Source organism: Pseudomonas sp. PI1, assembly GCF_000812405.1.
In the GTDB taxonomy this organism is placed as follows: Bacteria; Pseudomonadota; Gammaproteobacteria; order Pseudomonadales; family Pseudomonadaceae; genus Pseudomonas; species Pseudomonas citronellolis.
On the sequence record NZ_JWMC01000101.1, the window covers coordinates 57,209 to 103,788 of the forward strand.

The window sequence follows — 46,580 nt, forward strand, 5'->3', positions numbered from 1 at the left end:
AGACGGCCAGTCTGCCGATTGGCTCCTCAAGGCGATAGAGCGTAGTTCCGCCAAGCAGCGGTTCACAGTCGACAATCTCATGCGAAACTTGTTACGGCTGGTCACAGACTGGCCATTGTCACAGTTATCTGGACTAGTCGCCGGGTTCAGTACTCTACTGAAGACGCCGCCGGTCATCGAGCGACGCTATTGCGAGATTTCAACGCGATACGGTTGGCTAACTCAGGCGGCAGCCCAGTCTGTCCTGCGACTAATAGAGGCACGTGATCAGAGTGTGCTGGAATATTCCGCCCTATCGATCCTACGAACGTTATCGCTAGCCCAGGAGAATGGTGATAGCGAGTTTCTCGATATAAGCGAGGAACTGACAAAGAAAGTCGCGGAATGGCCCGAGCTCAACCATGCGCTCTTCTGGCACGATGTTGCAGAAATCCGCGCTGTCAGAACAGGTGAACGAATCACCGACTATTGGCACGTCAGTATTTTTGAGCACTTCTGGACATTAGACCATTACTGCTTCGACACATGCTGCAATGACATAGCTACTAGACCACATCTCGACGATAAGCTTGTCGCGCTCACTTTAGCGTTTTCCATCTACAGGAATAACAGCCGCCCCGCTGCGTGGCGCCATCGGTTGAAGCAGCTTGCTAAGGGGGAGGTAGAACTTGAGTCAACCCTTCACTCCTTACTTCATCCGCCGGCTACGGACAGACAAAAATGGCGTCGGCAGGAAGCGAGCTGGAAAAGGCGCGCGGCACAGCAAAAGAAGGCCCGAGAAGAGAACGAGCGAAAATGGAAGGAGTATCTCGATGCGAATGTCGAGGCTCTTTATGATTCGACCAAGCAGTGCGTCATCACTGACGCGCATTACTATCTGTACCAACGAATGTTTCGATCCAGTTCAAGCCAATGGAGTGAAGCAGACTGGCACGCGCTCATCCCTGAGTTCGGCGAAACAATTGCGCGGGCGTTCCGCGACGGCGCCACTAATTTTTGGCGCAACCACCGGCCGCGCTTACGTTCAGAAGGTGCCGAGGCAAACTCCACTCCGTTTAGTGTCATCTTCGGTTTAATGGGGCTTTCGATTGAGTCTCTAGATGAGCCTGACTGGATCAAGAGGCTCTCACCATCTGAAGCCGAGGTGGCAACCCGCTTCGCCCTGCTTGAGCTCAACGGCTTTCCAAATTGGCTGCAGACTCTCTACATCAGCCAACCGGGAGTCGTCCTCGATGTCGTTATTACCGAAATTGATTTTGAGCTGGCGGCGGAGAATCCGGAAATCCCGAGCCACTATCTGCTCTCAAAAATTTCCTGGAACGGTGATTGGATGTGGGATCGACTCGCCCCATTGATCCTTTCACGGTTACGCAAGCCGCCAAAGAATATCGACAATTTGCGTTATATGCTCAGCATCGTCCAAGGATCGTCGCTCGATGGGACGGCTATTGCGAAACTCGCTATGCAAAAGACGAAGGCGACGAGGAATCTTACAACCGCGCCACGGTGGTTCGCGATGTGGGTGGGCGTCAACCCAGCAGTTGCCATTCCGGCGCTAGCGGCGCGTCTTGCCGAGCTAAAAGATGACCAACAGAAAGTCCATTTCGCGATGAGTTTCATTACAGCGCTTATTGGTGGTCGCCGAGAAAGCCGTAGCTCGCGCCAAGCCTACCGAACAGTTGAACACATGAAATCGCTATACCTGCTTATGCATGAGTATGTGCGAGAAGCTGAAGACATTAACCGCGCTGGCACGGGGGTCTATTCACCAGAGTTACGAGATGATGCGCAAGACGCCCGTAATGCGCTGTTTTCCTTCATTAGTGAGACTCCAGGGAAGGAAGCCTACCTTGCATTGATGGACATTTCGCATATTCATCCCGCAGAAAAGTCACGGCCCTGGATGGCGTTTCATGCCAAGAGAAAAGCGACACTCGATGCTGATGGTCCGGCGTGGGCGCCGCTTCAAGTACGCGACTTCCACGACCAACTAGAACGCACGCCAAGTAATCATCGCGACCTCTGGTACCTCGCAATCGACCGGTTACTCGACCTAAAGAACGATCTTGAGGAAGGGGATTCGAGTATTGCTTCCATTCTGCAGGCAGTAGATCGAGAAACTGAAATACGCAAATTCATCGGTAATTGGTGCCGCGAGCGCTCTGCCGGACGATACGTGATCCCGCAAGAAGAGGAGCTTGCCGACGCCAAACGGCCTGACCTGCGCTTTCATGGTGTTGGGTTCGACAGGCCGGTGCCAGCAGAGCTCAAGCTTGGTGACAAATGGACCGGACCACATCTCTTTGAGCGACTCGAGATACAGCTCTGCGGCGACTATCTTCGAGATCGGCGGTCGAATCGCGGAATCTTTGTGCTCGTCTATCATGGGACCAAAAGCAGTTGGGACCTACCAAACGGAAGACGCGCTGAGTCCTTCGACGCCCTACTCGAAGCACTTCAAAATCATTGGACAGTCCTTGCTCCGCAGTACCCCCAAGTTGAGGAAATCAAGGTAATAGGGATTGATCTCACGAAGCGTAGCGTGGACACCAAAACTCAGTCCAAGACCAAAAAGTCTAAAAAATAGAAGACGGTATCAAAGACAAGGAGCTGCTCGGGCGTCAGCACTAATTGAGCGAAAATAGGGACGCATACCCTTATCGAAAATGATCGCAAGCAACTTCTTAGCGAAGCCCGCAATGGACAAGATTTTTTGTCAAAAAAAGCCAGACCGAAAAATGAGGCTAATGGACTATGCCAAAACAAACCTGTTACATGTGCGAAAAAGACTCGACAACTGTCGAGCACGTTCCGCCCAAGTGTTTATTCCCTGAACTTAAGGACTCAGGGAGGCAGCTTAGATCAAATCTGATCACAGTCCCATCTTGCGACGAGCATAACGGCCAGAAATCGAAAGAAGATGAATTCCTTATGGTTAGTCTTGCCGGAATAATAGGCAACAACTCCATAGGCTATGAACATTACCACGGAAAGATCCAACGAGCACTGAAGCGCACCGCATTTAAGCTCTTGGAGGAAGTCTTCCTAAAAAAGAAACTGGTTAAACTTGGAGACGAAAATAGTTATTTGGAAATCCTATGGGGAACACCAGATCATAACAGGCTAATCAACTGCTTCAGGCATATTGCTTATGGAATCCACTTCCACCATTATGGACATAAATTTGTAGGCGAGGTGAAACCATACCTTGCATTTGTTTACCCAAATGAAAAAAACCCAAAGACCTTCAAAAGCTTCCTCAAAGAAAAGGTAAGACTAGAACTAGACGGGAAACCTACGCACGGTGAAAACCAAGAGGTTTTTTATTATCAGTTTACAGATACAGATCAATTCGGCCTATTCCTATGCAGACTCAAGTTCTACCAAAACATTGATGTATACATATCATTCCTACCATCTGGCTATAGTAAACCCTATGACATCGGCATGGAGCTCATGAATAGTGGAATTAAGACCATCTTCACGCTAGGCGAAAAGAAGTTCGAATTCAACTGACTACCCAGGACGATCTGATGAGCAATTACGCCTTAGACCTACTAATTGAATGCGAACTATTGAAGTCAAATGGAAAGCCTGTTGATCTTAAAAGACTTTCCGACTCCGAGCTCTCTAGAAGATATTCCGCGTACGTAAAATCCAGGAGATCCACTCTTCCCGGCGAGATCAACTCCTATGATAGAAACCAAAGCCTAAGCGCTCAATTTAGCACTTGGTCTGCGAAACCAACGCGCGAAAAAATTCTCTCCTCACTTCTGGTTTACAACAAACTAACTCTAGATGACCCTCTTATCTCTAGCGGTGATCAAATATCCATGAGTACCCTCGAAGAGGGGATTACTTTTTTTAGCTGGCTACACCCTCTGATCAGAGCTGGGTTTGTTTCTATATTCCCAATAAACTTCTACAATACCCCAAGCAACCTTATACCTATCTGGCATTCCGAGGACGCTTTTAAATCTGCAATACCGGAAGATCTACACGACTTCGCTCATAGGAACGCGGTTCTTAAATCAGTCGTTCAAGGCGAAGACGGCGCCATGCTAGTCTTACGCGAGGATGCATCCGTCAAGCGCAGAACTGCTCTTCATGTGGGTTTTCAAGATGACAGTCTATATTCTGGGGTAAGCCTCTATCTTTTCCAGACAATTGAGAAAGCAAGAGAAAATCCGGACGGCACTCTTTCCATTCAACAAAACTGGGAAAAAGAAGGAACCCTATCTGAGGAGAAGTTCAAACACTGGTCATACCAAACAGTCAACCAAGCCATGCTAGCCAGACTTAAAGCTATCTATGACCAGTCCCACCTAGCCCAACTACTAGGAAATACCTACATTACAGAGTCTGCATTTGAATCAAAAATTCTTTCATTCTCTAAAACAGAGAATGCCGAACAGATCTCTTGCGCGATAAATTTCCTGTCACTCAAAAACTCCTTATTTAAAATTGAATCTCCCAAGACAATAATCAACCTTCGAGAAAAGTACCCCGCAGCATTTGAAAGATTCAACACTTCAATCTTGAGCGTAGCAGATGAACTGCGAGGCATTGAACCCGCCGAGTTCCAAAAAAAGTCTCAGAAACTGCTAGACACAGAAATATTTCCACAAATCGACGAGTGTCGATCAACAATAAATCAATTACAACTTGGGCTTACCGGGGGCGCATTAACTTCGCTTGGCGGTATCGCCCTTGCAATAAACACCGAATCTATGCTCCCATTTATACCGGCACTTCTTACCACCACAGCATCCGCACTAACCGCAGCACTTCCCGCACTTGGAAACTACCAATCACAAAAATCAAAACCTTCTTATATTTGGCATAAATTATCGAAATAAATCTCAACAGCCGAAATCCGACTGCAAACATAGAAAGGCTATTAATATCATCTCAATACTGAAGGACGCGCTTAACCAACCATTCTCATTCGTAGTTTCTGAGCGACCATCGAAACCTGTCGGCGACCAATTCCGCCCACACAAAAATCCACTAAGAGTCTAAACTCCATTTATAAATTTTCGCCATGCAATATAGATCGAATTTACGAATCGATAACATTCGATTTTTGGAGAAAGTGCGTCGGGTGTCGTCCCACTTGAAGCTTATACAACTGAAATAGCCCCTCCGGCATCGGCAGGCCGTCCTCATAGTCTTGCCAGCGCTCTTCGGAAACGAATACAAGCGCTGCTGCTTGAGCCTTTGTTTGCCTCACGCCCTCGCGCAGCGCGATGATCTCCTCAACTGTCGGCTCAAGATTTTTTCGGCGCGGCCAGAGCCTAGGAAGACTGCAGTTTTTATCTACCAGCTTAATTCGAACATCATCCCAGTCCAACAGTAAGGGTATATCAGTGCTAGTACAGCCAACACGTCGCGCCCCTAGACCGATGACTGACTCCGCACCAGCCTCCTTGTACTCACAGATAGCAAGCTCAATTGCCGACCTAGCTCGCTCTACCTGGTGCTTTGTCAGGCTGCGCAGGGCCAGATGCACTTCGCCTATCGTTTGAACGCCTCGTCTTGCACACCGACGGACATCAATTTTCTCAGGCTGCTCATCCAAGACTCGAGACTTGAAGCTTTTATCTGACCTAAGATCCGCTTGAAGCGCAAAAAACTTAACTGTCTCGACCCAACCATTCGCGTCTCTCACCCCATCATCACTTGATACAAAGCCGTGAATAGCAGTCGCTTTATGTTGAACGTGATTCCTCAAGCTGCACAAAAATCGATAGTCCGAACTCCGACTAAACGCCTCACTAAGCTCCAACTTAGCAACCACGCTAAAGCTGGGCTCTAGCTCCAAGCACTTGAAGTCCTGCACTACCTGATCGGCATAGGCTCGCATAGCCGTAAGGGTGTTTACTACGTGGCGATTTGCTTCCTCAAGGATTTCCGCAGAATTGTCATACCGATGTTGAGGCTCCACCTTAGCGCGTAGGCAAATTTCAGTGAAAGCCAACTCCATGGCTAGGAAATTCCCAAGCAGTAATTCGTAGCGTTGCTCGAAAGCCAGTGCCTCGGACAATACGTTTCGTGCATGTGCAAGCTCCTCGTATCGCATCTCCGAGATGCTCAATTGCAGGCGCGGCCCAATGATAAATTGTTCAAGAATGTACGGATCAGACATTTTCTAACGCCTTATATGCGAGTTTCGGGAAGCATAGCTCCACCAGTAAACCGGTGACCAGAATCCACTCGCAGCAGCCTCCCTCTTCACTGTCCACTTATCGCTGCTCTTTGCCGATTCTCAGTAACCACTTCGGATCGCTTTCTCCGGTAGACGCCGAACGAAGCGGTGCATCAACTCCAATACAAAAGAGCTCCAGCCGGATTCCATTCGCTGCTAACGAGTTAACCCGCCTGTTAACTAAATGAAAAAGTAAAGCGAAGATCGGCGGCCATCGAGCCATGCCATAGCGTTAGCGCCGTGTCCATCCAAGACCACGGGTAACGCTATATGACTACGCAAGCACAACACTCCGCAGGGGAGCTTCCACTCAGCCCCACAGACCTGCTCACTCCCGACCAGGTGGCGTCGGCACTCGGCCTCTCCCACCGCACGCTCGCTGCTTGGCGCAGCTCCCGCCGCAACCCCCTGCCCTACGTGAAGGTCGGTACCCGGGTGCGCTACCGCAGACAAGACGTCGCGGCCTGGCTCGAAAGCCGCCGCATCTTGGCCAGCGGTCAGTGAGGGGGTGCCAATGAGCCAGAAGAAACAGCAATCCCCTACCCCCGGCCAGTTGCCGACCGATCCTACGGCGACGCTCATTCGTATCGCCCAGGTGGTCGCCATCGTCGGCTTGGCGCGGCCGACCATCTACAAGCTGATGCAGCAGAAGGAAAGCGGTTTCCCGCTGCCAGTGAAACTCAGCGACAGCAACGCCCGAGGCGCCCCTGTGGCCTGGGTATTGAGCGAAGTTCAAGACTGGGTGCGCGCGCGAATCGCAGCTCGCGGGAGGGATGCCGCATGACGCCGATATTCCTGCCGCACAACGCCCTCGATGCGATGGACGACGATGCCGCCGCACTCCTGCCGCCCCCTGCGGTGCAAGGACGCAAGCAGCTCCGGGCGCTCCGTGATCGTGCTATCGCCGAAGGGGCCCACGTTCTGCTTCTGCTCTGGCCCACCTTGGAGTGGGTGCTGCTCGCGGTTGAGCCGCCAGCGGACGTAGTTGTCCGAGACGCGGTGCAACTGGTCCCCAACCTGCTGGCCAATCCGGCCGCCCTACAGCAGATGCACGACAACTCCAGGCGTGGCCAGCACCTCGCCTGGTTGCAACTCCATCGCCCCGACACCTTGCACTGAAACGAAAACGCCCCCGGCTGCAACCGGAGGCGTTCGAACTCGTTCAGCCCGCGACCAACGAACTGAGAGGCCAGTCTATGCCCCACTCCAATTACCCGCAAGCCGGACTGCTTGCACCGCGCCGGCCGGCGCGCTACGCTGCGGCCGTCACGGTAAATCCCGTGGCCGGGCGTCGCGGCCCGAATTTGAAAATGGCGCACAAGCGCCCCAAAGACCATTGCCGGCGCTTTTTTTGTGCCTGCAATGCCGCTCTATGGTGGTGGCCGTGCGTGGGACACCTTCGGGTGTGCCGGGTTCTCCATTTTCCCCGGTCCGCGAACCTGCGCACGGCTGCCACCTCCCATCGCGTCGCGGCGATTCGTGGCAGCTCCATCGTTGAAAAATGGAGTTCCACCCATGAAGCACTCGCACGCCCTCAATCCGTCCGCACGCGCCGCCGCACACAAGGCAATGGCCTTGGCTGCCCTCCGTGCAAACTCCAGCCTGACCACCCGCCTCGCTCGGTACAACCACCACATGGCCCAGGCCCGCAGCCTGGAGCTGGTCGGGGGTGCGCAATGAGCATCACCCTCCAAGATATGCGCGATGCGACCGATCAGCTCTGCGCCGCGCGGTGTGTCATGGGTCGGCTCCGTGACCTGTTCGCAGCCATCAGTAAGCTGGGCAGCGATGATGCCGCCGCCCTGGCGCTGATCGGTAAGGGCATGGCAGATGAGTGGGACAACGTTCTGGATGTAGCCGTTGAGGACTTCGGATCGCGGCTGAAATCCCCAACCGTTTCGGCAGTTGGTGGCCGCTCGAGGGGTGACGCTTACGACGACGCCACCCTGGCCCTGGAGCGGGCACAGGTGCTGGTGTGTCTCTTGATGAGCGCACCCGTGAACGGTGTGGCGCCGGGCGTGCAGCAAAGGTCCATCGCTCATATCCACGAAGCACTGTGTGATGCAAAGGACGCCGTGTCGCTCGCCCACTACCAAGGGGGTGCGCAATGAGCCTCCGCAATCGCGCCATCACCAAGCGAGTTGGCTGCTTCTCCACCGACGGGGCGCCGATGTTCTCGGTCAATCCAGGGCTCTCGGCCGTCGCCGCCCTGGAGCTGGCCTCCTGCTTCCTGGCCACAATCAGCGGCCTGAGCGGAACTATCGGCGAGGAAGGTGGTGATACGTCGGAGGCGTATGCGGCCCACTACCTGGCGGATATGGCCAAGGCCCTGGTTGACTCCGCTACCGAAGGGTTGCTCAAAGCGGGGCAAAGCCAATGACGAAGCCTCGCAACGACAAGCCCAGGCACCCGACCTTCGCCGAGGTTAAGCGCGCTGCCCTGCAGGCAATCGAGCGAGTTCTCGCTCGCTGGCTTCCGGGTGGCAAGCGCGTCGACGGCAACAAGGAGTACACCGCCCCCAACCCGACCCGCGCGGACAAACATGCCGGATCGCTCAAGGTGAATATGGCAAAAGGCACCTGGGCCGATTTCGCCACGGGCGACAAGGGCGGCGACCTGATTGACTTGGTGCAGTACGTGGAAGGCTGCAGCCAGGTAGATGCGTGCAACAAGCTGGCTGATTTTCTGAGCATCACTGCCAGCAGTGGGGCGGCGCCGGCCGAGCCCGCCAGAGCCAAGCCACCGGAGTGGACTCCTGTCCAGCCGGTGCCCGCTGACGCAATGCAGAAGGTGCCCACCAAGCACAGGCAGCACGGTACGCCATCCGCAGTGTGGGTATACAAAGACCAGCAGGGTCAGCCCTTGATGGTGCTCTACCGCTTCGACCTGGCGCCGGACGAAGGCGGGGCGCGCCGCAAGGTCTTCGCTCCGTTGACCTGGTGTGCAGACCAAGGTGGCGCCCACCAATGGCGCTGGCAAGGCCTGGGCGAACCACGCCCGCTGCTGCACCTGGAGCAGTTGGCCGGTCGCGCAGATGCCCCGGTTGTGCTCTGCGAGGGCGAGAAGGCGGCGGACGCCGCCGCTGTGCTGTTGCCCGGCTACGTCTCCACCTGCTGGCCGAACGGGACAAACTCGTGGAAGAAGGCAGACTTCTCGCCGCTGGCTGGGCGCCATGTGCTGTGCTGGCCCGACAACGACACTCCGGGCCTCAGCTGCATGAAGGCCCTGGCCGAGCACCTGCGGCAGCTCGGCGCCGCCTCCGTGCGGACTGTTGCGATGGCGGTGCTCAGCCAGCGCCCCCACCTCGATGCCGGGGTGGCGACCTTCACCCAGGGCGGTGAGTGGGCGGAAGGTGACGACGCTGCGGACGCCATTGCCAAGGGCTGGACAGCCGCGCACCTGGCCGTCCTGGAGAGCACGGGCGAACTCTTCACGCCCGCTACGGCAGCACCCGCCGCAGCTACTCAAGCGAAGGTGAGCAAGCCCAAGAGCCCGCCAGCAGAAAAGTCGGCCCCGGCTCCGGCCGGATTCCGAGTGGCTGCGGACGGAGTGTTCTACATGGGCGAGGATGGGGAGGCGCGGCCCGTGTGCTCCCGCCTGGAAATCATGGCCAGAACGCGGGACGACAAGGGCCAGAGCTGGGGTCTACTGGTTGAGTTCGATGACCCGGACGGCGACCGCAAGCGGCTGAATATCCCTGCTCGGGCGATGGCAGGCGACTTCGGAAAGGAGGTGCTCGGACCACTGGTTGATATGGGTCTACGGCTCGCTCCGGTCCGCACGGCACGTAAAGCTCGCAACGACCTGCAAGGCTACCTGCAAGGGTATGAGAGTCAGGAGCGGGCGCGCCTAGTGACGCGCCTGGGCTGGCATGGCGATGCCTACCTGTTGCCGGATCGGCAGATCGGCCAGAGCGGTGAGCACCTGCACTTCTACGAAGCAGGGGCACAGCTACCACCCATTGGCCAAGCCGGTAACTTGGAGCAATGGCAGCGCCAGATAGGCGCTCTGTGCGTGGACAACAACCGACTGGCGTTTGTCGTGTCCGTAGCTTTCGCGGGGCCGCTGCTCCAGTTGTTGGGCGCGGAGTCGGGCGGGTTCCACCTCTACGGCGATAGCTCCGGGGGCAAAACCACGCACCTGCAAGTGGCCGCCTCAGTGTACGGGGGGCCGCGCTTGGTCCGGTCCTGGCGATCCACGGACAACGCGCTGGAGTCCATCGCAGCTGCTCACTCGGACGGGCTGCTGGTGCTTGATGAAATCGGCATGTGCGATGGGCGAATCATTGGCGAAACGGTGTACATGCTCGGCAATGGCACTGGCAAGGCGCGGGCCAATGATCGCGGCCAAGCGGGAAAGCAGGTGCAGGAATGGCGCCTGCTCTTTCTCTCCATGGGTGAGAAGACGCTCGCGCAGCACATGGCGGAGGCACACAAGGAACTCAAGGCAGGAATGGAAGTGCGGATGCTCGCCATCCCTGCGGATGCAGGCAAGGGCCTGGGCTTGTTCGAGGCTCTCCACGGTTTCGAGGATGCGGCCGCGCTGTCCGATGCCCTCAAGGCAAGGGTGGGGAAGTACTACGGAACCCCTGCCCTGGCCTTCCTGCAGGCCCTGTGTGAGCCAGGGAAACTCCGTGGCTATGTCGCGGTAGTGCGCAGCACGGTGGATAGGTTCGTAAGCGATGCCCTCCCCAGCGAGGCCAGCGGTCAGGCACAACGCGCTGCTGCGCGCTTCGCCCTGGCCGCCGCAGCCGGCGAATTGGCCACTGCGATGGACGTAACGGGCTGGCCCCCAGGAACCGCCACCGCAGCGGCCAGAGCCTGCCTATCCGCCTGGATGGATGAACGTGGTGGCGCTGGAAACCTAGAGGGTGCGGCAATCGTTGAGCGCCTCCGGCTGATGGTGGAGCGCTTCGGTGAAAGCCGGTTCACACGCTGGGAGGGTTTCGCGGCCAAAGTAGATGACCACGCGCCTCGCACGGCTGACCGGCTCGGGTTTAGACGGACCGTTACACACGGCGAAGCGGGCGGTGAGTACACCCGGGTTACTTACTACTTCCTGGCAATGGCGTGGAAGGACGAAGTGTTCAAGGGGATGAACCTCCGCACCGTCAATCGGGTGCTCCAGGCTAAGGGGATCCTTCTGCAGGGAATGGATTCGCGCGCCGCGCAGGTCGTAACGCTCCCTGGGATGGGTAGCACTCGGGCCTATGTGGTGGACAACGCCGCGCTCTTCACCGCTGCGGCCTAAGGAGAGCCACATAGCGGCTGGGGGTGCCGGCGCCTATCGGGCCTGGCCAGCCCGCAAACCGTTCGAATCCATACATTTAGGAGTACACCACATGAAACAACAGATGAAAGATCGTCAGGCAGAAAGAGCTAGCGTAGTAACCCGAATGGAGGAACTGCGCGAGCAACTGCCTGGGCTGGAACAGGCCGAAAAAGATGCACCAATCACACACAACCATCTCGGTAATGTTGTCTCCACTGTCGAGAAGCGAGTGGCAGAGGCCGCTCGCATGGAGGCCGCATCCGAGCTTGCGATGCTTGAGCGGCGACTCGATTGGCTGGACCAATGGCTCGCTCACGCGGGCCGGGTTGTCAACGCTGATGCAGAGATTGCCGCCGCGCAGAAGCTGGTTGTGGAATGTGAACAGAAGTGCAGCCGACTGAGCGGCAGCAGCCATCGTGTGCGGAAGCACGTAGAGCAAATCGAGCAGGAGCAACAGACCGCCGAGGATGCGGCAAGTCAAGGGCTGCAAAACGCCGTGCAAGCTCTCGCCAGGGCCACTGCCGATGGAGACACCCAGGCTGCGGCGGCAGCGCAATCGGCAATGCAAGGCGCCCGGGAAGCCGGCCAACATGCCAGCCAAGCCGCCGCAAACAATGCCAGCCTACTGGCAGCCCTGGTGGCAGAGGGTGAGGCGCTCCGTCAGGAATCTGAGCAGGCAGAGCAAGACCTCGCAGGGGCGCGAGCGAGGGTCAAGGCGGGGCAGCGAGCAAAGCATGGGGCTGAGTGGGATAGGCTTGCGGACGAACTCGCCAGAGTCGGCGTCAAGCTCGCAGAGCTGGATACTCGCCATCCCCTGACCCAAGTAAAAATCCCTCGCTTCGCGCCTGGCGCCGGACAGGTTGACTTCGAGAGTCTGCTGCGGACTGCTAGGGGCGCCGCGTAGTGTCCGGTGATTACCGGGCCGGAATAGCGAAGCGCCTACGCAATGGATTCGCCATGCAGAACGGCCATGCGGTTGTATGGACTGCAGTGTGTATGGCGGCCCTGAGTGAAGACCATGGGGCAGTTCGCCCCTTCTCCACCAAGGAGCACGCAGAGTGGGCCTGTCGAGTGCTGGCGGTCCACTACGCCGGCCGGGTGTATCAGGTGGTTAATCAGTTAACCGACCGACCAGTAGACTCCCAGCAGATGGAAATCTTTGAGGGGTGGGCGATGGAGGAAGTGGGCAAGTTGGAGCTTGCGGACAAATACAAAGCCTGGTCGGAGTAACTCGTTTGCTTTGCCGCTGGCGTAACCCGCCAGCGGCATTCTTATTTCAGTTGGCTACACATTCGGACCTAATTACCGTTTGTGTAAGCGAGCTGTATCTATTGTGTAGTCACGCGAAACCCTTGCGGCACTAAGCGCGCAGAGGGTCGATTACACAAACTACACAAATTACACCGAGAAAAACGAAGAACCCAACTTCACCCCCGCCCCCTGGTGCGTGTGTGCCATCAGCGAGAAGGTGCACCCCCCATGGCCTTGGCGATGGTAGCCGGGGGCCCCTGACATGACGGAGGCCATAAGGGTGATTCGAACCCTGTTCTCGCGCTAGTGCCACTCCCCCAGAGTTAGTTAACAGGTTGACAGGGTTAACTGGTTGACGGACGGCTTAGTCGTCCATCTGAGAGCATGAGAAGAATTCACCTTCACCACTCATCGGGCTAGCTCGATGGCCCCACGAATGGCCGCCAGGAAAGGGCAGCAGCCGGCACCGTGTATACCAGCATGTACACCTGCAAAATTAACAAACATACAATCATTTATGTATCAGTAACTTACAAAACAGGTTAGAACGTAGTCGCTCCCGAAAAACCCGCCTTAACCGGCGGGTTTTTTATTGCCTGCGATTTTTCCCGGCAGGCATCCCGTCGTCTGTAGCGGGCCCTGCCCGCGAATCGCGCGCAAGGCGCGCGCCTACATGCTGTCCGGGAGAGCGTAGGAGCGGATTTATCCGCGATTCCGCCGGCAAGGCCGGCGTTCATGCCATCGCGGAGGGACTCCGCTCCTACAAGTGCCTGGCTTCAGGCCTGCCCCGAACGGCGCATCGCCACCTGCGCCAGCGCCGCCCAGTCCCGTTCGCCGTCGCCCTGGGCCACCGCCTCCAGCAGGTTGTCGCGCAGCACGCTGGCGAACGGCAGCGGCACGTGGCAGCTCTGCCCCGCCGCCAGGGCCAGGCCCACGTCCTTCAGGCCGAGCACCAGGCGGAACGCCGCCGGCTCGTAGCGCTGCTCGGCGATCAACGCGCCATAGTTGCGGTACACCGGCGCGTTGAACAGGGTGCTGCCCATGATGTCCAGCAACTGCGCCGGCTCCACGCCGAAGCCCTTGGCCAGGGCCGAGGCCTCGCCCATGGCCTCGATGGCGCTGGCGATCATGAAGTTGCCGGCGATCTTCACCGCCGCCGCACTCAGGGGATCGTCGCCCAGCGGCCAGGTCTTCTGCCCCATCAGGTCCAGCAGCGGCTGCACTTCGGCGATGGCCTCGGCGGGCCCGGCGGCGAGGATGTTGAGCTTGCCGGCCGCGGCCACGTCGGTGCGGCCGAACACCGGCGCGGCGATGAAGGCGAGGTCGCGCTGGCGATGGCGCTCGGCCAGCTCGCCCACCAGGGCCACCGACAGCGTGGCCATGCTCAGGTGGATCAGCCCCGGCCGCGCCGAGTCCAGGGCACCGCTGTCGAGAAGCACCGCGCGGGTCGCGGTGTCGTCGGCGAGCATGGAAATCACCACGTCGACATCGAAGGCCGCGAGCGGATCGGCCGCTGCCAGGCCACCCAGGGCCAGCAATGGCTCCAGCGCCGCCGGCGAACGGTTCCACAGGTGCACCTGGTGGCCGCCGCGGATGAGGTTCGCGGCCATGCCGGCGCCCATGCCGCCAAGGCCGAGGAATCCGATTTTCATAGTGCTGTCTCCTACGAAAGGGTACGACAGCGCAAGACTGACACAGAGCAGCGCCAGGAGCAGAAACGTCGGAGGAAAAATCAGCAGCGCAAGAAAGCAGCTACCTGTTCGGCGTCGAACGGCCAGTTCAGCTCCGCCCCCGTGTCGCAACGACGCAGCACCGGGATGCTGAGGCCGTAGCGCTCGACCCAGTCCTCGCGGTCGGCGATGTCGACCAGTTCCACCAGCAGGCCGTGCTCGACGAAAGGCATCAGCACCGCCTCCGCCACCTCGCACAGGTGGCAGCCCAGGGTTCCGAACAGTTGGCATTCAGGGCCCATCGTCTCCTCCCCCGTCAATGGCCGGCCTGGCGCAGCAAGGTTTCCGCCACCTCGCGCGCTTCCAGGGCCTGGTCGGCCGGACCGTGCATGTGCGCCATGACCAGCACCCCTTCCAGCAAATATTGCAGCTGCCGCGCCAGCTTGCCCGGTTCGTGCACACCGAGGTCCTCCAGTTGGCGACGGAAGAACGCTTCGACGAAGCCCTTGTGCTCGGCGGCCTGGCAGTGGATCGGGTGGCCGCGGTCATGGAACTCGGCGGCCGCGTGGATGAAGGCGCAACCGCTGAAGCCATCCTCGTGCAGGTAGCCGTGCAGGTTGTCGAAGACCGCCAGGATAGCCTCGCGCGGCGCCCGCCGCGGCGCATCGCCGAAACGCCGCAAGGTGCGCGCATGGCGTTCCTCCAGGGCGGCCATGATCAGCTCGTCCTTGGACTTGAAGTGCTTGTACAGGGTCATCTTGGCCACCCCGGACTCGGCCAGGATGCGGTCGATGCCCGTGGCGTGGTAGCCCTCGCGGTAGAACAGCTCGAGGGCGGTATTGAGCAACTGCTCGCGCTTGCTGGAAGCCTTGCTGGACGTCATGGGCACCTCCTGGGCGGTCATTATGCGCGAGGCGTCGGCGCTCTTGAACCGGCGGGCACGGGATGGCCGTATTTCGAGCTTGAACTATACAGACTTGTCTGTCTAATATTTGCCGAAGCCGTTCCCGACAACGACACCCAGCAGGAACACCGCCATGAAACTGCACGACATCCCGCTCTCCGGAAATGCCTACAAGGTCCGCCTGTTCCTCAGCCTGATCGGCCAGAGCGCCGAACTGGTCAACGTCGACCTGCGCAGCGGCGTGCACAAGCGCCCCGCCTTCCTCGCCATCAACCCGCGCGGCCAGGTGCCGGCCCTGGAGGACGGCGATTTCGGCCTGGGCGACTCCCAGGCCATCCTGGTCTACCTGGCGCGCCGCTATGCCGAGCCGTCCTGGTACCCGCTGGACGCCGAGCCCCAGGGGCGCATCGCCCACTGGCTGAGCTTCGCCGCCAACGAGATCCAGCACGGGCCGGCGCAGGCGAGGGTCATCCAGTTGTTCAAGCGCCCCGGCGACCTCGGCGCAGCACAGGCCAAGGCGCGCCAGGCCCTGGAACTGCTCGACGGAGAACTATCGCGGCAACCCTGGCTGGCCCGTACGGCCGGGCCGAGCATCGCCGACATCGCGGTCTACCCCTACGTCGCCCTGGCCCCCGAAGGCGGCCTGGACACCACTGCCTACCCCCACGTGCAGGCCTGGCAGGAACGCATCCGCGCCCTCCCCGGCTACCTCCCCCTGCCCACGCTCTGAGCCGTCGAAAAGGATGCCGAACATGCGCCTCGCCAGATGCTTCCTCGCCCTGCTGCTGGGGTTGGCCAGCCTGCCCGGCCACGCCGACGGGCTACGCTTCGCCCTGGTGCGTACCTCCGGGCTCACCACCCTCGACGCCCTGACCCTGGCCGACGGCAACTGGACGCGAAAGGTGCGCGTCAACCACACAGCGCTGCTCATCCAGCACCATGCGGCCACGCTGCTGTTCGACACCGGCCTGGGCAGCCAGGCGCAGGCGCAGTTCGCCCAGGACATGCCCTGGTGGGACAAGCCGCTGTTCCGTTTCGGCGAGGTGCATCCGGTGCGCAAGCAACTGGCCGGCAGCGGCATCCGCATCGACCGCATCTACCTGTCCCATGCCCACTGGGACCATGCCTCGGCGCTGGTGGACTTCCCCGAGGTGCCGGTATGGGCGCCCTATGCGGAGATCGACTATGCCCACATCGCCACGCCGCCGGCGGTGTTCCCCAGCCAGTTCAGCGCGGCGACGCCCTGGCGGCCCTACGCGTTCTCGCCCACGCCCTTCCTGGCCTTCGACGAGAGCCTGGACCTGTTCGGCGACGGCAGCCTGGTGCTGGTGCCCATGCCCGGCCACACGCCCGGCTCGGTCGGCCTGTTCCTCACGCTGGAGGACGGCCGCCGCTTCTTCTTCAGCGGCGACACCAGTTGGCGCCTGGAAGGCTTCAGCGGCCCGCGGCAGAAATTCTGGGCCAGCAGCCGCCTGGTGGACCGCGACCGCGGGCAGACCCTGGCGCAACTGGCGAAGGTCCACGAAATGCTCCTGGCGCACCCGGAAATCACCGTGGTCCCGGCCCACGACGCGCAGGTACAGGACCGCCTCGGCTACTACCCGCACTGGGTGCAATGAAAGGCCCTCCTTTGGTGCAGGGCACAGGGGGTAGGCCAATTCCAGGCAAATCAGCGGGATAACTCGGAGAACAGCGACTAAGGTCTAAGAGTCGGAAAAAGCCTGTAATGATTTAGTAGGCAGGCTGTAACAGATCGACATGCCGGCGTAGTCCAGGCATCACCGAACTGCTCAAAGCGCTCGAGGAGACAATAACAATGAGCAAGACTCCGATCGCCCGCGCCGTGGCCATGGCCACGCTGGGTTCCACCTGCATCATCCCCGCCCTGGCTCACGCCGACTTCATCTCGGACAGCAAGGCCAGCGTCGAACTGCGCAACTTCTACTTCAACCGCGATTTCCGCACCTCCACCCCGGCCCAGCAGAGCAAGGCCGAAGAGTGGGCGCAGGGCTTCATCCTGCGCTACGAGTCCGGCTATACCGAGGGCACCATTGGCGTGGGGGTAGACGCCATCGGCATGCTCGGCCTGAAGCTGGATTCCAGCGCGGACCGCACCGGCACCGGCCTGCTGCCCAAGACCGCCAGCGGCGACGCCGCCGACGACTACAGCAAGCTGGGCATGACCGCCAAGCTGCGCTACGAGAAGAACACCCTGAAGGTCGGCACCCTGATCCCGAAACTGCCGGTCATCATGCCCAACGACAGCCGCCTGCTGCCGCAGGTGTTCCTGGGTGGCGCCTTCAACTCCACCCAGCTCGACGGCCTGACCTTCGACGCCGGCCGCCTGAACCAGACCAACCTGCGTGACTCCTCCGACTACCAGGAGATGACCATCACCGGCGGCGGCAAGAAGAACATCAGCTTCCGCACCGGCACCACCACCAACGAATTCGACTTCGCCGGCGGCACCTACGCCTGGACCAAGAACTTCAGCACCGGTTACCACTACGGCCAGCTGGAGGACTTCTACAAGCAGCACTTCCTGACCGCGACCTACGTCCTGCCGATCACCGAGGGCCAGTCGCTGAAGACCGACCTGCGCTGGGCCAAGTCCAACGACGACGGCACCAGCAACGTCGACAACAAGGCGCTCAACGCCATGTTCACCTACAGCCTGGGCTACCACGCCTTCGGCCTCGGCTACCAGAAGATGAGCGGCGACACCGGCTTCGCCTACATCAACGGCACCGATCCCTACCTGGTGAACTTCGTACAGATCAACGACTTCGCCAACAAGGACGAGAAGTCCTGGCAGGCCCGCTACGACTACAACTTCGCCGGCATCGGCATCCCCGGCCTGACCTTCATGACCCGCTACGTCAAGGGCGACAACATCGACCTGATGACCACCAGCGGTGAAGGCAAGGAATGGGAACGCGATACCGATATCGCCTACGTGTTCCAGGACGGTGCGCTGAAGGGCTTCGGCGTGAAATGGCGTAACGCGACCACTCGCAGCAACTTCAGCCGGAACTCTGCTGCCGGCAATGCCGCGGACGAGAACCGTCTGATCCTCAGCTACACCATGCCGCTCTGGTAGCGGACAGCCGCTGGGGGGCCATGCGTAGTGGCCTTCCGGCCTGGTGCCAGTGGCCTTGGTGGTAATCTTGGCCACTCATGAAAATGCCGTTTCTCTCCCTGGGAGGAACGGCATTTTTCATATGGAATGGGCCGCGCAGCCGAGAGTTGGGGAGAGGGCGCTCTTGAACCCCAACACCTGCACCAAGGCGCGCCTCAACGGATGGGTTGAGCTTGCGATACCCATGCGGTCGTGGTGATGGGTATCGCTTCGCTCAACGCCATCCTACGGGTCTTGTGCTTGCCGGAGGGCGTAGGAGCGGACCTTGTCCGCGATAGCCGGACGTATCGGCGCGTTTCGCGGATGAGATCCGCTCCTGCGCTGCCCCAGCCGCGCCGCTCCCCTGTAGGAGCGGACTCCGTCCGCGATCGGATTCACCGGCCACGCCAGATACCGCGGTGGCACGGACAGCATTCAATCGTGACTGATCGCCCCGATCTTGTGGATCGACAGGTCCGCGCCGTAGTACTCCTCCTCCTGACTCAGACGAATACCCACCACCGCCTTGATCCCGCCGTAGACCAGCAGCCCACCGACGAAAGCGATGACCACACCCAGCAAGGTACCCAGCACCTGGCTGACCAGGCTCACCCCGCCCAAACCGCCCAGCGCCTGCTGACCGAAGATGCCACAGGCAATACCGCCCCAGGCGCCGCACAGGCCGTGCAGCGGCCACACGCCGAGCACGTCGTCGAGCCTCCAGCGCGTCTGTGCCGCGGTGAACACCCAGACGAACAGCGCGCCGGCTACAAGGCCGGTAGCCAGGGCGCCCACCGGGTGCATCAGGTCGGAACCGGCGCATACCGCCACCAGCCCGGCCAGCGGGCCGTTGTGCAGGAAGCCGGGGTCGTTGCGCCCCACCAGCAACGAGGCGATGGTGCCGCCGACCATGGCCAGCAACGAGTTCACCGCCACCAGGCCGCTGGCGTGGTCCAGGGTCTGCGCGCTCATCACGTTGAAGCCGAACCAGCCGACCACCAGGATCCAGGCGCCCAGGGCCAGGAACGGGATGTTCGACGGCGCGAAGGCCACCAGCCGGCCCTCGCGGTAGCGGCCGTTGCGCGGGCCCAGCAGCAGCACCGCGACCAGCGCCAGCCAGCCGCCGAAGGCGTGCACCACGACGGAGCCGGCGAAGTCATGGAAAGGCGCGCCGAACTTCAGCGCCAGCCAGGCCTGCAGGCCATGGTTGCCGTTCCACGCCATGCCCTCGAAGAAGGGGTAGACGAAGGCCACGATCAGCGCCGTGGCGCACAGCTGCGGGGCGAATCTGGCGCGCTCGGCGATGCCCCCGGAAATGATCGCGGGGATGGCGGCGGCGAAGGTCAGCAGGAAGAAGAACTTGACCAGCGCGTAGCCGTTCTCCGCGCTCAGCTCGCTGGCCGGCTTGAGGAAATCCACGCCGTAGGCGATCCAGTAGCCGATGAAGAAATACGCCAGGCTGGACACGGCGAAGTCCGAAAGAATCTTCGACAGCGCGTTGACCTGGTTCTTCAGGCGCACCGTGCCGACCTCGAGGAAGGCGAAGCCGGCGTGCATGGCCAGCACCATCACGGCGCCCAGCAGGATGAACAGGGTGTTGGAACCGTGGATCAGGGTTTCCACGGCACTGTTGAGGTTTTCCATGAATCAGGCAGCCCCGGCTCAGACCGAAAAAGCACCAAAACAGCTCATCGCCCCGGCGTGCCGCACCAGCATGAAGCGCAGGCGCACCGATAAGGTCCACCCCACTGCTCCACACAGCACACGAGGATGCGCAGGGGCACCTCTGTTTTTTTGATTTTTCTGTTGTCTTTCATATGGTTAATGGATTTTCCGGCGGTCTTCGGACGTCCCTGAACGCCCCTCTCTGGGGCACTCGCACCGGATGACGCACCATGGCGTTGCAAGCGGCATACCATGCGTGAAACGGGCGAAGCGGCGCGGACTGGTCTTCAATGAACGGGCCTGGGCCCTGCTCTGCATCGCCGCTTCACCGGCGATTTATGGGAAACTTCCCAACGCCACGGGGCTCAGAAACCAGTGAACCCCTCGCAAACACAAGGAGCCTCACAATGCCCCGCAAGAGCACCGCGAATACCACCAAGGACGAACTGCTGGCCGAGTTCCAGGCCCTGGTGGCCGATACCGAGAAACTCCTGCAGACCTCCGCGGAACTGGCCGGCGAGGAAGCCGACGCCCTGCGCGAGCAGCTGCGCTCCGGCCTTGGCCGGGCCCGCGAACGCATCGATGCGGCGCAGAGCGCCGTGCGCGACCAGGGCCGCGCCGCGGTGGACGCCACCGAGGACTACGTCGGCGAACACCCCTGGCAGGCCGTGGGCGTGGCTGCCGGCGTCGGCTTCCTGCTCGGCCTGCTGGTCGGACGGCGCTGACCGATGAGCGACGCCACGGACGCCCCGCAACACCATGGCCCTTCCGTGCGGCGCTTCGGCGCCGCACTGCTGGGCCTGCTGCATGGCCATGTCGAACTCTTCGGCCTGGAACTGCAGGAACAGAAGAGCCGTACCCTGGCGCTGCTGCTGTTCGCCGGGCTGGCGTTGCTGTTCGCCCTGCTGCTGATACTGGGCCTGTCGCTGCTGGTGCTGGTGCTGTTCTGGGACAGCGACCGGCTGGCCGCGGTGCTCGGCCTGTGCGCCTTCTATGCGCTGGGCGGCGGGCTGTGCGCCTGGCGCCTGTACCAGTTGGTGGATGACGACAGCTCGCCGTTCAGCGCCACCCTGGAAGAACTGGCCCGCGACCGGGAGCAACTGCTGCCATGAGTGAACTGCCGCAACTCTCCCCCCGCCCCTCGCGGCGGGAACTGCGCAAGGCGGTGCTGCGCCTGCGCCTGGAAGTCCAGCGCCAGCAACTGCGCCAGGAAAGCGAGAAGCTCCTGCAGCCGCTGCGCCAGGCCCGCGACCTGGGCCAGGGCGTGCGCCAGCAGTTTAGCGGCGGCGCCTCCCTGTGGGCTGCCGGCGGCGCAGCAGCCGCGGCCGCCCTGATGCTGCGTCGCAAACGCGGCCTGGTGCGTCTGCTGCGCCTGGCCGTGGTGCTGGCGCCCCTGCTGCTCAAGCTGCGGCAGACGGCGGGCAAACCGGCGAAACCGACTGCGGACCAGGGCGGCTGAGCGCCCTGGCTGCATTCTTGCTAGGAGGCAATCCCGGGCCGGCGGCAACGCCTTCCTTTTCCTCCCACTAAGGATGTGTCCCTTGATCGACGGGCAACCGATCGCCTGCTTCCAGCCCTTCATCGATACCGCCACCGGCCTCATCGCCGGGGTCGAAGCCCTCGGCCGCATGCGCCAGGCCGACGGCCAGTTGCTCTCGGTGGGCCCGCTGTTCGTCGATCCGAAGATTCCCCCGGCCACCTTGCGCCGCCTCGACCGGCAGATCCGCGACGACGCCCTGGCGCGCCTGCCGGAAGCGCCGGCGGACTGGTTCCTCAGCCTGAACATCTCGCCACGCTGGATCAGCCGGCTGCGCCCCAACCAGCCGCTGCCCAGCCTCAAGCAACTGCAACAGCACGGCGTCGACCCGCACCGGGTGGTCTTCGAGATCACCGAGCTGGGCGGCGGCAACCAGCGCCTGCCCGAGGTGGTGGCGCGCTACCGCGACGCCGGCGCGCGCATCGCCATCGACGATTTCGGCGCCGGCTACTCCCAGCTCGACCGCGTGCTGGCGCTGCAACCGGACATCCTCAAGCTGGACATGCGCCTGTTCCAGCAGGCCGCCCGCGGCGGCCCCAGCGGCGAGGTGGTCAAGGCCCTGGCGCAGATGGCCGAGAAGACCGGCTGCTGGATCATCGCCGAAGGCGTGGAGACCGAGGCGGAACTGGACTTCGCCCTGGAATGCGGCGCGCGCTTCGTCCAGGGCTACCTGTTCGCCCGCCCGGCCCTGGACTTCCCCGCCAGCGACGCCTATCTCGACGCCTTCGGCCAGTGGCGCGACCGCTACGTGCAGCGCAAGCTGAGCGAACGCGCCCGGCTGGTGCAACTGCGCCAGCAACTGGCCGAGCTGGTCGCCAACCTGCGCCCCTGGGCCGAGGGCGGCGCGCGCCTGGCCAGCCTGCCCACGCCCGACGGCTTCCCGCGCCTGCTGCGCGTCTACCAGTGCGACCGCCACGGCACGCAGATCTCGCCCAACCTGGAATGGAACGGCCTGTTCTGGAAGGAGGACCGGCGCTACGTCGGCCACAACTGGTCTTGGCGCCCCTACTTCTACCAACTGCTCGCCGAGGGCTGGGAAGAGCGCCGGCTGACGCTGTCCAACACCTACCGCGACGCCACCTCCAACCAGTACTGCATGACCGCCGGACAGTTCATCGACCAGGGCCGCCGCCTGCTGCTGATCGACATCGACGCCGAAGGCCTGTGACAGGCCGCGATTGAGATTGCCGCGGGCAAGGGGTAGCGTTGGCGGCACCACGAGCAATCGGACGAGCGAATGGACTGGCATACCCTGCTCCCCCGCGAGCGCCTCGGCAAACCCGTGCACAGCAGCGCGGAGCTGGGCCGCAGCGCCTTCCACAAGGACCACGACCGCATCATCTTCTCCGGCGCCTTCCGCCGCCTGGGGCGCAAGACCCAGGTCCACCCGGTGTCGAGCAACGACCACATCCACACGCGCCTGACGCATTCCCTGGAGGTCGGCTGCGTCGGCCGTTCGCTGGGCATGCGCGTCGGCGAGATGCTCCGCGGCGAGCTACCGGAATGGTGCGACCCCAGCGACCTCGGGGTGATCGTGCAGTCGGCCTGCCTGGCCCACGACATCGGCAACCCGCCCTTCGGCCACTCCGGCGAGGACGCCATCCGCCACTGGTTCCAGCAGGCCGCCGCGCGCGGCTGGCTCGATGCCATGGACGCCGACGAGCGCGCCGACTTCCTCAATTTCGAGGGCAACGCCCAGGGCTTCCGGGTGCTCACCCAGCTGGAGTACCACCAGTTCGACGGCGGCATGCGCCTGACCTACGCCACCCTGGGCGGCTACCTGAAGTACCCCTGGACCGCGCGCCACGCCGATTCCCTCGGCTACAAGAAGCACAAGTTCGGCTGCTACCAGAGCGAGCTGCCGCTGCTGGAGCAGATCACCGAGAAGCTGGGCATGCCCAAGCTCGACGACGAGCGCTGGGCGCGCCACCCGCTGGTCTACCTGATGGAGGCGGCGGACGATATCTGCTACGGCCTGATCGACCTGGAAGACGGCCTGGAGATGGAACTGCTCGACTACCCCGAGGTGGAGGCCCTGCTGCTCGACCTGGTCGGCGACGACATCCCCGAGACCTACCGCCAGCTCGGCCCCAGCGATTCCCGCCGGCGGCGCCTGGCGATCCTCCGCGGCAAGGCCATCGAGCACCTGAGCAACGCCGCCGCACGAGCCTTCGTCGAGCAGAAGCAGGCCCTGCTGGACGGGCGCCTGGGCGGCGACCTGGTCGAGCACATGAGCGGCCCGGCCAAGCGCTGCGTGCAGCAGGCCAAGGCGCTGGCGCGGCAGAAAATCTTCCAGGACAAGCGCAAGACGCTGCACGAGATCGGCGCCTACACCACCCTGGAAATCCTCCTCAATTCCTTCTGCGGCGCAGCCCTGGAACAGCATGGCGGGCGCAGCCCGTCGTTCAAGAACCAGCGCATCCTCGACCTGCTCGGGCACAACGCACCGGATCCCGACTGGCCGCTACACAAGGCCTTCCTGCGCGTCATCGACTTCATCGCCGGGATGACCGACAGCTACGCCACCGAAATGGCGCGGGAGATGACCGGGCGCTCCAGCCCGGTGTGAGGCCCGGTTTCGTCGCGGCCGCGACGAAACCCCGGCGCTAGGCCCAATGCCGTTCATTTAAGCGATGCTTTGAGTTGGCGAAGGCAGGAGCGTAGGGCGCACGACCTTTCCGGCGTGGCCGGTGAGCCCAATCGCGGACGGAGTCCTACGTCCGTGCCTTCCTGGAACTGTAGGAGCGGGCCCTGCCCGCGATTTCGCGCGCAGGGCGCGCTCCTACATGGGAATGGTGCGGGTGGGCAGCGTAGCGGCTCTCATCCGCGAATCGCGCCGATATGTCCGGCTATCGCGGACAGGGTCCGCTCCTACGAAGAGCCCCACCGCGTGGCCGGCAAGGCAGCCCCGTAGGATGGGTTGAGCCTGCGAAACCCATGCGGCGGTGGCACGGGGTGTGGTGTTTACCAGGGGTAGGAGCGGACTCCGTCCGCGATTCGGCTGGGCTCCCGAACCACACCATGAGCCCAAATGAAAAATGCCGTTTCTCCCAGACGGAGAAACGGCATCCTTACGGCGCTAGGCCGGATCGTCCTCGGTGGCCGACTGCGCCGGGCGGATCTGGCCTTCCTCGTCCAGTCGCTTCAGGTGGCCATGCAGGCTGGCCTGCAGCGCATCCAGCGCCCTGCGCAGTTGCTCCACGGCACTGCGCAAGGTCGAGAACTCGGCGCGCTCGGTGCAGACCTTCTCCAGCTCCGCGCAACGATCATGCAGGGCCATGGCGCCCACCAGCCGCGCCGCGCCCTTGATGCGGTGGGCCAGCTCGGCCAGGCGCCGCCTGTCCTGGGCGTGCAACAAGGGTTCGAGCTGTTCGGCGTCCGCCTCGTTGCTCGACACCAGCTCGGCCATCAGGTTGCGCGTCAACTGGGCGTTGCCGCCGGTCATCTCCAGCAGGGCGCCGATGTCCAGGCCGCTCTCCTCCTGCGGGTGTTTTTCAGGAACCGGCTCCGGCGGCATGATCTCGCCGCGCTGAAGTTGCTCCAGCTGCTCACGCAGTTGCTCGATGCTGATTGGCTTGAACAGGCAGTCGTCCATGCCGGCCTCCTTGCAACGAACGATTTCGTCGGGCTGGGCATTGGCCGTGAAACCGAGGATGGGGGAACGCGCCGCGCCGCTCTCCCGCTCGATCTCGCGGATTCGCCGGGCCAGGCTGTAGCCGCTGAGCACCGGCATGTTGCAGTCGGTGATGACCAGGTCGAATTCACCGGGCCGCCACATCTGCAGCGCCTCGCCGCCGTCCGTGGCCATGGCCACGGTGTGCCCGAGGTGCTCCAGCTGCTGCGCCAGCAGCAGGCGGTTGACCGGGTGATCGTCCACCACCAGTACGCGCAGCGTCCTCTGCACCACCGCACTGCGCAGGATGATCGAATCGTCTTCCGGCGCCAGGGGCTCCAGCACCTGCAGCACCAACCTGACGTGCACCTTGGTGCCCATGCCGGCCACGCTCTCCAGGCGCACCGAGCCGCCCATCATTTCCGCCAGCTTGCGGCAGATGGTCAGCCCCAGCCCCGTGCCGCCATGGTTGGTGCGCCCCTCGCGCTGCACCTGGCTGAAGGGTTCGAAGAGCTGCTTCTGGTCTTCCTCGGCGATGCCGATGCCGCTGTCCTCGACACACACCTCCAGCGCCAGCCGCTCGTTCGGCAGCGGCTCGCCCGACACCCGCACCCAGACGCTGCCCGCGTCGGTGAACTTGATGGCGTTGCTCACCAGGTTGGAGAGAATCTGCTTGAAGCGCAGCGGGTCGATGAGTACGTCGCAGGCGGCCTCGGTTTCGATCTCCAGTTTCAGCAGCAGGCCCTTCTGCCGGGCCAGGCCGTCGAAGACGCGGGCCACCGATTCGATCAGTTCGCGCAGGCGCGCCCGTTCGGGCAGCAGCGTCAGGCGGCCGGACTCGATCTTGGCGACGTCGAGGATGTCGCCGATCAACAGCAGCAGCGACTTGGCCGACTCGTAGGCCACCTCGATCGGCCCCTGTTCGCCGCAACCGCCGCAGCGATTGCGCGTCAACGCCAGTTCGAGCATGCCGATCACCGCATTCATCGGCGTGCGGATCTCGTGGCTCATGGTCGCCAGGAAGGTGCTCTTCGCCCGGCTGGCTTCCTCGGCCTGCTCCTTGGCGATCTCCAGTTGCTGGAGCAGGCGCTCGCGCTCGGTGACGTCGACCCAGCCGGAAACCACGCCGCGGAGCTTGCCGGACGCGCTGTGGTAGGGCGTGAGCCAATGGTGCACCTGGCGCGTCTCGCCGTTGATCTCCAGCATGCGGTCGACGGCGACCGGCTCCCCGCTGGCCATCACCTGGAGGTATTCCCGGTGCAGGCCCTCGGCCTGTTCCGCCGAGAGCCAGGTGCAGTCCGTCAGCTGCGAGCCCACCGCCAGGTCCTCCGGCAGCCCGGTGGCCTCGCGGAACGCCCTGTTGCAGGTGATCAGGCGCCCATCGGCGTCGCGCACCGAGACCGGCTGGGGAATGCCGTCGATCAGTGCGCGCTTGAACGCCAGGCGGTCCTGCAGCTCCAGCTCGGCGCGGCGGCGCGCGCGCATCCGCAGCAGCAGGTACCAGTTCCACAGCAGGATCAGCCCGAGCAGCGCCAGCCCGCCCCACAGCAGCCAGAAGAACTGCGAGCGGTAGCCTTCCCAGACGCTGTCCGGCGACGCGCCGCTGGTGGACCAGCGGCTGATGATACTGGCCATGTCTTCCGGCGAGATCGCCAGCAGGGCCTTGTTGAGGATGCTCAGCAGCTCCGGGTCGGCCCGCGAGACGCCCAGGGATATCTGCGCCGGCTCCAGGTCCAGGGTCGCGGCGATGCGCAGGTCGCGGTAGTAGCGGTTGACCAGGAAGGTGGCGGTGAGCATCGGCTGCAGCGCGGCGTCCGCCTTCCCCTCCTGCAGCAACGGCAGGGCATCGCTGTAGTTGTCCACCTCGACCAGCTTCACCCGCGGGAACTGCTCGCGCACGTAGGACACCAGCGAGCTGCCATGGGCCACCGCCACACGCTTGCCGTTGAGGTCCGCGAGGTTGTTCAGCCGGGTGTTGTCCTTGTGCGTGAGCAGCACGAAGGAGGTACTCAGGTAAGGCCGGGTGAAGTCTACGTGCGCCTCGCGCTCGACGGTGGGCGACATGGTGGCCAGGGCATCGACCTGGCCCCGGCGAACCTGGGTGAACATGCCGGAGATCGACGAGGTCGGCACCACCTCGAACTGCAGGCCGGTACGGGTGCGGATCAGGTCCAGCAGGTCCGCGACTATGCCGCGGAAATTGCCCTGGGAGTCGAAGAAGGTCAGCGGGGCCAGCGACTGGTCGATGCCCAGGCGCGGCCGCCGGTTGTGCTCCAGCCAGCGAAGCTCCTGGGGCGTGAGGTTCAGCCGGTGGTTGGAGATGGAGAACACGCCGCCCACGCTCCAGCGCCGCTGGATGGACAGGTGTTGCTGGGCGCTGATGTTCTGCAGCACTTCGTTGACGCTGTAGAGCAGCGGGCTGCCGTCCTTGCGCGCGGCGAAGGAAAAGCCGACGCCGTTGAAGTTGGCGAAGTTCAGCAGCTTGAGGTTGACCAGGTAGCCCTGGCTGATCAGGTACTGCGCGCTCAGGGCGTCGCCGACGTAGGCGTCCACCTGCCCGAGGGCGACGGATTCCAGGGCGCGGCGCAGCGAGTCGAAATGCACCACCTCGGCATCGGGGAAATGGTCGGCCAGCTCCTTCGGCGAGAAGTAGTCGCCCACCACGGCGAGCCGCCGGCCGGCCAGTTGCAGGTCGCCTTCCAGGCGCATGTCCTGCTGCCCGACGATCACCGGCTGGTTCAGGGAATACGGGCGCGACAGCAGCAGGTCCGGGATCTCGGCCTCGAAGCCGGTGGCGCGGCCGATCAGGTCGATCTCGCCATCCTGCAGCGCCTGGATGGTCTGGCGCCGGGAGGGGTAGCGGCGCATCTCGATGCGGACGTTGAGCGCTTCGCTGACCAGCCCGAGGTAGTCGGCGGTGACTCCCTCCAGCTCGCTGCCGCTGACGGTGACGATCAGTGGCGCATAGTCCGGCGCGGCCACCCCCACCACCAACGTGCGCTTCTCGCGCAGCCACTGCCAGTCCGACTCAGGCAGCTCGACCCGCGGCCTCTCGGGAAGCGCCGCGGTACGGGCCAGCAAGGCGAGTTGCGTCCAGGGCGCGGGGGCCTGGACCTCTGCGGCCCAGGCCCCCATCGCCAGCATCGCACCGAGAACGGCACCCAGCAGCGCCCTGCACTTCGAGCCCATGGCGACTGTCTCAGACCAGTGCGTTGCGCTTGGCGAACTCGATCAGGTCGACCAGCGAATGGGCGTTGAGCTTCAGCAGCAGGCGCGTCTTGTAGGTACTGACGGTCTTGTTGCTGATGAACATCTGCTCGGAGATGTCCTTGTTCGAATAACCATTGGCCAGGTATTGCAATACCGACATTTCCCGGTCGGAGAGGCGCTGGATGAGTTCATGGTCATCCATGCTGCCGTTGTTCTTGCGCGCCGGGCGCACGGCCGTGCTGGGGAAATAGTTGTACCCGGCGATCACCGCATTGACCGCGCTGATCAACTCGGCCAGCCCGCCCTGCTTGCAGACGAACCCGGAGGCCCCGGCCTGCATGCAGCGCATGGCGTAGAGCGAGGCGCTCTGGCCGGTCAGCACGAGAATCTTCAGGGGCAGGTTGAACGCGGTCAGACGGCTGATGACTTCTAGCCCGTCCAGCTTGGGGATGCCGATGTCCAGCACCACCAGCTCCGGCAGCAGATCCTTCACCAGGGACAGGGCGTCCACGCCGTTGTCGGTTTCCCCGATGATGGTATGACCTTCCTTTTCCAGCAGAACGCGCATTGCCATCCGTATCACCGGATGATCATCGACGATAAGAACCTTGCTCAATTTTCAATCTCCGACAGACTTCCCAAGAGTGCGCCGTAAGATATCGTCTAGGAAATCAGTGTCGAGATTAACTGGTGCCACTTTTAACATCTTAAGTAAATTCCCATACATCAAAGTATAAATTCCTACACAAACTTGATCGACCAACTTCCGTTAACTTTCAAGCCGGACTTTTTCAACACCTCCTAATGCAATTTCCTACAACGGAAATGGAAGTTTTTTAAATAAATGGCACCCGCCAGCCGGCACACTGCGGCCGTTATCCAATTCGGTACGCGCGACCATGAACATATCGATCCCATCCAGCCTGCTGGTGCTGGAGGACCATGCATTTCTGCGCGAGGCCACCGTGCACGGCTTGCGGGTCCTCGGCTACGAGCAGGTCCTGGCCGCCGGCGACGGGGACAGCGCCATCGAACTGCTGAGGCAGAAGGGCGGAGTCGACATCTGCATCTGCGACGTGCTGCCGCCGGGCATGGACCTGCTCGGGTTCCTGCGCCTGGCGGCCCAGGAGAAGCTGCTGCGGGCGATCATCGTGGTCAGCGAGGTCCCCGCCGACCTGCGCCGGGCCATCGCCCACATCGCCACGCTGTACGGCCTGTCGGTGCTCGGCGAGCTGACCAAGCCGCTGCAGATGTCCAGCCTGCAGGCACGCCTGCGCCACTACAGCCCTGCGCCCGCCGCCGCCCCGCCGCTGCCGCGGCCGACGCCATCGGCGCTGGAGGTCTGGCAGGCCATGCGCAACCGGGAGCTCAGGGCCTACTACCAGCCCAAGGTCGACCTCGACACCCTGCAGGAGATCGGCGCCGAGGTGCTGGTGCGCTGGGACCACCCGGTCCACGGGCTGTTGCGCCCGGCCTACTTCCTCGCCGCGATCCGCCGGATGAAGCTGCTGCCCGACCTCTTCGACCTGGTCCTGGACCAGGCCCTGGATTTCGCCCGGCGCGAGCTGCGCCACGGCACCCAGCGGGCGCTGTCGATCAACATCGATCTCGAGGTGCTGCAGCAGCGCGACCTGGCCGGCCACCTGAAGGAAAAACTGCGGCAGACCGGCGTCGACCCCGCCAGCCTGACCATCGAGATCATCGAAGGGGGGCTGGCGACCACGCCCCTGGCCAGCCTGGAGAACCTCACCCGCCTGCGCCTGCTCGGCTGCAACGTCGCCATCGACGACTTCGGCACCGGCTACTCCTCGCTGCAGCGCCTTTGCGACCTGCCCTGCAACGAAATCAAGCTGGACGCCTCCTTCATCCGCGACATGCAGCACAACCCGCGCACCCACGAGTCGGTCGCCAGCACCCTGGTGCTGGCGCGCCACCTGCAGTTGCGGGTGATCGCCGAGGGCATCGAGACCTACCAGCAACTGCAGCGCATGCGCGAACTGGGCTGCCGGTTCGGCCAGGGCTTCCTGTTCGCCCGGCCGATGTCGGAGGACGCCTATCGCCACTGGACGGGCGTCGACCTGCAACCGCCGGAGACGGAAGCCGGCTCCGCGCTGGAGTTGGAGGGCGCGCAGAACCCACCGGGCTGAACCCGGGGCGGGCGCCCACCCTCAGCCCGTTCTCAGCCAGGCTGGTGAATGGGCTGCTCCGGATACCAGGCATCCTGCAGGGGGCTGACCGAACTGCCGCTCAGCTCGCCCTGCTGCTTCAGCCAGTCCTCCACGGCCTTGCGCTGCTCCTCGGTGACCGAGCCGCGGCGCGCCAGGCACACGAAGCCGAAATCGTCGCAACCGGTATAGGCCAGGCCGTTGGCGCCGATGGCCTGCTCCACGAAGCGCTTCAGGAAGGCCTGCTGCTCCTGTTCGGGGAGCCCTTCGCGATAGTCGAGCGACAGCTCGAACCCCAGTTCCTGGAATTCATCGACGCAGAGTTTCTTGCGCAGACGACGGGAACGGTTGCTGGCCATGTGGCGGATCTCCTCGATTGATGACGGCATGCGGGGCTGGGCGGGAGCCGCCCCGCACAGACTCTAGCAGCTCCGGCGCGGCGCTCCCACGCGCATCGGCTCACAAACCCCAGCGCATCCCGCAACGGCTTGCGGCATAATGCGCCGGCGCGTTGCCGCGTCACTGGCGCAATCGTCTATCGTCAGTGTCTTCTTTCGTCACCTTCGTCATGTCGATGCCCTGAACCGGGATTTCACTTCAAATATGTTCAAGTCACTGCGTGTTCTCGCCTTCGCTACCCTGCTGCCCTTCGCCCTGCCCACCCTGGCCGCCCCGATCAAGTCCGCCCTGCCCGAACGGGTGGAGAAGGCGCTCAAGGCCAGCAAGCTGACCAACGACGCCCTGTCGCTGGTGATGATTCCCCTGGATGGCCCGGGTACGCCCACCTACTTCAACGCCGACGTCTCGGTGAACCCGGCCTCGACCATGAAGCTGTTCACCACCTACGCCGCCCTGGAGTTGCTGGGCCCCACCTACCAGTGGAAGACCGAGTTCTACACCGACGGCAAGCTGCAGGACGGCGTGCTCAACGGCAACCTCTACCTCAAGGGCGGCGGCGACCCCAAGCTGAACCTGGAAAAGCTCTGGCTGATGATGCGCGACCTGCGCGCCAACGGCGTGCTCAAGGTCAACGGCGACCTGGTGCTGGACCGCAGCTACTTCAACCAGCCGCAGCTGCCGGTGTTCAACGATGACGGCGGCGACGACAACAAGCCGTTCCTGGTCGGCCCCGACGCCGCCATGGTCAACCTCAAGAGCGTGCGTCTGGTGGTGCGCAGCGAAGGCAACCAGGCCTCGGTGATGATGGACCCGCCGCTGGCCAACGTGCGCCTGGAGAACCAGATCAAGGTCAGCGGCCCGGCCAACTGCCCGGCCTGGCCGAAGCTGCGCTTCGTCCCGGAAACCCGCGCCGAGGGCACCGTGCTGGTGGCCGCCGGCGAGATTCCGCGCGGCTGCAGCGCGCAGACCTACATGTCGCTGCTCGACCATCCGGGCTACACCGCCGGCGCCATCCGCGGCATCTGGCAGGAACTGGGCGGCAGCATCAGCGGCGCCGACCGCCAGGGCACGGTGCCGAAGAACGCCACCCTGCTGGCCCGCGCGCTGTCGCCGGACACCGTGGACATCATCCGCGACATCAACAAGTACAGTAACAACACCATGGCCCGCCAGGTGTTCCTCAGCATCGGCGCGCAGAACCGCACCAGCGCGGACGCCAACGATGGCCTGGCGGCACAGCGGGTGATCCGCCAGTGGCTGGCGCGCAAGGGCATCACCGCTTCGCACCTGGTGATGGAGAACGGCTCCGGCCTGTCCCGCGACGAGCGCGTCAGCGCCCGCGAGATGGCTGCCATGCTGCAGGCCGCCTGGCACAGCCCCTACGCCGCGGAGTACATCTCCTCGCTGCCGATCGTCGGCGTCGACGGCACCATGCGCAAGCGTCTGCGCCACACGCCCATGACCGGCGAGGCCCACGTCAAGACCGGCACCCTCAACACCGTCCGCGCCCTGGCCGGGTTCAGCCGCGACGCCCGCGGCAACAACTGGGTGGTGGTGGCCATCCTCAACAGCAACCGGCCGTGGGGCGCTTCGTCCATCCTCGACCAGGTGCTGCTGGACCTCTACGCCTCCACCCGCGGCCAGTGAAACCGGCCGCGGGGCCTTGGCGAATCAGCGAGCGCTGATGCGCCAGGCCCGGTGGATCTTCGGGTTGCGGGCGAAGTCCGGGTCGAGGGTCTGGGCGCTGATGTCCTCGACCTGGTAGCGCGCCGCCAGGCTCGGCTCCAGCTCGAACTTGCGGAAGTTGTTGGAGAAGTACAGCACGCCGCCCTTGGCCAGGCGCGTCATGGCCAGGTCGATCAGCTCGACCTGGTCGCGCTGCACGTCGAACACGCCCTCCATGCGCTTGGAGTTGGAGAAGGTCGGCGGGTCGATGAAGATCAGGTCGTACTCGCCGCGGTCCGCCCGCAGCCATTCCATGACATCGCTCTGCACCAGCTTCTGCTTGTCGGAGAAACCGTTGAGCGACAGGTTGCGCCGCGCCCAGTCCAGGTAGGTCTTCGACAGGTCGACGCTGGTGGTGCTGCGCGCGCCGCCCTTGGCCGCATGCACGGTGGCGGTGGCGGTGTAGCAGAACAGGTTGAGGAAGCGCTTGCCGGCAGCCTCGCGCTGCAGGCGCAGGCGCATCGGCCGGTGGTCGAGGAACAGCCCGGTGTCCAGGTAGTCGGTGAGGTTGACCAGCAGGCGCACGCCGCCCTCCTCCACTTCCATGAAGCGGCCTTCGCTGTTCTGCCGTTCGTACTGCTTCCTGCCGGCCTGGCGCTCGCGGCGCTTGATGACGATGCGCTCGCTGGGAATGCCGAGGGCCTGCGGCAGCGCCGCCAGGGCGTCGAGCAGGCGGGCCTGGGCCTTGGCCGGGTCGATGGACTTGGGCGCGGCATATTCCTGCACGTGCACCCAGTCGCGGTACAGGTCCACGGCCAGGGCGTACTCGGGCATGTCCGCGTCATACACGCGGTAGCATTCGATCTTCTCGCGCCTGGCCCATTTGCCCAGTTGCTTGAGATTCTTCTGCAGGCGGTTGGCGAACATCTGCCCGCCCTCGCTCAGGCGCGCCGGCTCCGCCGGAGCTTGCACGGCGCCGTCCTGGCGCGCCTCGGCACCGCGCTCGCCGGTGACGAACTGGCGCGGCTCCACCTCGAACATCAGCAGCTTGCACGGCAACGCGCCGTTCCAGAAGGCGTACTGCTTGTGGCTACGGATGCCCATGCGCTTGCCCAGTTCCGGCGCCCCGGTGAAGACCGCGGCGTTCCAGCCCAGGCAGGCCTGGCGCAGGCGCTCGCCCAGGTGCTGGTAGAGGTACAGCAGGCTGGCCTCGTCGCCCAGGCGCTCGCCGTAGGGCGGGTTGCAGATCACCAGGCCGCGCTGGCCCTTGTCCGGGCGCGGTTCGAAGGTGGCCAGCTCGCCCTGGTAGACCTTCACCCACTCGCCCAGACCGGCGCGCTCGATGTTGTTGCGCGCCGGCTGGATCAGCCGCGGGTCCGCCTCGTAACCACGGATCCACAGCGGCGGCCGCGCCAGGCCGACGGCGGCGCGTTGCTCGGCCTCGGCCAGCAGCTTGCGCCAGAGGACCGGGACGTGGCCCAGCCACTTGTCGAAGCCCCAGTGCTCGCGCTTGAGGTTGGGGGCGATGTCGGCGGCCATCAGGCCGGCCTCGATCAGGAAGGTGCCGACGCCGCACATGGGGTCGGACAGCGCCCCGCCCTCGGCGGCCAGCTGCGGCCAGCCGGCGCGGATGAGGATGGCCGCGGCGAGGTTTTCCTTCAGCGGCGCGGCGCCCTGCTGCAGGCGGTAGCCGCGCTGGTGCAGGCTGTGCCCGGAGAGGTCCAGGGACAGCACCGCCTGGCCGCGGTCCAGGTGCAGGTGGACGCGGATGTCCGGGTTGACCTTGTCCACCGTCGGCCGCCGGCCGAACTCGGCGCGCAGGTTGTCGACGATGGCGTCCTTGACCTTGAGCGCGCCGAAGTGGGTGTTGTCGATGCCCGAGCCCTTGCCGCTGAACTCCACCGCCAGGCTGCCGCCGGGGTCCAGGTGATCGCTCCAGTTGACCGCGTTCACGCCCAGATACAGTTCCTCGGCGTTGGCCACCGGGAAGCGCGCCAGCACCAGCAGCACGCGGTTGGCCAGGCGCGACCAGAGGCACAGCCGGTAGGCCGTCTCCAGGTCGCCGCGGCCGCGCACGGCGGACACCTGCGCGCGGGCATCGCTCAGGCCCAGCGCCTGCGCCTCGTCCAGCAGCAGGCCATCGAGGCCCTTGGGGCAGGTAAGGAAGAGTTCGTAGTGTTCCGACATCGCCATTCCCGGGCCGCAGCCCTTTCCAGAGGGGCCTCGGCCCCTGTTGAGCGGATGCCGCGTGAAAACGCTGGCACCCGGCCATGGTTCATTTCAAAAGGTTTCACAAAACCTGCGACCCGAGGTCGCAGGTACTTGCCCGCTCGTCGGGATGAGAGAACCTCTCAATTTCCTGGCAGTTCGCCAGGCTGCCTCGCACAAGCCCCTGAACATGCGGTTTCGGGCAATTTGCCCGACCCGCCCGGGGGAAAAACTTATGGCTTGAACCCATAAGAGTTAAGTCTTTATGACAAATTGGTTGTTCACAGGCTCGAAGCCCATGGTTTAGAACTCAGCTTAACCCGTCGCCGCAAAGGTGTCGGGCGGGGTCTGTCACGCCGGCAACAGGCCCCTTTTTGGCGGAACTGTCCGCCAGGCCTCCCCAGGGGGCCAACGGGACATAACAGTCAACAAGTGAGGGCAACACCCTATGAGAAGACTCAAGCGTGATCCGTTGGAAAGAGCCTTTATGCGCGGTTACCAGTACGGCATCAGTGGCAAGTCTCGCGATCTCTGTCCTTTCACCCATCCCACCACCCGGCAGTCCTGGCTCAACGGCTGGCGCGAGGGTCGCGGCGACAACTGGGATGGCCTCACCGGCACCGCCGGTCTTCAACGTCTGAATCAGATGCAACACGCCACCAGTTGACCAAAGGATCACACCGATTTCCCCAAGGCACGCCCCATCCGGGCGGCAGGGCGTAAGCCCAAGGGCTCCGAAAGGAGCCCTTTTTATTTTCCTGCGCGCTGCGCCTGGGCGATGGCGTCCACCGCCTCGCGGATCAGCGCCGGCCCCTTGTAGATGAAGCCCGAGTAGATCTGCACCAGGCTCGCGCCGGCGGCGATCTTCTCCGCCGCGTGGGCGCCCTCGGTGATGCCGCCGGCGGCGATGATCGGCAGGCGGCCGCCCAGTTCGCCAGCCAGCACCTTGACCGTGTGGGTGCTCTTCTCGCGCACCGGCGCGCCCGACAGGCCGCCGGCCTCGTCACCGAACGGCAGCCCCTCGACGCCTTCGCGGCCCAGGGTGGTGTTGGTGGCGATCACCGCATCCATCCCCGCCTCCACCAGCGCCGCGGCGACCAGGGCGGTTTCCTCGTCGGTCATGTCCGGGGCGATCTTGATCGCCAGCGGCACGCGGCGGCCATGCTGTTCGGCCAGGTCTTCCTGGCGCTGGCGCAGGGCCTCCAGCAGTTGCTTGAGCGAGTCGCCGAACTGCAGGCTGCGCAGGCCCGGGGTGTTCGGCGAACTGACGTTGACCGTGACGTAGCTGGCGTGGGCGTAGACCTTGTCCAGACAGATCAGGTAGTCGTCCACCGCGCGCTCGACCGGGGTGTCGAAATTCTTGCCGATGTTGATACCCAGCACGCCGCGGTACTTCGCGGCCTTGACCCGCTCCACCAGGTGGTCGACGCCCAGGTTGTTGAAGCCCATGCGGTTGATGATCGCGGTGGCCTGCGGCAGGCGGAACAGCCGCGGCTTGGGGTTGCCCGGCTGCGGGCGCGGAGTGACGGTGCCTATCTCGACGAAGCCGAAGCCCAGTTGAGCGAAGCCGTCGATGGCGTCGCCGTTCTTGTCCAGGCCGGCGGCCAGGCCCACCGGGTTGGGGAAGTCGATGCCCATGACCTGCACCGGCAGGCTGGCCGGCTTCGGGCAGAACAGGCCGTTGAGCCCCAGGCGGCCGCCGGCGCCGATCAGGTCGATGGACAGCTCGTGGGAGGTTTCCGGGGACAGTTTGAACAGCAGCTCGCGGGCCAGGCTATACATGGTCGGGCATCGGTCGGCAAAATGGGGCGCTAGTATAGCCGGCCGGCCTGCCCCTAGGCGAGGCGCGGCCGCGGCGGGCCCGGCATGGCGCCCGCCCTTGAAAGGAAGGAAGCAACATTTGTCACTGCCCGGAAGCACAACCGCGACTGGCTTACCTATGCTTAGGGCTGTCGGCCGGGCATCGGGAGTTTGCCTTCGATCATGAATCCACCCCGCAACATGGCCCAGCGTCTCGCGGCCATCGCCCAGCGCCTGGGGCTCGGCAACGCCGACCTGCACAAGGTCTCGCAGCGCACCCGTTCCCTGGCCCTGAGCTTCAGCGCCCCGGCGAGCCCGCCCAGCGGCATCGGCTGGCAGTCCGGCGCGCCGCTGTACCGCCTGATCGACCTGCCGCGCGGCGCCTTGTCCGGGCCGGTGCAGGAAGACAAGGCGCGCGCCCATGCCGCACTGAAGAAACTGGTCGGCTCCCGTCTGCTGGAGCTGCACGATGTGGACCTGCGCGAGGTGGACGGCCTGTGCACCCGCGGCCCCCTGGCGAATTCGGCGCTACCCGACTTCGAAGCCGTGGCGGCCGGCGACGCCGGGCGCAAGGTACGGATCATCAGCTACCGGGATTTCGGCAAGGCGCTCGGGCAGGCCCTGCCCGGCTTCGAGCGCGGCGTGGAGCTGCAATTGCGCCGGGCCGACTGGCATGGCCAGCGGCTGTTCCTGGAGCTGGACAGCCACCCCGAGGCGTTCGCCTGCGCGGTGGCCTATGCGCGCCGCCGCGGCCTGGAACTGCGCCTGCCCGGCAGGGTGCGCCAGTTCAGCCTGCAGGGCAGCGCCCTGGACGACCTGGAGCGGCGCTACCACATGCTGGCGATGCCGACCCAGGCCTGGAGCGACGCCGGGTTCATGGGCCTGCTGCTGGACACCGGCCTGCCCTATGCGCGCTTCGGCCTGTTCAACAGCGAAACGCCGGAATCCCTGCTGCTGCCCAAGGACCACCCGCAAGCCGACGAATTCGGCGCCGGCCTGCGCAGCATCGGCGCCCCGGACCTGCTGGGCTACCTGCGCGGCTGCATCGCCTAGTCCCGCGTCTCTTCTTCGGACTCGTCGTCATCGTCGTCGGTCTCTGCGACGAGCTCGCGCCCCGGCTCCTGGCGCAGGCGCTCGAGCACGTCGTGGTGGCGGTTGCGCCACTCCTCCAGGCTGAGACTGCTGCTCTCCAGCAATGCGGGATTCTGCTCCACCAGGTAGACGGCGGCGGACTGCGCCGAATCGGCGATCTCCCAGGCCACCGACGCCGAGTCGATGGGCCCTTCGTAGGTGATCCAGCGGGCGAAATCCGGATAGACGCTGCAGACCTTCTCGAAATCCTCGTCGCGCATGCGCTGGCGACCGAACTCGATGTTCTCCACCGTCTTGGCCTTCATGCCGACGATCTTGGCGAATTCCGGGCGTTTGAGCCCGGTCAGCTCACGCAGGCCACGCAGTCTTTCCCCAGCGGTAAAAAGGAAACGTTTCTTCACGATCTGTAATCCATTTCCGGACATTCGAAGCACCATACAAAAACACTAATATTTAGTGTATTGTCTCGAGAGAGTCATTTAGTCTCTCTCCCCTAATAGCGCAGGCCATGGTGCAGGACACCACATGAAAGTGGAAGAACCCTTCTCCCCCGCTCCCGAGGACGAAACCTATTACCTGAGCCTCGAGCGTTTCGCCGAATTGCTCGGGATGTCCGATCAGCCGGAGGTTCTGGAGGAATGGATCGCCAACGGCAAGCTGCCGACGCGGGTAATTGCAGGACATCGCCTGGTTGACCTCAGAGCATTCCTACGCCCGAACGGGAAACCAAAGCCCTGAACACGCCGGAACTCCCACATTTATAAGCAGCCCACCGGGAACAGGTGCGCGGTCATCCGCCATGCCTGGAGAATAGCCAGGGCGTTTTTCCCTGGCAGGGGCCGCCGGAAGGACGGCGGCCGAGGGGGCATCACTCTTCCCGGCTGGCCTCGACCAGGCGTTCGTAGGCCGGCGCCGCCGGGATGCCGATTTCCAGGCACAGGGCCATGACCCTTTCCAGGTCGCAGCGGTACACCAGCACCGCCTGCAGTTCGTCGTCCAGCGGTTCGCTGAAGTCCAGCAGCACGTAGCCGCCCTTTTCCGGATAGAGCGCGCTCAGTTGCACCTGGATGCGCTTCAGCGCGGCGAGCGGCTCGGCCTTGTGCAGCTGCTTGGCCTGCAGGACGAAGTTCACGCTGGCGTCGAACGAGGCGCGGATGCCTTCGAACAGTTCCTTGTAGTCGTCGCCCTGGAACAGCACGATGTCCGGCAGGCTGCCGACCACCACCCACTCGCCCAGTGGGATGGGGAAGCTGTCGTCGTAGTTGATGTCCGGGTTGGCGGCGAGGAAGGCCTCGGGATCGGCGTAGGCCGCGGCGGCGTCCTCGGCCATCTGGCGGATTTCCTCCGCGCCCATGCAGCCGGAGCTGATCAGGGTGAGGAGTTCGACGAGCTGTTCTTTCATGGCGCGGTCCCGGGAAGTGGCGAAGGCCGCGAAGGATAGCCGGATTCGGCCCGGCTTGCTGGGCCGCCGGAACCTATTGGCGCTCCCGGGTGTCGGAAGCCGGCTCGGACGATAGCGACTATCGACCGGGATGATTTCCCAGGCCGGCGAGCCATCGCTAGCCTTTGCCCATCCCCACTATCCATGCCCCGGGTGAACCCGCCATGTTCCGATCCCTTTCCAGCCTGGTGCTGGCCGTCCCCGTGCTGGTGGGCTGCGCCGCGCAACCGGCCGCCACCGAGCCCCAGCGGGCGTACAGCGACGCCGAGGTCAAGGCCTTCGCCCTGAAGATCCTCAGCGCCAGCAACATGGACAGCGACCTCTACGCGCGCTACCGCCGCGCCCTGACCGAGCCGCACCACGGCAACAGCGGCAGCTGAGGCCGCTCAGGGCGTCTCGACCTCCATCTCCGCCGGGTTCTCCACCCACACCAGGTTGCCATGCTCGTCGTTGTGCAGGGTCACCACCTGGGCCCCGTGCAGGCGGGCCAGGGTATCGCCACTGATGTTGAAGCTGCGCGACAGCGCCTGCCGGGACAGGTCGGGCATGCGTGAGCGGCGTTCGTAGCGCGCCGCGCGAATCTGGTTGTAGCGGGCCCAGGACACCAGCAGCGCGGCGATCAAGGCGCTGCACAGCACATAGACCATCAGCGTATCGAGCGTCTGCAGGAACTGCCCGCCCCAGTCCAGGCGCGGCCCTCGCCAGCCGCTGGCGAGCAGGCTGGCGATGCCGCGCTCCATCAGCCAGACGAAGATCGCCCAGGCGCACAGGGTCAGCAGAACGTCCAGGCTCCGGGGCAGCCAGTGCTGCGGTGTCTTGATCAGGTTCATCACGAACTCCTCTTGATGCCACGGTCGGGGCTGGTCCAGCGCGCCCGGGCCTGGCGCGTCTTGAGCATGACCTTGGGGAAACTCACCAGGGTGGTCAGCAAGGTGACCAGCCAGAAGGCGAAGGGGTACCAGATCACCCAGAACAGCGAACTCGCCAGGTGGCGCTCGTAGCGCCGCTCGATCAGCAGGCTCAGGGCGAACTGCAGCAGGCACACGCAGGCCAGCAGCAGTCCGGTGAAGGCCGGCGGCACTATGTTGGCGACGCGCAGGCTGGGCGGCATCTCGACCACCAGGCCGAGCGCCCAGAGCAGGATCGACAGCAGGAAGGTGAAGGCCCAGGCCGCCGACAGGCTGAACTCGATGAGCAGCGGCCACATGTAGCGGTAGCGCCAGGTCCAGATGCTGCGGATGTTCTTCAGCAGCACTTCGGCCCCGCCCTGCGCCCAGCGCAGGCGCTGCTTCCACAGACCGCGCAAGGTCTCGGGCATGAGGATCCAGCACAGCGCGCGCGGCTCGTAGAAGATCGACCAGTGGTCCAGCTGCAGCTTCCAGCTGATGTCGATGTCCTCGGTGATCATGTCCGTGCTCCAGTAGTCGACCCGCGCCAGGGCCGTGCGGCGGAACGCGGCGACCACGCCGGAGACGGTGAAGACCCGCCCGTAGACGCGCTGGGTGCGCTTGATCAGGCCGATGATGGAGGAGAACTCGCCGACCTGGACGCGGCCGATCAGCGTCGAGCGCGTGCGGATGCGCGGGTTGCCGGTCACCGCGCCGACCCGCGGGTTGTCGATCAGCGGGGCCACCAGGTAGGCCGCGGCGTTGGCGTCGAGCAGCGCGTCGCCGTCGATGCACACCAGGTACTCGCTGCGCGCGGCCAGCGCGCCCATGCGCAGGGCCACGGCCTTGCCCTGGTTCTGCGCCAGGTGCAGCACGCGCAGCCGCGGCTCGCCTTCGGCCAGGGCATCGAGCACCTGCGCGGTGTTGTCGGAGGAACCGTCGTTGATGGCGATGACTTCGATGTTCGGATAGTGCTGCGCGAGGGCCGCGCCTATGGTGTCGGCGGCGTTGTCGCCCTCGTTGAAGCAGGGGATCAGGATCGACACCAGCGGCTCGCCGGCGAGATGCGGGACGTCCTCCGGCCAGGCCCAATGGCGCTCCCAGTGCGCCCAGAAGTAGATGCCGCCGGCCATCCACAGGGCCGACATGAATAGTGGATAGAAGAACACGAAGTTCAGCAGGATCTCGCCGGTGAGGACGATGGCTACGCCGATCGGGCCGCCGAGCAACAGCAGCAGGACCAGCAAGGCAACGATGCGATCGATCATGGCTCGGGGTACCAGGCGTTGGAGATGGCCGGACGCAGCGCCTTGAGTTCGGGCTGGTCGTTGACGAAATCGTCCGGGTAGTAACCGAAGCTGCGCACGCCCTCCCACTGCAGGCGGTGCATCCAGCGCCGCAACTGCGCGGCGTCGATGGGCGCCTCGCGCCCCTCGCGCCAGTCGCGCGCCTGCAGTTCGAAGACGCTGCGCTGCAGCGCGCCGGGGCGCTTGGCCACTTCGCGCACCAGGCGCTGCAGCCAGGCCTCGGACTGCTCCAGGGGCACGCCCTCCATCAGCGGCATGGCCATGGGCGCGGTCCAGTCGTAGGCGGCCAGGAAGTCGTCCAGGTTCTGCGCGAACCAGGCTTCGCTCTGCGGTTCGAGGATCGGCAGCGCATAGATGTTGCGCGCCGTCTGCACCTGCGGGCCGCGGATGGCGCGCACGCGCTCGGCGAGCTGGCGGGTGAAGTCGATGAGGTAGCGGCTCTTGAAGCGCGTCCAGCGCTGCAGCGTCTGCGCATCGCCGCGCAGGCTGGCGATGTCGCCCGGCAGGCCCGCCGCGCGATAGGCCGCCAGCGCCTGGGGCCCGGCATCCTCGAAGTCGGAGAACAGCGCGTCGTCGTGGAACAGCAGGCCGGCGAAGGCGGCGTGCCCCGCCAGGTCCTCGTAGATCTCGCTGATCTGCCGGCGTACTTCGGGGTCGAACGGCGACAGCCGCCGGTACTGCTGCGGGTCGATCTCCAGGCGCCCGCTGTGCGGGTCCCAGCGCTGCACCCGCGGCAGCTGCGGCGACAGGTCGAAGGCCAGCACCGGCATCCAGGCGAACACTTCCACGCCGGCGCGGGTGCGCAGCTGCCAGGCGGCACGGTTGAACAGGTCGGCGCGCATCGGCAGGTGGCGGTTGGGGAAGTACAGCGCCTTCACCGTGCCGTCGCCCACCGGGTCGGCATAGGCCTGGAGGAACACGGTGTTGATGCGCAGGTCGGCGATGCGCTGCACCAGTTGCCCGAGGTTGGCCTCCATCTGCTGCGGGTCGGGATCGTAGACGTAGTCCAGGTCGACGTGGGCAACGCGCAGGTTGTCCTGCGCCTGGACGCGGCTGATGGCCGAGGTGAAGTGATGCAGGTCGGGGTCGCCGTTGAGCAGGAAGCGCGGCAGGTTGTCCAGGTGGTCGATGCTGCCCAGGCCGTCTTCGAGGGTCAGGGCCAGGGCGTAGCCGTCGTCGCCGACCACCTGCAAGGCGGTGCCGCTGGCCGCGCCGTAGGGCCACACCCAAACCCGCGGCGCCTTGCCGGTGATGCTTTGCAGGGTGCGGCTGATGCGCTTGACGTCGATGCCCACGCGATTGCGGTATTCGGCCTCGGTTTCGTAGCGCCCGGCATTGGCCAGGTACAGGCGGTTGGCCGCTGCCGGCAGTTGACTGCCCTGCGGGTTGCCGGGGCCGCCGAAGTGCAGGGCCTCGGTGTGCGCGCCTATTTCCACCAGGCCGGACCGGGCGATTTCCGCGAGCTGCTGGCGGGTGAGGAAGCGCCGGCGCTCCACCGCCAGGCCGCCGAAGTCCACGCGCTGCTGGTCCGGGGTATCCAGCCAGACGCCCACAGGCGCCATGATCGCCGGCCAGTCGTAGGCCTTCAGGATCGGCAGCACGCGCTGGTAGAAGCTGCTGTAGCCGTCGTCGAAGCTCAGCAACAGCGGTTTCTCCGGCAGGCTGCCGCGGCCGGCGCGGGCGGCCAGCAGCTGGTCCACGGAAATCGCCTGGAAGCCCTGCTCGTGCAGCCAGGCCAGCTGGTCCACCAGGTTGGCGGTGCGCACGGTCATGAAGGCCTGATTGGCGTCGCGGTCGGCGATCTCGTGGTAGGCCAGGGTCAGGATGCGCCCCGGCGGCCAGGGCTTCTCGTTGGCGGCAAGGGTGCGTTGCGCCGGCTCGACGAAGGGGGGCGCCTCGCTGGCGCAAGCCCCGATCAGCAGCGCCAGCCCCAACAGCAGGAAACGGTAGGTGGCTCTCATGTTCGGGTCCTAGAAGCGGTAGCTGAGGTCGAAGACCAGGCGGTAGTCCAGTTCGCGGTCGCCGTCGTAGGGGCGGCTGACGGCGGACAGGTTGAAGCCTGCGTCGAAGCGGTCGTCCAGGCTCAGGCGCTGGCCGTAGCCGAGCAGGCCGACGGCGCCGGTGCCGTGGTGCTGCTGGCTGTAGCTGCCGGCGCCGAGCTGGCCCTGCTGGGTCCAGCGCGTCTGGTAGCGGCGGTAGAGGGTGTGCTCCAGGTTCAGGCTGGGCAGCAGCAGCAGGTCCGACTTCGGGTTGAAATAGGGGACGTCCTCCGACTTGCTGTTGCGGCTGCCGGAAACCTCCAGGCCGAGGTCCGCCACCAGGTAGGGCGAGCTATGGACACGCTGGCTGCCGGTGAGGGCGAGTTCGTGGCGCATGTTGCCGTCGCTGAAGTGCGAGGGCGAATAGGCCAGGCGCCATTCGCGCTGCTCGTTCTGGCGCCAGCGCAGGTAGCCGTCCAGGCGGTCGGAGCGGATGCCGCTGTTGAGCGCCCGCAGCGGCGTCTCGCGGGACAGGCGCGCGGCGCTCCAGCCGTACTGCCATTGATCGTCGATGTCGTGGACGCCGGACAGCCGCAGGCCCAGCTTGTCGCCGTCGCCGTAATCGTTGTGCGACACCTCCGCCTCCAGCGTGGTGTTACGCCCGCTCCATTCGCTGCCGACGCGCTGCCAGCGATAGTGCCCGGTGCCTTCCTCGAAATCGCCGGTGGCGTAGCCGGCGCCGCCGAACAGGCGCCAGTGGTCGGCGATGGGCGGGCTGTAGAGCACGCTGTCGAAACCCAGGTCGCGGCTGCCGTTGACCTCGCCGCCATTGGCATGGCCGCCGTAGGCGCTGATGCGCAGTTCGGCCATGTGGTGGACCTGGCGCAGGTAGTCCAGGCGCTGGGCCTGCAACTGTTCGGGGAAGCGCTGGATGACGTCGTCGGCCAGCAGGTCCAGCTGCCGCCATTCCTGCAGCTCGCGCGCCACCATGCCCTGCTCGGTTTCCAGGGCCACGCCGCGTGGGTCGGTGCTTTCGGCGATCTTCAGCTGGTCTTCGGCGCGCCGCGGCCAGCCGCGGGACAGGTAGGTGCTGGCCAGGCCGGTGCGCAGCCGCGAGTTGTCCGGCGCGCTTTCCACCAGGCTTTCGTAGTCCTGCTGCGCCGCCGGCAGGTCGTTGCGGTACAGCCGGCCGTTGGCCTGCAGCAGGCGGGCCTCCAGCCAGTCGTCGTTGGGCAGGGCCACACCCATGCCCGGCGGATGCAGCCGCGTCGGTTGCTGCGCCACCAGGCCATCGCTCAGGGAGGGCACCTCGTCGAGTCGTTCGCTTTCCACCAGGGCGTAGAACAGCCCCTGGTGGTCGTCCATCCAGTCGCTGTCCTTGTCGTTCTCGCTGGCGATCACCTGGCGGTAGAGTTCCGCGGCCCGCTCCGGCTGGCGCTGGTACAGGCTGGCGCCGGCGACCCAACGCAGGGCGTAGGGCGGCAGTTGCACGCCCTCGGCATGCAGCCGCTCGTATTCCTCGACCACCTCGGCCATGCGCGCCCGGGCATAGAGGCCGCCCAGGCGGTCGATGCGCACCCGGCGCACCTCCTGCGCCGCGGCCGGGTCGCCGGCCCATTGCGCGAGGGACTGGTCGGCCAGGGCGATGGCCCGGTCGGCGACCACGAAGCGCTCGCTGTCGCGCAGAGGCGACACTTCCGCCAGACGCACCAGCTCGGCGACGCGGTCGGCCTGCAGGCTGCGCCGCTGCGCCGCCGACAGCACGCCGGGGTGGCGCTCGCCGAAGGCCAGCGCCTGGCGCGGCAGGCCGGCCGCCTGCAGGGCATCGACGTACTCGCTGAGCACGCGGCTTTGCTGCGGGGCCAGTTGGCGGGCCTGGTCCACCTGGAACAGCGCCGCATAGGGCTCGCCCATCTGCTGGTGGACATAGGCCAGGGCCAGGCGCCGCTCGGCATCGCGCGGCGCGGCGGCGACCAGGGCCGCGGCCTTCTGCAGCGCCTCGGCGCCACGCCCGGCATCCACCAGGGTCATCGCCTGGCCTTGCAGCAGGACCTGGTCGCCGGGGTAGGCGGCCAGGCCGCGACGGTAGGCCTCCAATGCCTGGGGCCAGCGCTTGAGGTTGCGATAGGCCCGCGCCACCGAGGCCCAGGCGCCGCTGGACAACCGCGCCTGAGGATGGCGCTGGTAGGTTTGCAGCACCTCCTCGTCCAGTCCCGCCCAGCCGGCGATGATCAGGTGATCGTCCAGGCGCGCGGGCGCGGGGTCGTCGGGGCTCTGCCGCAGGCGCTGCAAGGCCGGCTGGTAATTGCCGGCGCGGGCCTCGCGCACCAGTTGGTCGTAATCCTCGGCGGCCTGGGCCCAGGCGCTGCCGAGCAGCAGCACGGCCAGGCAACCGCCCATGGGGAGCCGTCGCTGGAGAAGCTGCGAAGCGAGAAAGGACAAGGAGGTCTTGGACAGCACGAAGCAATCATCCCTAACTGCATGGAAGCCGCGCGAAAGCCGACACTCTGTCGATAACTGACGCAGCCGCCGCATGCCGGTTTATTGACATTGAGGCGAGAAGAAAAGCTTTCCGTCAGAATTTAGTCAACTGCCGTTCGCGAAAAAACGCTGACGTCCTACAGCAATCCGCCCAGCCTATCCGGATAAAAGCCAGTAAATTGACGAACAAGGGCAAAACCTGGCGAAGCGATTTTTTGACGGAGGCAAGCTACGGCTTAGCCATACAGGCCATTCGGGCCCCTGAATATCGATAAATATCGACATTTATTCCTGTCTTCCGGAAAATCCGTCGAGAGATGGCTAATAGCCATTGACCATAGCCGCTCCTTCTGAAAGAGCGATCAGAAATGTAACCAAACATTTCGAAATAGGGTAAAACGCGAAAGGATCTCAAGCGGATTCGCCGGGTGGCATTTCCTCGTAGGAGCCGTGCCCGGGTCCTGCCCGCGAATCGCGCCCAGGGGGCGCTCCTACAGGTGGATTCGGAGGTGGGCGTGGGGTAGGAGCGGATCCTATCCGCGAACCGCGCCGATATGTCTGGCCATCGCGGACAAGGTCCGCTCCTACGAGAAGCCGTGCCCGGACTCTGTCCGCGATTCGCGCGCAGGGCGCGCTCCTATGTATGGACTCACCCCCACCGTCAACCCGCTTTTGAACATGAAAACCCGACTGCATCTATGTATTAGGC

42 protein-coding genes (1 of these 42 cut by a window edge) are annotated in these 46,580 nt (G+C 64.1%); 26 read left to right on the forward strand and 16 right to left on the reverse strand.

Annotation, left to right across the window (positions count from 1 at the left end):
• The 3 genes from RN02_RS32935 to RN02_RS33605 form a co-directional block, all read left to right on the forward strand.
• Positions 1–2,587: the 3' portion of an NACHT domain-containing protein gene (locus RN02_RS32935; protein ID WP_082033928.1), read on the forward strand. The gene continues 1,736 nt to the left of window position 1, outside the view; only the last 2,587 of its 4,323 coding nucleotides appear in the window; the start codon falls outside the window, past its left edge; the stop codon is at positions 2,585–2,587.
• Positions 2,588–2,775: 188 nt separating this feature from the next.
• Positions 2,776–3,516 carry a hypothetical protein gene (locus RN02_RS32940; RefSeq protein WP_201773778.1) on the forward strand — a complete coding sequence of 247 codons (741 nt, stop codon included), beginning with the start codon at positions 2,776–2,778 and terminating at the stop codon, positions 3,514–3,516.
• 17 nt (positions 3,517–3,533) lie between these two features.
• Positions 3,534–4,859, forward strand: coding sequence for a hypothetical protein (locus RN02_RS33605; protein ID WP_152623845.1), 1,326 nt, complete (start codon positions 3,534–3,536; stop codon positions 4,857–4,859).
• A gap of 203 nt (positions 4,860–5,062) precedes the next feature.
• On the opposite strand, the gene RN02_RS33610 is transcribed toward RN02_RS33605, so the two are convergent.
• Positions 5,063–6,148, reverse strand: a complete 1,086-nt coding sequence (locus RN02_RS33610) for a hypothetical protein (RefSeq protein WP_152623846.1) — start codon at positions 6,146–6,148, stop codon at positions 5,063–5,065.
• A 330-nt stretch (positions 6,149–6,478) separates the two neighbouring features.
• On the opposite strand from RN02_RS33610, the gene RN02_RS32945 reads away from it, so the two are divergent.
• The 9 genes from RN02_RS32945 to RN02_RS30095 all read left to right on the forward strand — a co-directional run bounded on the left by RN02_RS32945 (position 6,479) and on the right by RN02_RS30095 (position 12,709).
• A complete protein-coding gene (locus RN02_RS32945) occupies positions 6,479–6,712 on the forward strand; it encodes a helix-turn-helix domain-containing protein (RefSeq protein ID WP_082033930.1) in 234 nt (77 codons plus the stop codon).
• Between the two features lie 10 nt (positions 6,713–6,722).
• Positions 6,723–6,992 (forward strand): helix-turn-helix transcriptional regulator, encoded by a 270-nt coding sequence (locus RN02_RS30060; RefSeq protein ID WP_052267954.1) that lies wholly within the window; start codon positions 6,723–6,725, stop codon positions 6,990–6,992.
• The gene (locus tag RN02_RS30065) at positions 6,989–7,327 is read left to right on the forward strand and encodes a hypothetical protein (RefSeq protein ID WP_043319052.1); all 339 of its coding nucleotides are present in this window, start codon (positions 6,989–6,991) and stop codon (positions 7,325–7,327) included. Before RN02_RS30060 ends, RN02_RS30065 begins: the two co-directional genes overlap by 4 nt.
• A gap of 396 nt (positions 7,328–7,723) precedes the next feature.
• Positions 7,724–7,888, forward strand: a complete 165-nt coding sequence (locus RN02_RS34085; protein ID WP_177331084.1) for a hypothetical protein — start codon at positions 7,724–7,726, stop codon at positions 7,886–7,888.
• Entirely contained in the window at positions 7,885–8,319 is a 435-nt protein-coding gene (locus RN02_RS30070; protein ID WP_043319054.1) for a hypothetical protein, read from the forward strand. Before RN02_RS34085 ends, RN02_RS30070 begins: the two co-directional genes overlap by 4 nt.
• Positions 8,316–8,588 (forward strand): DUF3077 domain-containing protein, encoded by a 273-nt coding sequence (locus RN02_RS30075; protein ID WP_052267956.1) that lies wholly within the window; start codon positions 8,316–8,318, stop codon positions 8,586–8,588. The genes RN02_RS30070 and RN02_RS30075 overlap by 4 nt, the downstream gene beginning before the upstream one ends.
• Positions 8,585–11,458 (forward strand): DUF927 domain-containing protein, encoded by a 2,874-nt coding sequence (locus RN02_RS30080; protein WP_043319056.1) that lies wholly within the window; start codon positions 8,585–8,587, stop codon positions 11,456–11,458. The genes RN02_RS30075 and RN02_RS30080 overlap by 4 nt, the downstream gene beginning before the upstream one ends.
• Positions 11,459–11,549: 91 nt before the next feature.
• Positions 11,550–12,383: a hypothetical protein gene (locus tag RN02_RS33615; protein ID WP_152623847.1), complete on the forward strand. Its 834-nt coding sequence runs from the start codon at positions 11,550–11,552 to the stop codon at positions 12,381–12,383.
• A gap of 53 nt (positions 12,384–12,436) precedes the next feature.
• A complete protein-coding gene (locus tag RN02_RS30095) occupies positions 12,437–12,709 on the forward strand; it encodes a hypothetical protein (RefSeq protein ID WP_043319062.1) in 273 nt (90 codons plus the stop codon).
• Positions 12,710–13,506: 797 nt separating this feature from the next.
• Here RN02_RS30095 and RN02_RS30100 read toward each other — a convergent pair.
• The 3 genes from RN02_RS30100 to RN02_RS30110 all read right to left on the reverse strand — a co-directional run bounded on the left by RN02_RS30100 (position 13,507) and on the right by RN02_RS30110 (position 15,283).
• Complete coding sequence (locus tag RN02_RS30100) at positions 13,507–14,382, reverse strand: NAD(P)-dependent oxidoreductase (protein ID WP_043319064.1); 876 nt, start codon at positions 14,380–14,382, stop codon at positions 13,507–13,509.
• An 80-nt stretch (positions 14,383–14,462) separates the two neighbouring features.
• Positions 14,463–14,702: a glutaredoxin family protein gene (locus tag RN02_RS30105; protein WP_009621323.1), complete on the reverse strand. Its 240-nt coding sequence runs from the start codon at positions 14,700–14,702 to the stop codon at positions 14,463–14,465.
• A gap of 14 nt (positions 14,703–14,716) precedes the next feature.
• Entirely contained in the window at positions 14,717–15,283 is a 567-nt protein-coding gene (locus tag RN02_RS30110; RefSeq protein ID WP_043319107.1) for a TetR/AcrR family transcriptional regulator, read from the reverse strand.
• Between the two features lie 154 nt (positions 15,284–15,437).
• On the opposite strand from RN02_RS30110, the gene RN02_RS30115 reads away from it, so the two are divergent.
• From RN02_RS30115 to RN02_RS30125, 3 genes are all read left to right on the forward strand, one after another.
• The gene (locus RN02_RS30115) at positions 15,438–16,034 is read left to right on the forward strand and encodes a glutathione S-transferase family protein (RefSeq protein WP_043319065.1); all 597 of its coding nucleotides are present in this window, start codon (positions 15,438–15,440) and stop codon (positions 16,032–16,034) included.
• A 22-nt stretch (positions 16,035–16,056) separates the two neighbouring features.
• A complete protein-coding gene (locus RN02_RS30120; protein ID WP_152623848.1) occupies positions 16,057–16,923 on the forward strand; it encodes an MBL fold metallo-hydrolase in 867 nt (288 codons plus the stop codon).
• Between the two features lie 197 nt (positions 16,924–17,120).
• Positions 17,121–18,404: an OprD family porin gene (locus tag RN02_RS30125; protein WP_043319069.1), complete on the forward strand. Its 1,284-nt coding sequence runs from the start codon at positions 17,121–17,123 to the stop codon at positions 18,402–18,404.
• A gap of 453 nt (positions 18,405–18,857) precedes the next feature.
• Here RN02_RS30125 and RN02_RS30130 read toward each other — a convergent pair whose 3' ends face one another.
• Positions 18,858–20,066 (reverse strand): ammonium transporter, encoded by a 1,209-nt coding sequence (locus tag RN02_RS30130; RefSeq protein ID WP_043319071.1) that lies wholly within the window; start codon positions 20,064–20,066, stop codon positions 18,858–18,860.
• 428 nt (positions 20,067–20,494) lie between these two features.
• Here RN02_RS30130 and RN02_RS30135 point away from each other — a divergent pair, with 428 nt between their 5' ends.
• The 5 genes from RN02_RS30135 to RN02_RS30155 all read left to right on the forward strand — a co-directional run bounded on the left by RN02_RS30135 (position 20,495) and on the right by RN02_RS30155 (position 24,193).
• Positions 20,495–20,812 (forward strand): DUF883 family protein, encoded by a 318-nt coding sequence (locus RN02_RS30135; protein ID WP_009621315.1) that lies wholly within the window; start codon positions 20,495–20,497, stop codon positions 20,810–20,812.
• A gap of 3 nt (positions 20,813–20,815) precedes the next feature.
• Positions 20,816–21,199 carry a phage holin family protein gene (locus tag RN02_RS30140; RefSeq protein WP_009621313.1) on the forward strand — a complete coding sequence of 128 codons (384 nt, stop codon included), beginning with the start codon at positions 20,816–20,818 and terminating at the stop codon, positions 21,197–21,199.
• Positions 21,196–21,546, forward strand: a complete 351-nt coding sequence (locus RN02_RS30145; protein WP_043319073.1) for a hypothetical protein — start codon at positions 21,196–21,198, stop codon at positions 21,544–21,546. Before RN02_RS30140 ends, RN02_RS30145 begins: the two co-directional genes overlap by 4 nt.
• 82 nt (positions 21,547–21,628) lie before the next feature.
• The gene (locus RN02_RS30150; RefSeq protein WP_024128783.1) at positions 21,629–22,792 is read left to right on the forward strand and encodes an EAL domain-containing protein; all 1,164 of its coding nucleotides are present in this window, start codon (positions 21,629–21,631) and stop codon (positions 22,790–22,792) included.
• A 69-nt stretch (positions 22,793–22,861) separates the two neighbouring features.
• Entirely contained in the window at positions 22,862–24,193 is a 1,332-nt protein-coding gene (locus tag RN02_RS30155) for a deoxyguanosinetriphosphate triphosphohydrolase (RefSeq protein ID WP_043319075.1), read from the forward strand.
• Between the two features lie 510 nt (positions 24,194–24,703).
• Here the strand turns inward: RN02_RS30155 and RN02_RS30160 are convergent.
• Positions 24,704–28,318, reverse strand: coding sequence for a transporter substrate-binding domain-containing protein (locus tag RN02_RS30160; protein WP_236695235.1), 3,615 nt, complete (start codon positions 28,316–28,318; stop codon positions 24,704–24,706).
• A gap of 118 nt (positions 28,319–28,436) precedes the next feature.
• Positions 28,437–29,063, reverse strand: a complete 627-nt coding sequence (locus RN02_RS30165) for a response regulator transcription factor (protein ID WP_024128782.1) — start codon at positions 29,061–29,063, stop codon at positions 28,437–28,439.
• A 283-nt stretch (positions 29,064–29,346) separates the two neighbouring features.
• Between RN02_RS30165 and RN02_RS30170 the strand changes: the two genes are divergently transcribed.
• A complete protein-coding gene (locus RN02_RS30170; protein ID WP_043319078.1) occupies positions 29,347–30,594 on the forward strand; it encodes an EAL domain-containing response regulator in 1,248 nt (415 codons plus the stop codon).
• 32 nt (positions 30,595–30,626) lie between these two features.
• Here RN02_RS30170 and RN02_RS30175 read toward each other — a convergent pair whose 3' ends face one another.
• Positions 30,627–30,971, reverse strand: a complete 345-nt coding sequence (locus tag RN02_RS30175) for a YggL family protein (RefSeq protein ID WP_009621298.1) — start codon at positions 30,969–30,971, stop codon at positions 30,627–30,629.
• A 244-nt stretch (positions 30,972–31,215) separates the two neighbouring features.
• Between RN02_RS30175 and dacB the strand changes: the two genes are divergently transcribed.
• Positions 31,216–32,658 (forward strand): D-alanyl-D-alanine carboxypeptidase/D-alanyl-D-alanine endopeptidase, encoded by a 1,443-nt coding sequence (gene dacB, locus RN02_RS30180; protein ID WP_009621296.1) that lies wholly within the window; start codon positions 31,216–31,218, stop codon positions 32,656–32,658.
• Between the two features lie 24 nt (positions 32,659–32,682).
• On the opposite strand, the gene rlmKL is transcribed toward dacB, so the two are convergent.
• Entirely contained in the window at positions 32,683–34,863 is a 2,181-nt protein-coding gene (rlmKL, locus tag RN02_RS30185) for a bifunctional 23S rRNA (guanine(2069)-N(7))-methyltransferase RlmK/23S rRNA (guanine(2445)-N(2))-methyltransferase RlmL (protein ID WP_009621294.1), read from the reverse strand.
• A gap of 469 nt (positions 34,864–35,332) precedes the next feature.
• Between rlmKL and rmf the strand changes: the two genes are divergently transcribed.
• Positions 35,333–35,551, forward strand: coding sequence for a ribosome modulation factor (gene rmf, locus RN02_RS32950; protein ID WP_009621292.1), 219 nt, complete (start codon positions 35,333–35,335; stop codon positions 35,549–35,551).
• A gap of 83 nt (positions 35,552–35,634) precedes the next feature.
• On the opposite strand, the gene RN02_RS30190 is transcribed toward rmf, so the two are convergent.
• Positions 35,635–36,666: a quinone-dependent dihydroorotate dehydrogenase gene (locus tag RN02_RS30190; RefSeq protein ID WP_009621290.1), complete on the reverse strand. Its 1,032-nt coding sequence runs from the start codon at positions 36,664–36,666 to the stop codon at positions 35,635–35,637.
• Between the two features lie 201 nt (positions 36,667–36,867).
• Here RN02_RS30190 and RN02_RS30195 point away from each other — a divergent pair, with 201 nt between their 5' ends.
• A complete protein-coding gene (locus RN02_RS30195; RefSeq protein WP_236695236.1) occupies positions 36,868–37,737 on the forward strand; it encodes a DUF6685 family protein in 870 nt (289 codons plus the stop codon).
• On the opposite strand, the gene RN02_RS30200 is transcribed toward RN02_RS30195, so the two are convergent.
• The gene (locus RN02_RS30200; protein WP_236695237.1) at positions 37,734–38,180 is read right to left on the reverse strand and encodes a helix-turn-helix domain-containing protein; all 447 of its coding nucleotides are present in this window, start codon (positions 38,178–38,180) and stop codon (positions 37,734–37,736) included. The genes RN02_RS30195 and RN02_RS30200 overlap by 4 nt on opposite strands.
• A 121-nt stretch (positions 38,181–38,301) precedes the next feature.
• Here RN02_RS30200 and RN02_RS30205 point away from each other — a divergent pair, with 121 nt between their 5' ends.
• Entirely contained in the window at positions 38,302–38,514 is a 213-nt protein-coding gene (locus RN02_RS30205; protein ID WP_043319082.1) for a helix-turn-helix domain-containing protein, read from the forward strand.
• 130 nt (positions 38,515–38,644) lie between these two features.
• On the opposite strand, the gene RN02_RS30210 is transcribed toward RN02_RS30205, so the two are convergent.
• Positions 38,645–39,178 carry a hypothetical protein gene (locus tag RN02_RS30210; RefSeq protein WP_043319085.1) on the reverse strand — a complete coding sequence of 178 codons (534 nt, stop codon included), beginning with the start codon at positions 39,176–39,178 and terminating at the stop codon, positions 38,645–38,647.
• A 203-nt stretch (positions 39,179–39,381) separates the two neighbouring features.
• On the opposite strand from RN02_RS30210, the gene RN02_RS30215 reads away from it, so the two are divergent.
• Entirely contained in the window at positions 39,382–39,597 is a 216-nt protein-coding gene (locus tag RN02_RS30215) for a hypothetical protein (RefSeq protein ID WP_043319087.1), read from the forward strand.
• Positions 39,598–39,603: 6 nt separating this feature from the next.
• Here the strand turns inward: RN02_RS30215 and pgaD are convergent, their stop codons facing one another.
• Genes pgaD through pgaA form a run of 4 tightly spaced genes read right to left on the reverse strand, consistent with a single transcriptional unit; the run spans position 39,604 to position 45,790 of the window.
• Positions 39,604–40,047, reverse strand: coding sequence for a poly-beta-1,6-N-acetyl-D-glucosamine biosynthesis protein PgaD (pgaD, locus tag RN02_RS30220; RefSeq protein ID WP_009621281.1), 444 nt, complete (start codon positions 40,045–40,047; stop codon positions 39,604–39,606).
• Positions 40,047–41,372, reverse strand: coding sequence for a poly-beta-1,6-N-acetyl-D-glucosamine synthase (gene pgaC, locus RN02_RS30225; RefSeq protein WP_043319090.1), 1,326 nt, complete (start codon positions 41,370–41,372; stop codon positions 40,047–40,049). Before pgaC ends, pgaD begins: the two co-directional genes overlap by 1 nt.
• Positions 41,369–43,372 (reverse strand): poly-beta-1,6-N-acetyl-D-glucosamine N-deacetylase PgaB, encoded by a 2,004-nt coding sequence (gene pgaB, locus RN02_RS30230; RefSeq protein WP_043319092.1) that lies wholly within the window; start codon positions 43,370–43,372, stop codon positions 41,369–41,371. The genes pgaC and pgaB overlap by 4 nt, the downstream gene beginning before the upstream one ends.
• Before the next feature lie 9 nt (positions 43,373–43,381).
• Positions 43,382–45,790: a poly-beta-1,6 N-acetyl-D-glucosamine export porin PgaA gene (gene pgaA, locus RN02_RS30235; RefSeq protein ID WP_052267960.1), complete on the reverse strand. Its 2,409-nt coding sequence runs from the start codon at positions 45,788–45,790 to the stop codon at positions 43,382–43,384.
• Between the last annotated feature and the right edge of the window lie 790 nt (positions 45,791–46,580).

Bases quoted from the DNA above. Each gene is read 5' to 3' on its own strand.
- pgaC (WP_043319090.1), bottom strand. From the start codon at position 41,372: ATGATCGATCGCATCGTTGCCTTGCTGGTCCTGCTGCTGTTGCTCGGC.
- dacB (WP_009621296.1), top strand. From the start codon at position 31,216: ATGTTCAAGTCACTGCGTGTTCTCGCCTTCGCTACCCTGCTGCCCTTC.
- RN02_RS30115 (WP_043319065.1), top strand. From the start codon at position 15,438: ATGAAACTGCACGACATCCCGCTCTCCGGAAATGCCTACAAGGTCCGC.
- pgaB (WP_043319092.1), bottom strand. From the start codon at position 43,372: ATGAGAGCCACCTACCGTTTCCTGCTGTTGGGGCTGGCGCTGCTGATC.
- RN02_RS30080 (WP_043319056.1), top strand. From the start codon at position 8,585: ATGACGAAGCCTCGCAACGACAAGCCCAGGCACCCGACCTTCGCCGAG.
- RN02_RS30060 (WP_052267954.1), top strand. From the start codon at position 6,723: ATGAGCCAGAAGAAACAGCAATCCCCTACCCCCGGCCAGTTGCCGACC.
- RN02_RS30110 (WP_043319107.1), bottom strand. From the start codon at position 15,283: ATGACGTCCAGCAAGGCTTCCAGCAAGCGCGAGCAGTTGCTCAATACC.
- RN02_RS30095 (WP_043319062.1), top strand. From the start codon at position 12,437: ATGCAGAACGGCCATGCGGTTGTATGGACTGCAGTGTGTATGGCGGCC.
- RN02_RS30175 (WP_009621298.1), bottom strand. From the start codon at position 30,971: ATGGCCAGCAACCGTTCCCGTCGTCTGCGCAAGAAACTCTGCGTCGAT.
- RN02_RS30195 (WP_236695236.1), top strand. From the start codon at position 36,868: ATGAATCCACCCCGCAACATGGCCCAGCGTCTCGCGGCCATCGCCCAG.
- RN02_RS30210 (WP_043319085.1), bottom strand. From the start codon at position 39,178: ATGAAAGAACAGCTCGTCGAACTCCTCACCCTGATCAGCTCCGGCTGC.
- RN02_RS32940 (WP_201773778.1), top strand. From the start codon at position 2,776: ATGTGCGAAAAAGACTCGACAACTGTCGAGCACGTTCCGCCCAAGTGT.
- RN02_RS30140 (WP_009621313.1), top strand. From the start codon at position 20,816: ATGAGCGACGCCACGGACGCCCCGCAACACCATGGCCCTTCCGTGCGG.
- RN02_RS30205 (WP_043319082.1), top strand. From the start codon at position 38,302: ATGAAAGTGGAAGAACCCTTCTCCCCCGCTCCCGAGGACGAAACCTAT.
- RN02_RS30170 (WP_043319078.1), top strand. From the start codon at position 29,347: ATGAACATATCGATCCCATCCAGCCTGCTGGTGCTGGAGGACCATGCA.
- RN02_RS30135 (WP_009621315.1), top strand. From the start codon at position 20,495: ATGCCCCGCAAGAGCACCGCGAATACCACCAAGGACGAACTGCTGGCC.
- RN02_RS33615 (WP_152623847.1), top strand. From the start codon at position 11,550: ATGAAACAACAGATGAAAGATCGTCAGGCAGAAAGAGCTAGCGTAGTA.
- RN02_RS30105 (WP_009621323.1), bottom strand. From the start codon at position 14,702: ATGGGCCCTGAATGCCAACTGTTCGGAACCCTGGGCTGCCACCTGTGC.
- RN02_RS30190 (WP_009621290.1), bottom strand. From the start codon at position 36,666: ATGTATAGCCTGGCCCGCGAGCTGCTGTTCAAACTGTCCCCGGAAACC.
- pgaA (WP_052267960.1), bottom strand. From the start codon at position 45,790: ATGGGCGGTTGCCTGGCCGTGCTGCTGCTCGGCAGCGCCTGGGCCCAG.
- RN02_RS33610 (WP_152623846.1), bottom strand. From the start codon at position 6,148: ATGTCTGATCCGTACATTCTTGAACAATTTATCATTGGGCCGCGCCTG.
- pgaD (WP_009621281.1), bottom strand. From the start codon at position 40,047: ATGAACCTGATCAAGACACCGCAGCACTGGCTGCCCCGGAGCCTGGAC.
- RN02_RS30120 (WP_152623848.1), top strand. From the start codon at position 16,057: ATGCGCCTCGCCAGATGCTTCCTCGCCCTGCTGCTGGGGTTGGCCAGC.
- rmf (WP_009621292.1), top strand. From the start codon at position 35,333: ATGAGAAGACTCAAGCGTGATCCGTTGGAAAGAGCCTTTATGCGCGGT.
- RN02_RS30130 (WP_043319071.1), bottom strand. From the start codon at position 20,066: ATGGAAAACCTCAACAGTGCCGTGGAAACCCTGATCCACGGTTCCAAC.
- rlmKL (WP_009621294.1), bottom strand. From the start codon at position 34,863: ATGTCGGAACACTACGAACTCTTCCTTACCTGCCCCAAGGGCCTCGAT.
- RN02_RS30075 (WP_052267956.1), top strand. From the start codon at position 8,316: ATGAGCCTCCGCAATCGCGCCATCACCAAGCGAGTTGGCTGCTTCTCC.
- RN02_RS32945 (WP_082033930.1), top strand. From the start codon at position 6,479: ATGACTACGCAAGCACAACACTCCGCAGGGGAGCTTCCACTCAGCCCC.
- RN02_RS34085 (WP_177331084.1), top strand. From the start codon at position 7,724: ATGAAGCACTCGCACGCCCTCAATCCGTCCGCACGCGCCGCCGCACAC.
- RN02_RS30065 (WP_043319052.1), top strand. From the start codon at position 6,989: ATGACGCCGATATTCCTGCCGCACAACGCCCTCGATGCGATGGACGAC.
- RN02_RS33605 (WP_152623845.1), top strand. From the start codon at position 3,534: ATGAGCAATTACGCCTTAGACCTACTAATTGAATGCGAACTATTGAAG.
- RN02_RS30215 (WP_043319087.1), top strand. From the start codon at position 39,382: ATGTTCCGATCCCTTTCCAGCCTGGTGCTGGCCGTCCCCGTGCTGGTG.
- RN02_RS30100 (WP_043319064.1), bottom strand. From the start codon at position 14,382: ATGAAAATCGGATTCCTCGGCCTTGGCGGCATGGGCGCCGGCATGGCC.
- RN02_RS30070 (WP_043319054.1), top strand. From the start codon at position 7,885: ATGAGCATCACCCTCCAAGATATGCGCGATGCGACCGATCAGCTCTGC.
- RN02_RS30145 (WP_043319073.1), top strand. From the start codon at position 21,196: ATGAGTGAACTGCCGCAACTCTCCCCCCGCCCCTCGCGGCGGGAACTG.
- RN02_RS30155 (WP_043319075.1), top strand. From the start codon at position 22,862: ATGGACTGGCATACCCTGCTCCCCCGCGAGCGCCTCGGCAAACCCGTG.
- RN02_RS30125 (WP_043319069.1), top strand. From the start codon at position 17,121: ATGAGCAAGACTCCGATCGCCCGCGCCGTGGCCATGGCCACGCTGGGT.